The organism is Paenibacillus sp. EB106-04-04-XG159 (genome assembly GCF_058791835.1).
In genome coordinates this window covers 1-57671 of record NZ_JBYTDY010000009.1, presented here as the reverse complement: position 1 = coordinate 57671, position 57671 = coordinate 1, and the positions used below count along the sequence as shown (strand labels likewise).

The following is a 57671-nucleotide window of genomic DNA, read 5'->3' as shown; positions in this document are numbered from 1 at the left end:
GGCATGGCCTAGCATGATGCGCTCAGCTGCAAATGCGATCGCCTGCAATCCCGAGGAGCAGAAGCGATTAATCGTCAGCGCAGGCACTGTAACCGGGAAGCCCGCATACAGCGACATGATGCGCGCGAAGTTCAAGCCTTGCTCGCCCTCCGGCATTGCGCAGCCGATGATGATATCCTCTACATCTTCCTTTTTCAGACCAGGCGCTCGTTCAATAACGGCTTCCAACACGATCTTGCCCAAGTCGTCGGCACGAGTCTGTACGAGGCTGCCTTTCTTGGCTTTACCGATTGCGGTGCGCGCCATGGATACGATCACAGCTTCTTTCATTGAATCTCACTCTCCCCTGGGATGTTAGTTTCTCAACGCTTTGCCTTTGGACAACATATGCTGCATACGCTGCTGTGTCTTCGGCTCACCGCACAAGCTAAGGAACGCTTCGCGCTCCAGATCAAGCATATATTGCTCACTCACGAGAGTTCCGGCAGGCACATCGCCGCCCGCCAGCACGTGAGCCAGCTTCTTCGCGATCAGCAGATCGTGATCGCTGATATATCCGCTTTCCTTCATGCCAATAGCGCCAAGCTGCATAATCGCTTTGCCCTCTGAGCCAACGACGCGAATCTTCTCCTGCGGAATCGGCTCATATCCTGCCTTCGCCATGCGAAGCACGGCCTGCTTGGCTTCAAAGATGAGATGATCCTGATTCGCGAGAATCCGATCCGTTGGCTGCAGATAACCGAGACGCTTCGCATCATGTCCGCTCGTCGATACCTTCGCCATGCCGACCGTTTCGAATATCTGATTAATCATCGGCTGCAGATCGGCATCAGGGTGACGCAGACTTTGGCTCGCGCGCAGCGTCAGCTCTTTACAGCCGCCGCCTGCCGGAATCAAGCCGACTCCCGCTTCAACGAGACCGTAATACGTCTCGGCTGATGCAATCACTTGGTCGGCAGGCATACATGCCTCTACCCCGCCGCCCAATGTCATGCGATGCGGCGCTGCTACGACCGGCTTCTCGAATCTCTTCACCTTGTACATCGTGTTCTGGAACAAGCGAATGATGCCGTCGATCTCATCCCACTCCTCATCCTGCGCTTCCATCAACAGCAGCATGATATTCGCGCCTACGCAGAAGTTGCGGCCTTGGTTCGCAATGACCATGCCTTCGAAGTTAGCGCGCACCTCATCCACACTCTGCTGAATCATCGTCAAGATGTCCGCTCCAATCGCGTTGTTCGGCGAGTGGAACTCCAAGCAGGCTACTCCGTCTCCGAGATCGATAAGACTCGCTCCGGTGTTGGATTTGACGACCTTATTCTGCTCCTTCAAGCTGCGCAGGTTAATAATCTCATGGGCCTGCTCCACCTGCTTATAGCGCTGCTCGCTCACATAGAAGAGTTGGCCGTTTTCCTTCTGATAGAAGGACGTGTTCCCTTGCGCAATCCAATCCTTCACCCATGCCGGAACAGTCAGTCCTTCTGCTTCCATCCGTTCCACGGAACGAACAAGACCAATCGCATCCCACGTCTCAAATGGTCCAAGCTCCCAGCTGAAGCCCCACTTCATGGCATCGTCAATTTCCACAACGGTGTCAGCGATCTCGCCAACCTTCTCAGCTGAATAGATCAGCACCTGCTTCAATATGTTCCATGCCAGATCTGAATAGCGATCTCCGGCGCTGAGCAGCGCTTTCGTCTTCGCACGCGCGCCTTTCGCCAGCTTAGCGGCTTCAAGGGAACCGGAGGATGCCTTCTTCTGGACTGCATATTCCATCGTTGATAGATCCAGAGCAAGGATCTCGCTGCCGTTAGCACCTTTCTTCTTCAGATAGAAGCCCTGACCAGACTTCTCACCCAGCCAGCCCCGTTCTACCATCGTCTTCAACACTTTAGGCGTACTGAATACTGCTTTCTCCGTTTCATCATTCACGTGATGGAACACGTTGTCGGCAACGTGGACGAAAGTGTCCAGTCCAACGAGATCCAGCGTGCGGAATGTCGCGCTCTTCGGTCGACCCATTGCAGGTCCTGTAACGGCATCGACCTCTGATACGGTGTAGCCGCCAGCGACCATTTCCTTCAAAGTCACAAGGAGTCCATATGTTCCAATTCGATTCGCGATAAAGTTCGGCGTATCTTTCGCAAGCACAACACCCTTGCCTAACACTTTCTCGCAGAATGTCTTCATCTGTGTGATTAACTCAGGGTTCGTCATTTCACCTGGAATAATCTCTAACAGCTTCATATAGCGCGGCGGATTGAAGAAGTGCGTCCCCATAAAGTGACGCTTGAACTCTTCCCCGCACGCTGCAGACATGTCATTGATCGAGATTCCAGAAGTGTTGGAGCTAACGACAGTTCCCGGCTTCCAATGATGCTCGATCTTGCGAAGCAGCTCCTGCTTCACTTGAAGATTCTCGACGACAACCTCAATGATCCAATCCACATCGGACAGGAGTGATAGGTGATCCTCCAGATTGCCCGGTGTAATTCGCTGCGCGAACGAAGGATCATACAGCGGATCAGGCTTCGTCTTCTGCAGCTTCGCAATCGCGTTAACAGCTAGACGATTTCTTACTGCAGGATGCTCAATGGTTAATCCTTTGGCAGCCTCTTCTTCTGTCGCTTGCTTCGGAACCATATCAAGCAGCAAGCACGGTATGCCGACGTTTGCCAGATGTGCCGCGATACCGGACCCCATAATGCCAGAGCCGATGACAGCCGCTTTGCGAATCGGTTTGTTCATGATCGGTTTGCCTCCATTTCATGTCGGTTATTAAAGTTGATCGAAAGGTCGCCGAATACGGATTGCTCCAATATTTCCGCGATATCCTTCGCTTTAACACGCTCTTCAACTTCCTTCATCTTCGTACCGTCCTCCATCATCGTTAAACAGTAAGGGCAAGCACTGCTGATGATCGTTGGATTCACTTCCAACGCTTGCTCGGTTCGAGCGAGATTTACTCGCTTGCCGGACGTTTCCTCCATCCACATCATGCCGCCGCCCGCGCCGCAGCACATTCCATTTTCACGAGTACGGGCCATCTCTGCCAATTCAACGCCTGGAATTGCCTTCAATACGTTGCGCGGCTCATCATAAACATTGTTGTAGCGCCCCAGATAGCAGGAATCGTGATAGGTGATCCGCTCCTTCACCTCATGACACGGTGTAAGCTTGCCTTCGCGAATGAGCTGATCCAGCAACTGAGAATGATGCAATACCTCAACCCCTTCAAGTCCGAAGTCAGGATATTCATTCTTCAATGTATTGAATGTATGAGGACATGCAGTAACGATCTTGCGAACGTTATACTTCTGGAAAGTAGCAATATTCTCAGCGCACAGCTGTTGGAACAGCATCTCGTTGCCCATTCGCCGCGGCGTATCGCCCGAGTTCTTCTCCTCGTTGCCAAGGATCGCAAAGCTGACACCGGATTCATTCAACAGACGGGCGAAGGCGCGCGATATCTTACGGCTGCGCAGATCGTAGGAACCCATCGAACCCACAAAAAACAGATACTCGAAATCAAGATTATCCTTAACAGCAGGCACCTTGACCCCTTCAACTTCACCGCTCCACTTGGCGCGGTCATTGCGGTTCAAGCCCCATGGATTGCTCTGGCGCTCAATATTCTGCAGCGCGCGCTGACCTTCGTGCGGTACGCTTCCCTGCATGAGAACGAGATGACGGCGTAAGTCGATAATCTTATCGACATGTTCATTGCCAACAGGACACTGATCTTCACAGTTGCGGCACGTCGTGCACGCCCAGATCTCATCCTCCGACATGACGTCGCCGATAAGCTCTAGCTCATCGACCTTCTTGTTGGATGAGGTCCAGGAAGCTTTATGCCAACCAAGTGTCGAGCGGATATCGGTTATGCCGCTGCCGCTCCACACCGTCGGGTGAGCCGCACCGCTATCCAATGCATGGGCATTGCCAACAGAGAAAGCATATTCCGGAACGAGCGGCGACTTGCCTGTTAACGCGGTTCCTTTCTCCGTCAGATGATCACGGAGCTTCGTAATCATGTGCATTGGAGATAGAACTTTTCCTGTATTCGATGCTGGACATACATTCGTACAGCGCCCGCATTCGACGCATGAATAGAAGTCCAACATTTGCTTCTGTGTGAACTCTTCGATCTTGCCGACGCCGAACGTTTCAGCGGTATCGTCTTCCAGATCGAGCTTCTTGAGTCGTCCGACCGGCTCTGAGCGTCTTAACCAAATGTTGATTGGTGCAGTCATGATGTGAAAGTGTTTGGATTGAGGCACGTATACTAGAAATGACAGCAGAATGAGCAGATGCGCCCACCAGCCTATATAGAACAGCACTTGCGATGCGGGTTCTGAGATGAAGGAGAATAAGCTAGCAATACCTGAGGAGATTGGAGCGTACGCAGATGGCTCAAGACCGAGCCATAGACGTTCAAAGCTGAGTGACATCAATACCGAAAGCATTAACGAGAAGATGAAGAATACGACGATGCTTGGCTTCCATCCCCGCTTCAAGCGCACGAGCTTCTCACCATACCTTCGATAAGCCGCGTAGCCCATCGCGATAAGAATCGTGATAACGGTGATTTCTTGCATCAAGCTGAACACATCGTAGCCTGGTATCGGAAGATGTTTGCCTCCGATCAGCCCCTTGACGATCAAGTCAAGCGCGCCGAACTGCAGAATGATGAAGCCATAGAAGATAATAAAGTGCATAATACCGCTCTTTGGATCCTTCAACAGCTTCTTCTGTCCGAATATTTGCGACATAAACTCAGCTAATCGACCCTCCCCGCTCCGCTTGAGATCAACTGATTGCCCAAGCTTTACATAAAGGTATCGATGATATACGGCTTTATAGAACAAATAAAAGCCGTACCCTGTTACCCCCAAAAATAACAGGAAATTGACGATCTGCCACACCATCTTTGATCCGCCCTTTCTATAACTTGTTTAAGGTTATGGCGTAAGCTCTTCACGTAAGCGGTTACATCCGCCTCGTAAATAAAATCTTATCGTGAACTCATTGACAACAGGCAATGTTTACCATAAGATTGAGAAAAAATGAATGAGCATTCATTCAGTTAATTTGAATTCTAACACCGAGGTGGCACAATGACAAGTAGGAAAATGGAAAAATATGAGATAATCTTAGATGCGGCATTAAAAGTTATTGCAGAAAATGGATTTCACGGATCTCAAGTTTCCAAGATCGCGAAGGAAGCCGGTGTTGCCGACGGTACTATCTATCTTTATTTCAAGAACAAAGAAGATATCCTTATCTCCTTATTTCAAGTTCGTCTTGGCAATCTGGTCAACATGTTCAACGAAAGCTTGCGTGCTTCGAGTACAGCAGCGGAAGCGCTGCACAGAGTATGCGAGATCCATTTCAATGAACTCGAACAAGATGTGAATCTCGCCTATGTCACCCAGATTGAGCTTCGCCAGAGCTCGATTGAACTGCGCAAAGCGATCGGGCTTACGGTGAAGCCTTATTTCACCCTGATTGAACAGATTCTAGAGAAAGGAGTTCAAGAGAATACCTTTCGGCAAGATCTCGATATTAAACTGACACGTATGCTCGTATTTGGCGCGATGGATGAAGTGGTTAGTTCCTGGCTAATCTCCGGTCGCAAGTATTCTCTATCCGCACAAGTGGATAAGACCGTTGATTTTTTCTTAAGGGGTTTAAAGTAAACATTTGAGAGGAGCTTGTTGCATGAACATTTATGTCCTCCTGAAACAAACCTTCGACACAGAGGAGAAGATCGTCATTCGCGATGGTCAGATTACAGACGACGGTGTGAAGTACGTCATCAATCCGTACGATGAATATGCCGTTGAAGAAGCTTTGCTTCAGCGTGATCAGCATGGAGGTACCATCACAGTGGTGGCCATAGGTCCAGACCGAGCAGCCGAGGCGCTCCGAACAGCGCTGGCTATGGGTGCTGATGAAGCAGCTCTCATCTCTGACGATCGAATTAGCGGCGACGAATATGGTATAGCCAAGGCTCTTGCAGCATACTTAAGCAAGCAATCCTACGACCTGATCATCGGCGGAAATTTCTCTGTCGATACGGGCGGCGGACAGGTTGCGGTACGTGTGTCCCAGTTGCTTGGCATTCCACACACATCATCTATAACGAAGCTTGAGATCGCCGATGGCCGCGCTGTCGTCCTGCGCGATGCTGAAGGAGACAGCGAGACGTTGAGTGTGGAGCTGCCAGCGCTGTTCACCGCGCAGCAAGGCTTGAACGAACCGCGCTACCCTTCCCTGCCAGGCATTATGAAGGCAAAGAAGAAGCCGTTCCATCAGCTTACCCTGGATGATCTGGGTCTATCTGAATCCGATATTTCTGCGAAAACGGAGCGTATCTCATTGTCACTGCCGCCAGAACGCAAGTCTGGGCAGATTCTGAAAGGCGAACTTAGTCAGCAGGCCGCCGAGCTGGTCAACCTGCTGCGCACCGAAGCGAAATTGATCTAATCCAATGAGGAGGATGACCATATGAGCACTACTTACGTAGTTGTCGCGGAAGTTCGCGGCGGTAAGCTGCGACAAGTGACTTTGGAAGCACTGCAGGCTGCTGCAATTGTTAAAGATGACGGAGATTCCGTGTCCGCTATACTGCTGGGATCTCAGGTTGCCCCAATCGCGGAGCAATTGTCGCGTAACGTGAACGGTAAAGTGTATACTGTTGATCATGCTGATCTTGAGAGCTATAATTCAGAATCTTATTATAACGCGCTAACCCAAGCACTGAGCCATCTTAATCCTCAAGCGATTCTATTCGGGCACACCGCTATTGGGCGCGATCTTGCTCCGATCATCGCAGCTCACCTGAATGCGGGCCAGGTGTCTGACGTTATCGCAATCGAGAAGTCAGACTCCGAAGCATGGTATACTCGGCCAATCTATGCAGGCAAGGCATTCGAGAAGAAGCGATTCCTTGATGGACCGCAGGTCGTTACGATCCGCCCTAACAACATACCAGCGGCTGTTGAACTGGATGTAACTGCTGAGGTAGTCGAAGTGAACTATCAATCAGCAACTACACTTCGCTCCGTTGTCCAAGATGTAGTCCGTAGAACCTCCGGCAAAGTTGATTTAACGGAAGCTAGAATCGTTGTGTCGGGCGGTAGAGGTGTGAAGAGCGTTGATGGCTTCAAGCCTTTGGAAGAGCTGGCTGATGTATTGAACGGCGCGGTTGGAGCATCGCGCGGCGCTTGTGATGCTGGATACTGTGACTATGCGCTTCAGATCGGTCAAACTGGAAAAGTAGTTACACCCGAAATCTATATTGCCTGTGGCATTAGCGGTGCCATACAGCATCTCGCTGGAATGAGTCAATCACGTGTCATTATTGCGATTAATAAGGACCCGGAAGCTCCGATCTTTAAAGTGGCTGATTACGGCATTGTCGGTGATTTGTTCGAGGTTGTTCCACTCTTAACAGAGGAGTTCAAGAAGATATTGGCCTAAATGACTGACGAAAGGACGTTAACAGCGTCCTTTTTTCTATGCTCGCACACTTATTATTTCCACTCCAACTTCTTAAACCAGTAGGTCGGTGAATCCATTGGCTCAGTCACGACGTGCGTATAGAATATTTCCACTGCATCGCTAAGAACATCATTTCCGAGAAAAAACGGAATCTCATATTGATCAGAGAGTCCTACCGAGTAGGAACTGCAATACGAATTCTGATTCAGGCCGCTGAACAGCAATTCTTTCTCTGCTCGATTAAGTATCCCATCCTTTGATGCAGCAAGGTTTGGGAGGTCTAACGAAACATAATCATCGGTTTGCTTGAAACAATACGTAATAATATCTTGCCCATAAGAATAGTAATCGGATCGGTTTTTCCACTTGCCTACAATCTTGTGATGATCTCCTGCACTTTTAACATTTATAGCTAATGAATTCGGTGCAGAAGTATAAGAGATCCAGCGAAAGACGAAGAACGATACAAGCATCGCGATAATCGGGATGACGATGAGCATCGTTGAAAGTACCTTATTCTTCTTATAGCTGAATACACCAATCATAATTGAAGCGAACAGCAGCACCATAACAAGCAATACGATGATTACTAAATTCATATCTTAATCACCTCCTCTATCAAGGAACAGTATCTATTCTGCAACCATGTAGGTTTCTAGAGGCTTACAACATCTTAGCTGAGATTCTCGTTGCACATAACTTTATCAAGGGATGAACCGGACCGGATCCGGCCGCCGATACTTGCTATCATAGACCGGATCGTTTCTACTATTCAGTGATTAATGATGGTTCATCAATTCATGTATTGAATTAGGGAACAAGGATTGAATATGCTCTAACACAGCTTTCGCATACTCTTGGATCTCCTTCTGAGCGTCATGCTCCAATCTTTGATTCAGAAAATGACAGACGGATTGCAAGGAAGCTGTCCAATACCATCTTACGTACATGCCGTATGAAGGTAAAAATAATCTAGCCTGCTCAGCACAAACACCATCGTTTAATGCGGCTTCGTACTTATGTATACCCTCTTCGATATAAGCCGACAACTCATCGGATAGCTTAGTTCCCAACTGCTCGGGCAGAACTTCTCCGCTTCCTTGCTTCGAGTTTGCTGGCTTGCTTCTCCATTCAACTGGCGATGGGATGTAGAAAGTCGGTTCCTCCGTAATATATCTGCGGCTTGATTCATTCCAGCCCTCTAGACTATCGCCGGTGCCTTCTATATGTGCAGAGCCAATCACATACTTCCACCATTGCCTAGCTACCATTAATGGAGCATAAATCTCAAATTGAACCATCGCATGGCGAAATGGTGATGTGTGCCCCTCTCTAGCAAGAAATTGAATCAACCGAATATCCTTATTTTCCAATTCAGTGGATTCCTTGGCATAGGACACTCGAGCGGCATTGACGACCGTTAAGTCTGAGCCCATGTGATTCACCAGTCTGACGTAACCTTTATCTAGCACTTGTATAATTGCCAATCTCAAACACTCCTTGTGTAAAAATCTATCGCAGCTAATACTATTCTTGAACTATCCCTTGCTCTCCTGCTGAAATTCTATATCATTCAAAATATTGTCCACCCATTTATAGCATCTCTCTAGATCTTCGTCGCTAATATAATCGGAACGATGCTCAAAATGAATCCGCGCATGGTTGCTCTCTTCACGGATGATCGATAAATACTGTTCAATCGGCGCCCAGCCTTCCGATGGACTGAGCTCAGGAAGCACCGGATAATGCTGCTGCACAACCTTGTCGGTAAATTGACAGTTAGACAGGTGAATAACATCTGCATATTTCGCGAACTTCCGAATCACATCGGCAGCATGGAAGTGCGGATCGATTCGATCCTGGAGATATAATCGAGCCGTATCCAAGCACAGTCTAATCTTCGGGTACTTCACCAGCCATGCTTCCAGCAGTTCCGTGTCATAAAGGTAGCGATTCAGCGCATCGAATTCCAACACGGGGATGAAGTTAAACTCCTCACTCTTGTCGGATAACCATTGGAATAGAAATTCACTACGTTCTATGAGCACTTCAATCGCATACTCACTTTCGTATACATACTCCAATGGATCTGTGAACCGCCATATTGTCCAATCCACTCGATCGTCTAATATGACGGGCTTCGGATAATGGAAGAGAACATATCTCGGTTTCACGCTTGTTAAGTATTCCAGCTCCTGCTGAATGAGTTCCAGTGAACCTTGATGAATGATATCGTCTGATGATAGAAACAGAGCATCTCTCCATTCAGATTGGCCTGCCCTCAATGGAAAATGAATGCCTATCTCAAATCCATGCTTCATCGCTTCGTTCACTAAATTTATCGTATCCTCTTCCTTCTCGAAGAGACAGGCTTCTATTCCATGAAATGATGGTTTATAGTCCCTATGAAACTTGTTGTAGTCAAATGAACCATATTGACCTATCGAATATTTGTACATTAGGAGTACCTCACGACTATGGTGTAATATACTGCAGCTGCCGCTTATATCGAATTGCTAATTCATGTGTAAAATAGACAATAACTCACGTAAAGTACTGTGCATTACCACATTTTAACATAATATCATCATATAATTAAAGGAACAATTTAGTAACAATACAAAAGACACGACCTTTATGATCGTGTCTTCATAAATATTCTATACGACATCTGTCAACTGCTTGCGGCTGTGGCTATCCAACGCCGTCCAGTCGAGAATTTCACATCGTTTACCGTTGATATCGGTGATGATGATTCGATTACCGCCAGCAAATTGCATATGATCGTGCAAATTGCGCATCACCATGCGTGTAGAGCCCAGATTCGTCTGCAGCTCCCATATCCATAGATCCGCCTTCTGCTTCACGCTGTCTACGCGCTGCACGCGCGGGAGGAAGTAGCGGAACTGCAATTCCTTCTCCAGCTCCTTATAGCTCTCCTCATCCAATTCTTCCATATCTCGAATGATGCCCAGCTCTTCATCCTTGGCGTTGCGAATGGAAATGTGCTGCGTCATATACAAGAAAGGGAATGCCCGATAAACGATCAGCTCATCATACGGCTTGCCGTCGATCACTCCTTGAAAGACTCCGCCTTGCCCGCGGCTGAAGAATACGTTGGTAGAGTCCAAGAAATGAATATCGTAAGTATCTGTCATCAGCCTTCAACCCCCTTAATCTTGGACAGCTCCTTCTGTGCCTCTACAAGCTTAAAGTAAGTACCTTCCTGCTCAAGCAGCTCCTCATGCGTACCTACCTCAACGATCTTGCCTCGATCCAGCACGACTAGTCGATCCGCATTTCGCAGCGTAGATAAGCGGTGAGCAATCGCAAATGTCGTGCGGCCATGAATCAAGCGCGAGATTGCTTCTTGAATCTGTCGCTCGGTCTCCGTATCTACAGAAGCTGTCGCTTCATCCAGTATTAGAATGCGAGGATTGTGAATGATGGCGCGAGCGATAGAAACACGCTGCTTTTCACCGCCCGACAACCGATGTCCACGCTCACCTACTCGGGTATCGTAGCCGTCCGGCAGTCGGACAATATAATCATGCGCATTCGCGATTTTGGCTGCTCTCATGATCTCTTCAGGTGTTGCGTCAGGCTTGGAATAGGCGATATTCTCCGCGATCGTCCCGTCGAACAGAAAAGTCTCCTGAAGAACAACCCCGATCTGATTGCGAAGATCGGACTGTCCGATATCACGCAGATCTATGCCGTCGATGCAGATCTTTCCTTCGTCTGGATCATAGAAGCGGCATAGCAAGTTGATAAACGTCGATTTCCCTGCGCCGGAATGTCCAACAAGTCCGATCATTTCACCTGCCTTCACCTGCAAATCAACCTTTTTCAGAACAGGATGATGCTTCTCATAGCCATAGGTTATATCTTCAAATGATACCTCGCCCTTAATCTCCTTTAATTGCACAGGGTTGCGAGCATCTGGCACTTCGGATGGCGTATCCATAATTTCGAAGATGCGGTCTGCTGCAGCAAGAGCGCTGCTTGCCCAGTTAATCATCTGACTCAGCCATTGCAGCGGTCCGAACAGCATGCCCAGGTAAGAGATTAACGCCATCAGTACCCCGAGCTGCAGCTCCTGCTGAATAACAGCTGAACCGCCGTAGAACCAGATCATTAATGTTCCAACACCCGCTATCAATGAAAATAACGGAAATACCCCCTGCCACAACCCCTCAATTCGAATATTGTTACGAACGAGAGATTCGTTTACTTCTGTGTAGCGTGACATTTCCGATTTTTCTTGACCAAACGCCTTAACGACACGAATTCCTTGCAGGGAGTCGCCGACGATCACATTCAAGCGAAAGATCGATCTCCACTGCTGATACCAGCGCCGACCGATCTTCGGCCAGATCGTCATCGACACGATGATCATGATCGGCATCGGGATCAAAGCAAACAAGGTCAGTCTCCAATCAAGTCCGAACATGATGATGAAGATGGCGAACAGGCGCAGCGTTTCACCTGTAACCCAGATGACGCCATCGGTCATGAATTGCCGCATTGATTCTGAATCGCTGTTCACCCGCCCGATAAATTGCGAGGTTTGGCGTCTGTCAAAGAAAGCGAGAGATAAGCGCATCAGAGAACTGTATACATCCTTCCGCAGATCTCCCATTAGCTTGGAGCCAACCCATACACCGAGCAGACCTCTGACGGTCTGCATGATTGACATCGTCAGCATCGTTAAGCCTAAGCCTAGCACTACTAGCAATAGGGTTGAGGTCAAGCTGTCCGGCTTCAATACATCGTCAATCATCACTTTGGTTAGATATGGCGGTATAAGCTCGATAACGGTTGAAATGACCAGCAAGATGGCCGCGATCACCATTTGTACCTTATATGGCTTGGCGTAACGCAGCATTCGACCAAGTATTTTGCCGTTATTCTTACATACCGCGCAAGTTTGCGAGCCCTCAGCCAGCGGATTGTGGCAATTCGGACAATATCGCGGGAATTCCTTCTGCGAGGCGGCAGGAAGCTCTTCCTGCTTAGCCATCGCGCTTAGCAGCTTAGCGGCAAAGCTGAATGCTGCTGATAAAGCCGCTGTATAACGCAAGATGACGATAGGCCCCTGCTTGGTATCGGCAAGCAGTGTACCGCCTCCGATGCCGTTGACAGCTCGCGCTTCCGTTATATCGCTAACAGCAAGCTTCAAGCTGTTCACGCCTTCGCTGTTCCATACCATGATTTCATGCTCAGTAAATGCAATCCATTCCTCGCCGAAATTGCCATCATTCCGTAAGTCGGTCTTCGCGCTGAAGATCGGTGCTTCAGTCAAATGAGCTCTTAACTGGTCTGGCAGTTGTTCGAGAATCGACATGGTTCTCCTCCATTACTCCTTTACTGTCTTCATCATTTTTTTAATCCGTACATTCGCAATACAATGTCAATCTACCAATCTTTTCTTGCCACAACTATTATACCTCCCCCTCTAATACAAGTTATGGGATAAAATATATATAATCGTTTAGTACATGAATCATATGTATTTACAGACTGTCGCTAATAATACGCTTTTCAAACATTCCGTATTTTAACGCGATACCAGTACGAGTAGATCTCTTGGTAATTGAATTTGGAGTATAATCGAATGGCAGCTCGGTTATTCTTCACGACCATCAAATAGCTTTTCATCGCTCCTGCAGACCTCGCCCAACTCAAGATATGCAGCAGAAGCTGCTCTCCATAACCCCGATTGCGGAAACCTTCCGCTGTTACGATATCAAACAGTCCAACATACTCGTCCTCGATTACTCCCAACCCGCACGCCACAGGCTCGCTTCCTTCATATAAGATCACATAAGCGCTTCTGTAAGGTGATCCAGACAGTAATCTCCTCGTAATATCCTGATTGTTCGCAGATAAGCCGCTTAGTTCCGTTTGTACAGATAACCATTTCTCATTCATACAGTCAAAGAACTCTACATCCTGAGTGGAGTGAGCTTGGATATGGTCTAAAGTATCCAGTAATCTTACACTGGTGTGATCGACGATCTCATAGTTTCGCTCTTCGAGCGCCTGGTCCAGCGTATCTGGTACAAATGGGGTAATCTTAAACACCACATTTAATCCTGCGCCAACGTACATGTCCTCACAGTGTGCGATGTTCCTGTTCACTCCCTCATTGCTGCTGTTGAATATAGCGCTTACAGAATTCGAACGCTTGGTATAGCCCTCTGAGAATCGCAGCAGCCATCCATCGTGAACGAATGTTTTCAGCGCCGGCCATGCGTTTAATGCGTATTCTTCGATCTTTCTGTTCACATCCAGCAATGTCCAGCCCCCCTCCTGAAATGATGAAGTGAATACAATATCAACCTAAAAAAGAATCGTTACCTAGATAACGATTCTCTCTGTGCTGCGATAAACAAATTCTACCATAGCATATTCTGGATCATTTATCCATTGCATTTATTACTTCACACGCTTAGCCATCCAAATGTCTGGTTTCCCGATACCGTTAGCATCCGGAAGCATCCCTACGATAGCATAGCCCTGTTTCTGATAGAAGATCGCGGGATGATCGCTGCTTGCAAAGTTCTTTATGAAGCCGGGTATATCTCCATATACATCCTGCCCAGATAAGCTTGTCTGATCATATTCATCATCAGTACCAAGGTATATCGTTATCCCACCGCGATTCTTAACCTGCTGCTCCAAGTCCTGAACTAGCGCCTTACCGATTCCCTGATTGCGGTACTCTTGATGGACGACCAACGGATGCAGCTCCCAGACGTTTCCGCTATATTGACTGATGCCTCCGATCCAGCCAACTACTTTCCCTTCAGCATTAACCATAATTCGACTAATACGCTCTGAGTCCAGTGATTCTAGAACTTCATCTTTAGCCATCTCTAATGTCGGCCATGATTCAAAGCTAGCTTGAAGGATAGCTGCGGTTTGTTGAATGTAGTCATGATCGTGAGGAGCTAGGTCAATCATTTTCATACCATTATTCATAATTTCGACTCCTAGATAGGTCCGACTTCTGGTTTGCCACATAGACTTGTAACGCATGAATAGCTACCTTGAATAACTTAATAAGATAAAACAATGCGACTATTCCTAATACAATAAAAGCGACTTTCAGGACAAACATCAATATTGGAATGAACGAGATAATAGAATAGTAAAAAGAGTCTGGGTTACTGGCTGCCATATCCTAACCTCCATTCTATCAATTTTATGATTCTAGTTCGATTCTGCTAAAGTACTTGATCTTATTGTGTGCGCTAATCTATACAGGTCAGCGATATCGTATCTGCCTATGGTCTCCAATCTTCGTACTGCTTCATCGATATCGACTAATTCGACCGCGATCACCTGTTCACCATCAGGAGGATTCAACGGTTTACCTACGATTTGCACATCCCCATAGCCCACTAATCGGACAAACTCGGGATGAGGAATGTGAGGCTTATAGGGTGCTGCAGCAGTGGAAATACAATTGAATTGACCAAATACGCTATAGCTGATCAGTTCAGCACCAAGCTCTTCCATCACCTCGCGCTTTAATCCATCTAGGTAGAACTCACCTGGCTCCAACGTTCCACCTGGGAGTTCCCACTGTCCATTATCCACTTGAAAGATAACGCACTTGCTTCCACTGAACGGGATGATCGTCACGTTGCTGACTTTGCTTTCATCAATTGTATCCGTGAAAGTGAATCGCGCTTGAATAACTCCCCACTCAATAATGCTTGATAACGTTCGATATCCATCCAATTTCGCTATACTCATGCCATTCCCCCAGTCCCAACATCAAAACGCTTCATCTCGATGAATTCGATCGGCTGCCCGCCAACAAGACTGAAGAATCTTGTCCCTCTCACAAATCCCGCCCGTTCATAAACCTTTATGGCTCGTTCATTAAACGTAGCGACAACAAGTCGAAGGTTGTAAATGTTAAAATGCTGCTGCATAAATGATATACCGTTCATCATGAAGTCATAGCCTTGGCCGCCGCCTGTTAGCTCCGGCTTCATCCCTAATCCGAGATCCAAATAGCGATCGTCTTCATAGACGCCTTGTGCATACCCGCCCGGCGCTCTTGCCGATTCCCCCGCACATACAAATCCGATTAATTCCTCTTTTTCATTTAACACATAGAAATAGTCACCGTTCAGGAATTCATCTATACTTTCCTGATCTCCATCCATGCTGTACATGGAATAGGGAGCTTCATAAGTCCAGTTCGAGATCTCTGCAGCAATCTGTGGTGTCATTGCATGATAAGTATAGGAGAACATTATTCATTCATTTCCTTTCAACGTATGTTAGTGAGAAATTATGAGAACAACGAGGGCTGTGCATACCATGAACGCAGATCAACAGAACCTTGCACGCCCATAATGCGGTATAGATAGCGATACGTTCTTCGTACCTCTGAGATACTAGGTGCTTCTCTAACACTTTGATATCCTTCCATAAAAGGCAGCGATGCTTCATGATCCAGAACATATTCGAGTGCGATAAAATCAAGCTCTGCCGGCCCTAATACATAAGCTTCAGTATCTACGATTGCCGTTATACGATCTCCATCAGATAAGAACTGAGAAGGGTCCATATCTACCAACACGGGTGAGAATGCTTCAGGGTCCCTTAAAGTCTCCATTCCCTTCAGCACACGAACTAATTCCTCTCGGATCTCTGCACGATCTGCAAAGTAGCGTTCCACAATTCTACTCATGGCGTCAGCCATATGCTTGTGAAAGCTGCTCGTCGTTCCAATCTTTCGATCAACCAAGTTGCCAAACGTATTGAACCGATGGCGATGGACTTCAGCCAACCATACTCCAAGCTGATAAAGCATCGAAGCTGGTTGACCGATAAACGACTCTAACGTCTGTCCCCTCATATGCTCGACAACGATATATTCGCGTCCAGACTCGTATACCTTCTTCATAATCTTAGGAACAGGAACAGACGATATCGGTTGAAGCAACGTATTCGCCGCCTCCATATATTGAACATGTCTCGGATCAATTCCGAATAAATACTTGCATCCCCACCAAAAATTATTATCCGGCTCGGTCTGCAGTCTAGATGAACGCACGACAACCTCATCGGAAGCCGTCTTTATATACCACACGTCGCTTGCATGACCTGAATATCCGGGATCAAGAGTACGAACTTCTTCAATATGGTCTTCCAGCAAGACTTCAAAAAAGTGTTTGTCCATATCATCGGTTGCTCCATGGGTACTTATATTAATGGTTTCATTCGTAAACTAAACCTGCATATTCGTATCGAAATCCTCTAGAAGCTTGATAACCCTGCTCTTCTGGAGATCGCGCGTAATGAGTCCAAACATCTGCGAATTGATCCCTTTCAAGAGAGGATTATAGAAGTTGATAACTTGAACTTCAGCATCTGCGAAATTTAACCCTGTGCCTTTAATCAATCTTTCTTCATACTTCCGGGAAACGGGGGATGTTGTAATGGAATGGACCTCGGTATCTTCGTCGCCTTCAATTACATATTTGATGAAGTCTCGGAATAGGATGCGATCCTTTTTTATCGACCATTTGAACAGCGTAATTCGATGTTTGCCTGGTCGTGAGTACTTCCACAGCCCCTCACCGTTAGGCTTAAAGATAAGCTCTGTATCCTTATCAGCGGCTTTCGAGAAAAATGAAGTTGACCAGCATCCAATCAAATCCGAGGATATGAGATAAGCGCTTCGTGATTCCAACATCCGCTTCACCTTCTTCAGCAGTGGTCTCTACCTCTACAGTATGACTGGACTTAGAAACAAGTTACTGTCGCCTCATTTCATTCGCTAAATAGTCTTACATTCCCGCTTCAACCTGTTTATTCGTACTCGACCTGCATTTCCTGAACATATACCGCAGTTCCTGCGATAAATACATCCATACTGCCTTCATGACGCACAACCTGTACGATCACTTTACCGTCCCTTCCGATCTCTATCCCCTGCTCGACTACGCAGTCTAACGATGCTGACTCATGATCTAAGTATGTCAGAACATAAGCCCCCATCACGCCTGAAGCCGTTCCGGTTACTGGATCCTCAACAGTACCCGAATATGGAGACGAGAAGTGCCTAGCGTGCATCAACGAATTAGGATCGTTAGTTTCGAACGTAATAGGATGGATCGAGGCCTTCGGGACTTCACTGCATAGCTCAGGAAATACGTGATTGTTAGGCTTCATGTCACCGAAAGCGCTTAAAGTTCTAATCGGTACGATTAACGTCCAGATTCCTGTGCTCCCATACACAATCGGCTTGGTCTGATCGATGTCCTCTGCTCGAAGTCCGATAGACGCTGCCAACTCATTCACATCTCCTTGAAAAGGAAGAAACTGCGGCGCATTCTGCTTCATTTTAATTGTCAACTGATCGTTCGAGCGCTCGAGCTTGATGGGCAGGTTACCTGCTTTCGTTTCGATCTCAATATCTTCTGCCTCAAGCAGACCTCGAGTCGATAAAGCATATAGTGCTCCAACCGTCGCGTGACCGCACAGATTCATCTCATGGCCAGGCGTGAAGTATCTCAGTCGCAGATCGCTTTGTTCGGACTTCAGGACGAATACAGTCTCATTGAAGCCCACCTTGAATGCAATCTTCTGCATATCTTCAGCTGATAGATGATCCGCATTCAGCACAACGCCAGCTGGATTACCCTTATTAGGTTCAGATGCAAACGCATCATAATGATAGACTTGAATAGAAGGCATAAAGAATTCTCACTTCCATTGTAAAATTAGGTTGTTCTTTCTTAAAGATGACATTCGCTCACAGTTCGGTACTGGACGTGTGTCCATCTACTTGACCGCGTTCCATTCGTCATAGAATTGCTGCAAGTACTGCTCCATAAACTGATGACGCGATTGCGCTAACTGCTTGGCGTATGAGGTATTCATCAGTTCCTTAAGCTTCAAGAGCTTATCATAGAAATGTTGAATGGTTGTATCCCGCTCCTTACTTAATGTATCATTGGCTTTGTCGTACAACCCTGGATTATGCATGCTTCTCCCTTTCCAGCCCGAATATTGAAAGGTTCTAGCTATACCGATAGCACCAATCGCATCCAATCGATCGGCATCTTGAACAATCTGCCCTTCCAATGTCGTCATCGGCGGATTAGTGCCCCCGCGATAGGACATGGTCGAGATGATTAACATGATATGGTCGATCAACTGACGATCCTCAATATGATTCAGCAGCCATTTCTCAACCTTATGCAAACCCGCTTCTTTGCTTTCATTCAGCTTCTCATCTGCCACATCATGCAATAAGGCGGCAAGCTCACATATGTAGATGTTCGCCCCTTCACGTTTGGCAATTTCTACGGCCAGTTTACGAACTCGATCGATATGCCACCAATCATGACCGCTCGAGTCACTCTCTAGTTCTCTCATTACATATTGCTCTGCAAGACGTATGATATCTGCTTCTGTGTTCATCTATAAGTACCTCTTTAGGAATCATTTTTATCGGAAATGCAACTTATCTAATTTGTTCATCACTTCACTCACCATGACTTCAAGCGGCAATTGCCCGTCTAGCAGCACGTCACAATCTTGCTTTACCGCATCGAATATTTTCTGATAAGCGATTCTGCCGCCATTCAAATACTGTACCAATGAGCCATCAACGAACTCCATCCTCTCCTCAGCACTTACAATGAGGAAAGTCCGTTCTCATATTGCGCAGAATTCTTCTAGCTAACGCAATATCTAGCGGTAAATGTATACACACCAGTATATCAACGATCTCTCGCATTCCCTCTCTAGATCGACCGAATGGCTCTTCGATAATAATCGTTTTCGCCTTCTTTATTTTCCGATTCGCGGGATCGATGATTTCATGGCCTGCTATCAATTCCTGCAAGTCTCGATCAAACAGCGGGGACTTCATATCCCTTGGATTCACTTCCTGACCAGCAGCTATCATCTCGAAAATATCGGGAGGATACTCCTTCGTCTCATGATAGGTATCAAAGTACAGCGTAGAGGAATCGGGAATAACTTCCGAGAGCCGATTAACAAGCGTACTTTTGCCTACGCCAGCGGATGAGCCGCATACTGCGATAACTACGCTTTTCATCACGAACAACCCCTTACGGAATCTGATTTTTTATTTACTTATATGTCCGTTACATATGATTGATCTCAAGCCGTTTGTAGTTGTTCTTGATGAAATTAACACCTAAAAACACCGTGATTGCTACTGCCGCCAGCATCAGATAATAGTCAATCGGCACAACGAGCTTAGGCAGCATCATCGACTCGTTCAGCATGACCGCTAATACTGCAACAACTTGAATGACAAGCTTCCATTTTCCGTACCTGTCGGCAGCAAGTGCGACCCCTCTAGCAGATGCAACGGTTCGAAGCGCAGTAACGACAACTTCCCTTCCAATGATGACAAATGCTATCCACGAATGAATATATTGATGCTGCACCAGCAGGATGAAGGCTGCTGAGATCAGCAGCTTATCCGCCAGTGGATCCAGAAGCTTGCCTAGATTCGTAATCTGATTGTATTTCCGAGCGACATATCCATCCAGCTTATCCGTGACAGAAGCAATAGCAAATAAGGCTACTGCAAAGTACACCCCATATATATCTAAGAACTCAACAACAGTGAAGCTATTAACCATCCATGCCGGATAACTCTGATAACACAACATAAATAACGGAATCAATCCGATTCTTGCGATTGTGATCTTATTAGCGAGATTCAACGCGCTTCACTCCCTAACGAATATGATCGGAATCGTGACTTGCGTCCTCATCAAGTTCTTGAATGCTTGGACGCTCATACCTCATAGAGCCTCAATGATATCTCCCGCAAGCAGTGATGACTCCGAATATCTGGAGGCTGCTGCTCGGTCCCCCGCGAGTCCATGCCAGTACACCCCTAAGGCTGCCGCTAGCAAGGCGTTCAGTCCTTGACCCAACAGGCTGCCGATAATGCCCGCTAGCACGTCGCCTGATCCGCCAGTAGCCATGCCTGGGTTGCCTGTTGTATTGACGTATGTTTCGCCATTCGGCGCAGCAATGATAGTCCGGGCGCCTTTCAGCACAACGATAACGTTGTGCGCCTGCGCATAGCTGCTGGCGATCCCGATGCGTTCGCGCTGCACCTCAGATGTAGGCAGGCCGCAGAGCCGCGCCATCTCGCCGGGATGTGGCGTGATGACGGCAGGCGCGGTGCGCGGCGGCCATGGCGACTGCTGCGCGGCGGGCGCGTCTGCAACCTGACGACACGTGTCGTCAGCGAGCATATTCAGCGCATCAGCGTCCAGCACGAGCGGCGCATCGATGCGCTGCCACAGCTCGCGCAGCCAGGCTGCGTCGCCGGGCCATCGGCCTAAGCCGGGGCCGATAACAACGGCTTGCTTGCCCGCGGCAGCAAGCGCGAGCTCCTGCGCGGAGGTGCGGCTCCACTCGCCGCTGCCGCCATCCGCCAAGCCGCGCAGCATCGCTTCCGGCAGCAAGCCGATCAGCTTGCCGGACAACTGGTCCGGCACCGCCCAGCTCACGAGCCCGCTGCCGGCCCGGAGCGCGGCTCTCGCGCATAGCAGCCCCGCGCCGCTCATAGCCGCGGAGCCCGCAGCGACGAGCACATGCCCATACGTCCCCTTGTGCGTATCGGCATGTCGTTGCGGCGGCAGCGCAAGCCCGAAGCGCTGCTTCAGCGTCTTGGCATCGAGCAGGAATGTATTCACTCCTGCGCTGCTAATGATGTGGTCGGGGATGCCGATGGATCGAACGACCACCTCTCCCGCCGCTTCAGCACCGGGATACAGCAGCAGCCCGCGCTTATACTGTGACAGCGCCACGGTCAGAGATGCGCGAACGCACGCTCCTGGCATCTCACCCGTATCAGCATTGAGCCCGCTCGGGATATCGGCTGATATGATCGGCAGTCCGCTGCTGTTCATCTCATGGATAAGGGCCGCAAACGGTTCACGCGGCTCACCCTTCGTCCCAGTTCCGAGCAGGCAGTCAATTATGCCGTTCCATTTGCTCCATTGAACAGCCTCGCCTTCCGTTGCATCTTGATGAAAACATGAATGCGGTACACCCATTTTCCGAATAATATCACGCTGAACCGCTGCGTCGCCTGTCAATTGCTCTGGTGGGACTGCATATAGCACATCGGCTTCATATCCCATCGCAACTAAATGTCTTGCACAAACTAGCCCGTCGCCGCCATTGTTTCCTTTTCCAACGATGACCAGCCACCGGAAGCCTTGTACACACTCCGTCTTACCATTCTTTGCGACTAGTTCTCTTGAGAATCGTACCGCCTCTTCCGCAATGGCGCGCCCCGCTGTTTCCATCAACACTAATGCAGGAATTCCAATCTCCTCAATGACATGCTGCTCGATCTTTCGCATCTCTAGATTCGTAACAATATGCATATGTACCTCCCCAAGATGTGAATGTTCCAGCTGATCAACCGCTATTTTACATCTTCACTCCTCTATCCGCTCGAACCGCGTACCCTGATCATGTCGATTCGCATAGATGTCCTTTTCTCCGACGATCAACTGATCTACCTTCCCTTTATGCTCAACGAATACAACCACCACGCTCAGATCATCAACATAGAAGCAGTGATCCTCACGCCCTTTTAACCTTCGATCGCCAAATATAAATAGCGCGCCATCTCTTCTCTCGATATGAACGTTTATACCCATCTCTTGGTTACGATAAGTTCCGACATACCGCTGCATTTCCTCTTCAGAACAAACGTAATCCGGGAAATGAACAAGATTGTATCGTTCAAGCATTTGCTGTTCATAACGTCGCCAGTCCTTATTGGTGTTGTCGATCGAGACTACTGGCAGCTTAACCTGCTGGATCAACCTTTCGGCGATATCTGCATAATCTCTCAAAAAAGCAACATGCAGGCTCCCTTCATGCTGAGCTCGGTTCTGATAATATTCGGTACTGCCGTACTCATCATCCTTTCGAAGGATGAGCTGCGCTCCGCCCCTGCATTCGATCATGTTATCAATAGCCGCCCAGCTATCTTCCTGGTACAAATACAGAAGGCTTGCATCATGCTGCCTTAAGATCTCAACCTGTTCCTCGACAAATGCAATTATGCTGCTTCTATTCATGTCTTTGCATAATAGACTTAAGATTGGCACTTGAAATAGTGCAGATTCCATAACTATTACTTCGGAAGAATCGGAGTCTTCAGCGAGAAATTGTTGCCAGTTCAGCAGATACGATCGCATCCATTCATCCATGTTATCTTCTGACGATTTCCTGAATAATGGATGATCTGCCGTTGACTCTAGGTACAGTCTTGCCTTATGTCCATTTCTTCTTAACTGTTCGTACATAAATCGTGCGCTTGTAGATTTGCCCGACCCGGGAATGCCCTCGATAAGGATTAGCTTCTTCTTCATATTCTCTTAAATGAGCCCCTCTCTAACGACTTGAATGAACTCTTGCTTATGATCCGGATGACATGCAATGATATAAGGCTCAGCTTCCATCCCTGTAAATGGATTACCATCAAAGTCTACGACAATTCCACCCGCTTCCTTCACCATTAAAATGCCAGAATACAAATCGTCCCCTTCCGAGTTATAGAGGATAATTCCGTCAATGTCTCCCTTCGCCAGCATGCACCATTGCAACGTGGGTGCCCACAGCCTAAGCATCCGCTTAAAGCTCACATCAATATGCTGTCTTAATTGAACAGCCTTCGCGTCATTCTGGACTTGATGACCTTGAATCCAGCCAACATTTCCTCGAAACAGATCAACGCTTCTCTTTACCTTCATAGGTTGTTCATTACAGGTGGCGCCTTCACCATAGACAGAGGCAAACAGCCTGTCCGTCAGCGGCTCGTATACCATCCCCATGACCGGTTCTTTTCTATACATCAATGTAATCGAAATTGTAAACACAGGTAAGCCAATCGCAAAGTTGTTTGTGCCATCTAAAGGATCAATCATCCACAGCCAGTCGCTTTCAGACCCGATATTGCCTATTTCTTCACTATGGATCTGGTGTGTAGGGAATGCCTGCTGAATCTGATTAACGATCCATGCTTCCGCCATATGGTCCGCTTCCGTCACGACATCGCCATAACGATCCTTTACCGTGAGCTCACTGAAATTATCGAATCTATCTCTTACGATTCGCCCTGCTTGGCGTATAGCTCTTTCCGATAACACTCTTGCCTGTTGGAGAACACTATAGTCCATATTACACCTCTATTAGGAAAATGAATTGCATAGTAAAGACCCAATGCTGCGAACACTCCTAAGCCTCAATTGCAACAATAGAATGCCTCAGTTAAATAGAATATTTTTACACTAACACATTCTCGGCTTGTTATCTAAACCCCTCTATTTTGAACACGTTCATTGAAATATGCTCCTACACGACTATGGCGGTGGTCACGATCTGCCTTAGACGGTTTTAACCCGTTATCTCATCTCGATGAACACATCCACTCGCTGTAACGGGTTAAAACCCGCTTATCTCCCGCGCGGAGCACCGTTCGCCTTCTCAGACGCTCACCTAAGACGGTTTTAACCCGTTATCTCGGTTCGATGAGCTCATCCACTCGCTGTAACAGGTTAAAACCCGCTTATCTCCCGCGCCGAACACCGCTCGCCTTCTCAGGCGCTCTCCTAAGACGGTTTTAACCCGTTATCTCGCTTCGGTGAGCTCATCCATTCGCTGTAACGGGATAAAAACCGCTTATCTCCCGCGCGGAGCAGCGGTCATGCAAGACGGTGCACGCTCAGAAAGCGCAGCCACTCGCGTACACCAGCGCATGTGCCGCGAGGGTGCAGCGTCGAGGGAGTGTGCGCGGTACACAGCCTACTGCCAGCAGCACGCATGCCAGCAACCTGCCTGCATCCAGGCAGCCATGCATGCATGCCAGCAGACATGCTGCGCGTACCCAAAAAGGCCAACCCGCTTATTCCAAGCGAATTGGCCTTCTTATCAGCACCCTAAATGCTACGCACTCGGGCTGTCTAATGTAGCGGAACCCTTGCTTCCCCGGCGCGGTTCTCTGGCCGGCAACCCCTGCGCTATGCGCAGGTACTTCTGACCGCGCCAACGCCAGAGGCATAGCAAGCCGCGCAAATATTCATCGGATATCATACAGATATAGATGCCGATCAAGCCTAAGCCCCATTCTATACTTAGCATGTAGGACATCCCCGTTGCAATTCCCCACATCGATACGAGTGAGATGATCATGACGAACTTCGTATCACCAACGGCATTCAACCCGCTGTTGAGCCCCATATTCAGCATCTTGCCTGGCTGAAGCAGAACGTTAAGCGCTAGCAGCGACACACCGATCGCGATGATCTCGGTATCTGCTGTGAACAATCCCAGCATCTTGTCACCCAGTACATATATGATCAGGGCATTTACGAAAACGACTCCAAGGCCTATATACAACCCTCGATAAGCTGAGCGATACGCTTCCTTATACTTTTTGGCGCCGAATAAATACGCGATCTTGATCTGCGAGCCCATCGCTACAGACATTCCGAGCAGCGCACAAAAGGATTCGAGCGTACTCATATAGGTTCGAGCTGCAAGCTCCTTCGGTCCGAGCATCGCAATGAAGGTAAAGATAATGAGCTGCGAGAACACCCAGTTCCCATTGCTTACCCCTAGCGGCCAGCCGATCCGCAATATTTCTTTGAACAGCGGCATCTCAAAGGTTAACAGCTCTTTAAATTGAATTCTGCGTTCAAACGTATGGATGAACATAAACAACAGCATCATGACTGCCAACAGACGGCTGGTTACCGTGGAATACGCTACCCCATTAAGCCCTAGCTGCGGCAAACCGAACTCACCGAATATAAATCCATAGTTCAAGATCACGTGAATAACGTTCATCCCGATCGCCGTTAACATCGGTCCCTTCGTATTGCCAGTATTGCGAATAACGGTACTTAGTGCGCTCATCATAGCGGTCAGAATCATACTGCCGCCAACGGTTTGGATATACACTACCGCCATAGGCATCAGATTCTTCGGCATCTGCAGCCAGCCCGCGATCGTCTCTGGTATTGCGATGAGCGTGAGACTGATGAACAGTCCGATAGCACCTGTAACGGTAAATGCCATAATACCGATAGTCCGAGCATCCTCTTGTCGTCTTGCTCCAAGCTTCTGTGCAACCAAAATACCCGCACCGGCCGATATCGTCGCGAACAGTGTCGTCAACGCATTAAAAAGTTGGTTGGAGAATCCGACAACCGCTACAGCGTCATCTGAGATTCGACTGACCATCAAGGTATCAACCGTTCCCAACAGAAACTGCAGGAACAATTCAATAAAGATCGGCCAAACCAGCACCCATAATGACATATTACTTTCCTTATTTTTAAGCATTTCAACCCCCACTAATCTGTCCGAACATTTGCATGTAATCCATGAAAATGTTGCAAAGCCTTGATGTAACGAATACATTATAGAGAATAAGCCTATGAAGTTATATCATTAAGGAAACGAATACTTTAGATATTCCAACCTATCATACAGGAGGTACCAGTTCATGACAGCTATTCGTTTCACTCTCCCGCCGATGCCTAATTTTATCGTCAGCGGTCAGAGTACGATGAGTGTAGGAGATAAACATTTCGCTAGACGCGGATTAAGCTGCTTTGACTTGCTATACGTTATTAGCGGCTGCCTATACATGGGTGAAGAAGATTGCGAATTCGAGGTGCGGGAAGGTCATGCTCTAATTTTACGTCCAGATGCCTATCACTATGGCAGCAAGCCATGCACGGAAGATACGAATTATATATGGCTTCATTTTCTATCAACAGGTACATGGAATATCGTTCCGACTAAACAAGCAGAAGCTAACATTGTACCCTTGGATAAGCGTGACAGCACCTTCTCTAACATCAAGACACGGTACTTTACAGTTGAAGTGCCTGCTTTCTCGAAGGTTGATCAGCCTTCGCTCATGACTGAGATGCTCCAGCAGCTTATCGAATACCAGCACCTTGAGCAAAACAAACTCATTCTCTGGAAGCAGCAGGCGCTGTTCCAGGACGTATTAATGCAATTAGCCTCTTCCGACCATAGCCAGACCAAGCCGCTCGCCTCCCAATGTGCGGAGCTTGCGGCTGCTTACATGCGCCAGCACTATAAGGAAGAAATAACAGCTCAAGATCTAGGTGAAGCTGTAAATTTTCACCCTGTGTATATCGCTCGCTGTATGAAGCAGCTATTCGGATGCTCACCCATGCAATATCTGCTTAACTATCGGCTTGAACGCGCCAAGCTGCTGCTTATTCAGAGTGATTCAGCCATTCTTCAAATTGCGGAGGAGGTTGGTTTTCAATCTGCAGCCTATTTCACAGCTTCATTTTCAAAATATGAGGGCATATCACCGCGGCATTACAGAGAGAGATTCCGCTAAACGATATGATGATTTACAACTTATATAAAAAGCTATTTATCACATGTACTACCATCTCGAGGCAAAAACCGATATAATACGAGATGGACTTTATACTTGTGCCAGAATAAATATTCGGTATGGAATTGTAGGAGTGTGGATAATTTGAGTTTATGGGAAGCATTTGTAGCCCTTATCCTGGGAATGGTTGAGGGTCTCACGGAATTCGCGCCGGTATCTTCCACCGGTCACATGATTATCGTTGATGATTTCTTGTTCCAGACGAAAGAGATGTTTACACCAGAAGTTGCGAATACGTTCAAGATTGTCATTCAGCTGGGGTCGATCCTGGCAGTAGTAGTCTTGATGTGGGATCGTTTTATGAATCTGTTAGGCTTGAAGAAGTTGAATGGACAAACCCCTGACGGTCCGCGCTTGAATCTGATGCAAGTCATTGTCGCGCTTATCCCAGCCGGTGTGCTTGGATTGATGTTTGACGATTATATCGATGAGTACTTATTCTCAACCGAAACGGTCATCATCGGACTCGTTATTGGGGCAATTCTTATGATTATCGCCGATAAGTTTGGTCCGAAACATCCTAAGACTGAGACTGTCGACCAGATTACTTATAAGCAGGCTATAACGGTTGGCTTGGTACAGTGCTTATCCCTGTGGCCAGGCTTCTCCCGCTCCGGATCCACGATTTCAGGCGGTGTCTTGATGGGGATGAGCCATCGTGCAGCAGCGGACTTTACGTTCATTATGGCGGTTCCGATTATGGCCGGTGCAAGCTTCTTATCACTTTTGAAGCACTGGGAATATATCACGATGGATGTTATTCCATTTTTCATCGTCGGCTTCTTTAGCGCTTTCGTGTTTGCGTTGATCTCCCTTCGCTTCTTCCTGAAGCTGATTAACCGAATTAAGCTCGTTCCGTTCGCCATTTATCGTATCGTTCTCGCAGCAGTAATCTTTTTCTTAATGATGTAATCGTTAATCGATACTCGATCATAAGTAATATCAGAAATAGCCCCTACCCACCACATAAGATGGAATCAGGGGCTATTTTCTTTCCGTGTAAGCTGCGTTCTATTCATTCATGCAACCTTTTCATCTCGATAACGTACCCTATGTTAAAATGTGCTTCATTCTTATCAAAGGGGTTGACCCAATGGATATCACGCCTATCATTATACTAGCGCTTATCGTACCCATCATCGTTCTGCTTGCTATTATCGGCTTGAAGATTATTCGAGGTAATCCGCTGCCAAGCTCAGATTATACGCCATTCGATTACATCACAGGTCATACGTCTGTTGAGTTCCAAGATCAGAAACAGGATCAGGAAGAAGAAGACGACCAAGGCGATGATAAACATAAGAACAAGCGATACCCGCTGCGCTAACAAAGACTAAGAGCCGAGTCCCGACACGTACGTGTTTGATTCGGCTCTTCACATTAGTATGACAACATCCTCTTCAGCTCTACACCAGTTTTCCCGCATCGTATGTCAGCTTTAACAGCAGCACACTTACTACAATTATGGCGATGCCTGCCACAATGATCAATATGATTCCTAACCAAGCCGAAAGAAGACTGAACATAATAACAACCAGCGCAGAAACAGCGGCCATCCAATAATACTTCCACCTGCTCATCGCCCGCTCTCCGAGTTCATAATTTCCTAATCTGCGCGCGAATTCTGCAATGCCTGAACAGTGCGAATAGATTAATATTAAGTCCATAGCTACAAATAAAATCGATAACAAGATCGCGATACCGGTCATAGCTGACATTGACAACGAGGAACCAAAGATGCTTGTCAGAAGCCAGATAATGATGATGATTGCCACATTCACAATGCTAATATTGCGAGCGCGTTTGAAATGTTCATTCTCACTGCTCAACTGACTAAACCCGATGATGAGCAATATCAGTCCAATAATATCAGGCAAAATATCAAAGCCCTGCACCTTAAAATCAATCAAGACGAACAATAGACCCCAAAATACGATCATAAACCTCATGATATCCCCCCTCTATAGAATGAATCTCAGAAGTACCATTCGAACCCTAATGATTAACATACTACATGATTACCTGTTTCTTCCACGATTATTTCTAATAGCATATACGCAAAAGTCGCCAATTAGTTTGCAGTTAAATCTATTTTCTTAGGTTAAGGATAAACATGAGGCTAATTGAAAAAACGCCAAGCAGAATTCACTCTGCTTGACGTTAATATTCGTTGGGTTCTGCTCATTAATACGTATTAGACATCATGTGATTCATTCGATTCATATGTCCGCGATCCATCATCGCAGGGCTTTGCTCTAGATTAGAGTGGCAATCGTTATACATTTCCTCAAGCTGCTGGTTCGTGGCAGTCGGATGCATCTGCTGCATGTGAGGCTTCATGTCTTCGAACGATTGTCCTCCCCAATTCGCCGCTGCATAAGCACCGGTTCCGAAAGCAAAGGTAAGTACAACTGCTGCTGAGATCGCCCATTGTTTCTTCATTGCAATCACCTCCTATATACAAGCTTAATGCATCAATAAAGAGAAACATAGTATTATATTTTTATAATTTTTACCATGATTTACTTACGGCTGCTGTGTACCTTCTTAGCGCTGCAATTCCTCTTCAATAACTACTTGAACGTCTTCATAACGCGCGCCTTCTACCTTTCGTCCATTAATGAAAACAGTTGGCACGACTTTAATGTCATAATGTTCAATACTTTCAATATCTTTCAGAACATGCTGCTCATATCTGCGCTCTTCCAATGCTGAAGTAAAGTCCTTTACATCTACCTCTGGAAAATGATCGACCACTAACTGAGATAAGAAGTTAATATTAGCCCATTCCGATTCCTTCGAGCCTTGCTTTTGCAGCAGTAGATCGTGAAAACGCCAAAACGCATCTTCGCCCGCCTGATCATACATGTACTCAGCCGCCATCGCAGCTACAGCTGAGTCCGGTCCAAGAAACGCATCGCCGACATAGTAAAAAGCAGCTTTCCCCGTCTTCACATAATCTTCATCAATCAACGGGTATACCGTTTCAGTCCAGCTCTTGCAGGAAGGACATTTGTAATCGCCTACCTCAACGATTTGGATCGGAGCCGAACGTTCACCCTTAACAGGCTGTTCGTCTAGTCGAAATTGTTCCATGGAATATCGGTCAGATATGGCTTCTTGATCAGCCTCGTCTTGTCCTGAACTCATTGCCCCATATACGACCGCAACGATTAAAATGAGTGCAACAGCAACACCAATGCCAAATATGTACTTTTTTTGCATATTTGTTCTACTCCTTTAGAGCTTTACTCCATATTGGAAGTTCAGAATAATTCATTATATCGAAATTGCTATCCCTATCTCGTGATATAAATCACCTTCCTATGTATAACATAACTTAAAACCAACAAACTATTCATTTCGAATACTCGCCGCATACGCGTATATGATTATCTAATACACACTCACCATTAAACGGCAAATAGCCCTCCTAGAGATTGTACATACAATCACTAAAAGGGCTTGTTCTCAATAGGACATTATTCTGTTAGTTGACGGTATTGCTCAGCAGTAAGCAGCTTCTTGAAAGCTTCTTCCACACTGCCTTCCACTTCGATTTCAGCGATCCATCCGCCTTCGTACGGCGCTTCATTCACTCGCTCCGGCGCATCTTCAAGCTCCGTATTTACACGAACGATCTTCCCGGATACCGGTGTGTACAATTCGGAAACGGTCTTAACCGATTCGATCGAGCCCATGCTGTCACCAGCGCTCAATTCAGTGCCGATCGCTGGAAATTCGATGAATACAATATCCCCCAACTGACTTTGTGCATGATCTGTAATACCGATTCGTACCGTGCGCTCATCTACAACCAAAGCCCATTCATGCTCTTCGCTGTACACCAATTGATCTCTTACTTCGCTCATGACATAACCCTCTCTTCTTCACAGTATACATGCAGTTTGTCCATATTAAACACTTTAATGGGATGACTTGCAACACTTGTTGAAACCGCTTACGATTGTGTTGCAGGATGCTTGTTCATTGTACCTATAGGGTAAACACGTTTCATTTTGATGTCAATACGTTTTTGGAAGAGTATCCCTGCTTATAATTTATGTATTGACAATAACAACCAATTCAAGGTTCAATAGGATTACATAACGGAATAGGCGAATGATGGTAAAGGGAGAGATTACCCCTAGACTTGCAATTGCGCGGTAACGCCGAAGGAGTAAGCCATACAGGTGAATCTCTCAGGCAAAAGGACTTTTACCGGACGCCACTCTGGAGAGCACCCTGCACGATAGGGTCACCCACGGGGAAACTTCTCGATGAACGTTGATGCGGCATGTTACTGCTCGCCATGTACGGTTATCGGTTAAGGACACTCTCAGGTACCAAGGACAGAGCAAAGCGACACAAGCGGAACTACGGAACCGCTGGTGCTGCTGTGCACTGTCCTTTTTTGTGTATGACAGGAATGAAGACCCGCTCCGCAATTCATATTACTATGATGAGGTGATAGAATGACAACTTTAAAACGCACTCCATTGTACGATGAATATGCTGCTATTCCCGGAGTTAGATGCATCGACTTCGGCGGTTGGGAGCTGCCCGTACAATTCACGGGCATTCAGAAAGAGCATGAAGCCGTTCGCACACAAGCCGGCCTGTTTGACGTATCGCACATGGGCGAATTCCTAGTAGAAGGCGAGCGTGCGGAGGCTTTCTTGCAGCAGCTGACGACCAATGATGTCAGCCGCCTAGCAGACGGACAGGCTCAATACACCCTCCTCTGCTATCCGCATGGCGGAATTGTAGATGATCTGCTCGTTTATCGCATCGCGGCAGATCGTTATATGCTCGTAGTCAATGCTTCGAACATTGACAAAGATTATGCATGGCTCAATCAACACCTGCCTGAGCAAGGAGTCCAATTGACGGATCAATCCGAAGAAACTGCGCTGATTGCGCTGCAAGGTCCGAATTCGTCGGCTATTTTGTCTGAGCTGACAGAAGTTCAACTGGATGAACTGAAACCGTTTCATTTCATAGACGGTGCAATGGTGGCTGGTATCCCCCTGCTGCTGTCACGTACGGGCTACACGGGTGAAGACGGCTTCGAGCTGTATGTGAAGAGCTCTGACGCCTCTCTCTTGTGGCGCAAGCTGATGGAGTCAGGACAGGCGCACGGGCTGCAGCCTGCCGGGCTCGGCGCTCGCGACACGCTGCGTTTCGAAGCGCGTCTGCCGCTGTACGGACAAGAATTGTCCGAGTCAATAAGCCCGCTCGAAGCTGGCCTTGGTTGGTTCGTGAAGCTCGATAAGAGCACTCCGTTCATCGGTCAAGACGCGCTGAAGGAACAGAAGCTTCATGGTGCTCCGCGGAAGTCTGTCGGTATCGAGATGATCGACAAAGGGATTCCACGCGCGCATTACGCTGTATATAATGCTGAAGGCGTACAGATTGGCGAAGTCACAACGGGCACACAATCACCTACTCTGAAGCGGAATCTCGGTCTAGCCCTGCTGGACGCGGCTTATACCGCGCTAGGCACCGAAGTGATTGTTGATGTTCGCGGCAAGAGGCTTAAGGCTGAAGTAATCAAGACACCGTTCTATAAGCGATAAGCTCGCAACTGTTATCAATAAAGGAGAGAGTTCAACATGAAGCAGAAACACCGCTACATTCCGATGACGGAACAGGACCAAGCGGAAATGATGCAGGTTATCGGCATTTCTTCTGTGGAAGAGCTGTTTCAGGACATACCTGCGGAAGTCCGCTATTCCAGTACAATGCCGATGTCCCCGGCGCTTGATGAAGCCGCGCTGCTCAAGCATATGCGAGAATTGTCTGATCGCAATGCTGACTTTGACAAGTACAGTAGCTTCCTTGGCGCAGGTCTATACGATCATCAGGTTCCAGTTGTTATTAATCATGTCATCTCGCGTTCTGAATTCTATACCGCTTACACGCCTTATCAGCCTGAAATCAGCCAAGGCGAGCTCCAAGCTATCTTCGAATTCCAGTCGTATATATGCGAACTGACGGGAATGAAAGTCGCTAATGCCAGCATGTATGACGGCGCAACCGCACTTGGCGAAGCGGCCGGGCTTGCAAGCGCGCATACGAAGCGCAAGCGGATCGTTGTGTCGCGCGCTGTGCATCCGGAAGCTCGCCAGATTCTGCACACATCGGCGCACGGCCTCGGGCTCGATATCGTCGAGGTCGATTATGCGAACGGCATCACCGATATGGAGAAGCTGCAAGCCGCTGTTGACGGCGACACAGCTGCCGTAATCGTGCAGTCGCCTAACTTCTTCGGCTGTATCGAAGATGTGCGCGCAGCAGCAGATATCGTGCATGGACAGAAGGGTCTGCTTGTAATGAGCACGAATCCGCTGTCTCTTGGCCTCTTGGAAACGCCAAGCAAGCTTGGCGCTGATGTTTGTGTCGGCGACGCGCAGCCATTCGGCATCCCCGCTTCCTTCGGCGGGCCGACTTGCGGATTCTTCGCCGTTTCTGAGCCGCTCATGCGCCGCATGCCGGGCCGCATCGTCGGTCAGACCGTCGATCGCGACGGCAAGCGCGGCTTCGTGCTCACGCTGCAAGCCCGCGAGCAGCATATTCGCCGTGAGAAAGCCACGTCGAACATCTGCTCCAACCAAGCGCTGCTCGCGTTGTGCGCATCTGTTTACCTCTCAGTTATGGGTAAACAAGGCATCCGCGATGTCGCGCATCTGAATATTCAGAAGGCGCACTACGCATCGCGCCGCCTGCAGGAGCAAGCGGGCTTCGAACTGCCGTTTCAGGCTCCGTTCTTCAATGAATTCGTGGTGAAGCTTCCGAGCGGCACCTCGATCGCAGACTTGAACGAGAAGCTGCTCGCAGCCGGCTTCATCGGAGGCTACGATCTTGGACGCGATTATGAAGAGCTTGCTGGACATATGCTAATCGCCGTTACGGAGCGTCGCTCTCGAGAAGATATCGAACGCTTCGCAGCACAGCTGAAGGAGGTGCTCGCATCATGAGCGATCATGTACCGCATCAAGACAAGAAGCTTGTCTTCGAAATGAGCCGTCCAGGACGAGTTGCATACTCGCTTCCCGCCTGCGATGTGCCTGAACAGGATCTAAGTGAACTTATCCCTGCTGCTTTATTGCGCAGCGAGCCTGCAGAACTGCCAGAACTCTATGAAGTAGATGTAATCCGTCATTACACCGAGCTGTCGCGCCGCAACTTCGGTATCGACAACGGCTTCTACCCACTCGGTTCCTGTACGATGAAATATAACCCTAAAATCAATGAAGATACCGCCCGCTTCACGGGCTTTGCCAAGATTCATCCGTATCAGCCCGAGTCCACGATCCAAGGTGCGCTCGAGATGATGTACACACTGCAGCAGGACTTGGCCGTGCTGACAGGCATGGATCAAGTCACCTTGCAGCCTGCAGCGGGCGCACATGGGGAATGGACTGGCTTGATGATGATTCGCGCATACCATGAGAGCCGCGGCGAAACGCGCACAAAGGTTATCGTGCCGGATACTTCGCACGGTACCAACCCTGCCAGCGCTACTGTAGCTGGCCTCGAGACGATCACTATTCAATCAAACGCGGATGGCAACGTTGATCTGGATGCGCTTCGGGCGGCTGTCGGGCCGGATACGGCTGCACTTATGCTCACAAACCCGAGTACGCTCGGCTTGTTCGAAGAGCAGATCGTGGAGATCGCCCGGATTATTCATGAAGCTGGCGGTCTGTTATACTACGACGGCGCCAACTCCAATGCGATCATGGGGATTACCCGGCCAGGCGACATGGGCTTCGACGTTGTGCATCTCAACTTGCACAAGACGATGAGTACGCCGCATGGCGGCGGCGGGCCAGGTTCTGGTCCAGTCGGTGTGAAGAGCCTGCTCACTCCGTTCCTGCCGAAACCGATTGTGGCTAAACGCGAGGACGGCTCCTTCTATCTGGACATGGATATTCCACAATCAATCGGACGCGTCAAAGCTTACTACGGCAACTTCGGCATACTCGTTCGCGCATACACCTATATGCGCACATACGGTCCGGAGGGACTCCGAACCGTATCCGAATGCGCCGTGCTGAATGCCAATTACATGATGCACCGATTGGCGCCTTACTATGAAGTCCCATACGAGCGCGTATGCAAGCACGAATTCGTTATGTCAGGCAGAGGGCTAAAAGAATATGGCGTGCGCACGCTGGATGTAGCGAAGCGATTGCTCGACTTCGGCTTCCATCCGCCGACCATCTACTTCCCGCTTAACGTGGAAGAATGCATGATGATCGAGCCGACGGAGACCGAGAGCAAGGAGACGCTTGATTCCTTCATCGACACGATGATCCACATTGCCAAGGAGGCAGAAGAGAATCCTGAATTGCTGCTGAACGCTCCATACCATACACATGTACGCCGCCTTGATGAGACACAAGCAGCCCGCAAGCCGGTACTGAACTGTGCCTGCGGCTCATAACTGAAGATGAACACGATAAAGCGCTGTTCCCTTTACAGGTGAACAGCGCTTTACTTGTCTTATTATGAAGTTACTCTTCTCCGTTAGACTTCTATGCTTCAACTTCCACAGTCTCATCATTTTCTATAACACGCGGCGCGAGGACAGATACGAGCAAATCGTCAGGGTGATTGATGAGATGTACACCTTCCGGCATCACCAGCGAGCCCGCCAGAATCTTCTCACCGACTTCCAGCGGTGTCAGATCCACGACAATTGATGCTGGAATATCGTCTGGCAAAGCTTCAATATTCAAGTTGACTTCTTGAACATGAAGCAAACCGCCAGACTTCACACCTTTAGCCGTTCCCTCATACTCGATCGGAACAGGGATTCGAATTCGTTGGTTTGCCCGAACTAGCTGGAGATCGATATGCATGATCTTGCCATTGCGACGCTGTACTTCTTTGATAATAGCTTGAACGGGTACTTTACCGGCTACAGACAGGTTAAAGATCTCTGAAATTCCTCGATTTGCGATCATGGACGCTTCTTTAGCGTTGACATGAACCGGAATGCTATCGAACTGGGCGCCATACACAACTGCCGGAATACGCCCATTGTCTCTTAACTCTTGAAGTTTGGAACGTGTAGACATCGTTCTCATCTCTGCTGCCAGATGTAATGTTTGTTCTTCTCCACTCATGTTAGGTCATCCTCCTTCAATTGTAAGCACTATAACTATTACCCGATTGTTTCGTGAGTGAAACTTTTTTTCATTCATCCAATTTCTAGCAGAAAGGACTTCTATTCGTTATCAGATCCGTATATTATGTCTAAATTATAGCTATGCACTTTATCCGCTAATCTGGAATATGCATCACAGTATAAATAGTTTAATCGCTGAACAGGTCCATCTGACGTGGAGGAAACGACTGCACTGTCTGTCCTAACATATGCATCAATTGCTTCGCGTTCCCTGCCGCGTCTCCGCCCGAATTGTTATTGAAGATCACATACAGCTGTTTACAATCTTGTACTAGCTGCATTAAGCGAGAATGCCATTCATGAAGCTCTTCCTCAGCGTATCGATACAGGTAGCGAACATCCCTCCAATTCGCTTGCCCGCGATTCACCCATCCATCCGCATTGCGGCCATGAAAACGAACAACCGTCTTATCGCTGTCCGTCACAATAGGTACGATCGGAATCGAACCCTCGCCAGCTTGCGGCTCATCGCAGATGCTATGGATCCATTTCTCCTCTTGGATGAACGCTATCGTCTTATCCATAACCTGAGGCCGATACCAGCTCTGATGGCGAAACTCCAGTGCGCAAGGAATGTCACGCATCCATTCCTTCGTCCGACGCAGCACTTCTACGTGCTTGTGTTGGCAATCGAACCAAGGCGGATATTGAAACAGCACAGCGCCTAGTTTATCAGCTTCAATCATCGGAGCGATTGCGGCTTGCAAGGCTTGAAACTGCTCGGCCGCACTTTTGTAATAGCTTGTTCCGCGCTGGTGCCCTGTCATGCCTTGGTATGCCTTTACGATAAATTGAAAGTGTGCTGGAGTCTCCGTGACCCATCTGGATACCGTATCCGGCTTAGGGATCGCATAAAAAGAACTGTCACACTCCACTATTGGAAAATGTCGAGCATACAGCGCCAGCTTGTCCGCTGCACGCGTTCTCGCGGCATACAGCTCATCTTGATCTCCCCAACCTGCTAATCCAACATGTATCAAACTTCAGCCCACCTCCCTCTGAACCTGAGAACTATAAATAGCATGTACAATGGTACTATTATAACTTGTCTCTAAGCTTCTTGTTGATATCATGACATGAATGATTGCCGTGCCTCATTCGGCACGGCAATCCGTTTGCATATGCTATTCGCCCCAGAATAACGTAGCCTCCACTTTGCAGCATGGGGATTCAGCATCTCCTTGCTTCATGACCAGATGGAAGCCTTGTGGATTATAGTTTATCGTATACTGCCTGCTTACTCCAGCAGACTTAATGAGCCGATCGACCTCTGCTCGATTTCCGCGCTGCGCCGCATCCATCAATTGGCTGGCGAATGGCTTCGAGTCGCGAATTCGCTGCAGGAACTGGCTCAACTGCTTCATCATCTCAACAGATTCCATTGCAGATGATGTTAATTTAGCAGGATCGACCTGCGGATAAAGATCAGGCCTTTCGTAGGAGCGAAGTGTTCCGCGAACATGCGGCCGCATCACACTTAATGGTCTGGTTGACTTTTTCATATTGATAGTCCCCAATCTAGCCATATCGGTATGATGTCAGCCTATGATATTCGTCTTGTCTGTGTGACACTCTATACATGAATCGCATCGAACATTTAGTAAATATACCAATCGTAAGTTCTTGACAGCGATTCCAACAGATGAACACCTGCGATACTATTCCCCTTGTTGTCGAGTGAAGGACCGAATACACAGATGCTTGACTGACGAGGAATAACGGCCATTATCCCGCCTGAGACACCGCTCTTAGCCGGAATGCCGACATTGATGGCAAACTTTCCGGATGCATTGTACATCCCGCAGGTTACCATGAAGGACTTCGCTATCTGTACATATCTTGGCGGAATCAATTGCTCCCCGGTAACAGGATGCTTTCCTCGTGTAGCCAGTACGAGTGCCATACGTGCAAGCTGTGTGCACGTAACCAGAATAGAGCATTGTCTGAAGTACACATCCAAAGTATCTTCCACATCTTCTTCCAGTACACCATTGCTCGCTAAAAAATAGGCCAACGATCGATTGCGATTCGCAGTCTCACGTTCTGATTCATAAACTTCCTCATCCCAAATAATTGAATCATCGTCCGCCAACAGTCGAACAAAGTCAAGCATCCGCCTGCTCTTCTCCTGTGAATTCCGCCCTTTAATTAAGGAAGCAATCACGATTGCTCCGGCATTGATATAAGGATTAAAGGGTATGCCCGGTTCTACAAGCTCCAACTTGAGCATGGAGTTATAATCATCACCTGTCGGTTCCATTCCAACCTTGCTGAATACACGATCCTCACCGTTATCGATTAAGGCAAGCAGCAAGGAGAATACTTTGGACACGCTCTGCATCGTAAATTCAATATTCGTATCGCCGCCTTCAACCGTCACGCCATCGACTCCCATCATACTGATGCCAACTGCATCAATTGAAGCACTTGCAAGTCGCGGTATATACGAAGCCGGTGCGCCAGCGCGAGCTAACATTCGGCTTTCTTTAATGAGATCCGGCAGGATCCTGCGATTATTGTCCCAATCCATCTAATACCACACTCCATTCCATACCTATCGTTTGTATTCTGCTTGTACTCCATACGGGCAAACAGCAACCATTTCCAACGGACAAATTGACCTGCCTGCAGATAGTTATGGTATGATAGAGCCTTGAGAACTGAAAGAAGAACGGAGTGACACTAGTGGCACAATTATATTTCCGCTATGGAGCGATGAACAGCGGCAAATCTATTGAAATCCTTAAAGTTGCCCACAATTATGAAGAGCAGCATAAACATGTGCTTATCTTTACTTCCGCACTGGATAATCGCGATAGAATCGGTTATGTATCTTCTCGTGTCGGTCTAAGCGCGCCTGCTCTGCCTATATATGAAGACACTGATATTTTCACGATTGTGAAGAATCAGACTCAGAGCATCTCGTGCGTACTTATAGATGAGGTTCAATTTTTGAAACAGCATCATATTGAGCAGTTGACTCAGATCGTCGATGAGCTGGATATCCCTGTAATGGGCTTTGGTCTGAAAAATGATTTTCGTAATGAATTGTTTGAAGGCAGCAAGTATATGCTCCTCTATGCGGATAAGATCGAGGAGATGAAGACGATCTGTTGGTTCTGCGAACGTAAAGCAACGATGAATCTTCGTATCGGAGATGATGGGAAGCCTGTTTACACAGGGGAGCAGATCCAGATTGGCGGCAACGACAGCTACTATCCCGTTTGTCGAAGATGTCATAAGAACCCGCCATTGCAATAAATGGTTAATGGAGTGCTATTGATGATATAAAAAAACAAGGCTGCCTATCCCGCAAACGGAACTGGCGGCCTTGTCGTTCAATTAGGTGGATATGGTCTCACTAGCCAGATCCTAAGCTGTTCATGTGCCAATCCGGCTTATGTGTCAGCAGAAATTCTTCAGTTGTAATATACAGAGGAATCGATGGCTTCTCTTTCAAATAATGACCTGCAATCAAGCGATCATAATGAACCTGACGATTCCTTGACCCTTCGATAATCGGCAAGTCCAGGTGCTCCTCCAAATAATCATCGACAGCGTCTTGAACCATATCCAGATATTGCGGGATGTGCTTGTCACTTTCCTCGAATATTTGATACGTATTACGCGACATACAGTAGCATTGGGTTGAAGTACCGCCTAAATAACGGCGCAAGCGATGAAGATCCAGACTACAATCCTCTCTCATAAGAGATGTTCGTGAGAATTTCTCGCCCATATCACGCTCCCAATCCAGTACGGCCTGTTTCACTTGCTCAAGACTTACTTGGATAGGCATGTCGTACGGTTCAACCTTTGCAGTTGATTTCGAACTCCTGAATAATCGTTGTAAGAGTCCCATGAATGTCAACTCCTCTCGAAAAATACGGAGATATTGGTGCTATCAACCTGATGATTTGTAACCGTTTACAATATTATAGCATATTTTCCCCTTATTGTGAGTCTTCAGGCCTAATAAAAGTGTCAAAATTCATAATTACAACCTAACATAAATGAAAGGGACACCTCTCTATCGGGAAAGTAATAGCATATTGCAATCACTGCCCTGTTCAAGAGGTATCCCCTTATGGATCGATCATGTGCGGAAGCATGACCAAAGAGCTAAATTCTTATTTAGTCCCCCGAATAAACACGATCTCCTCATGCTTCTCATCGACGGTTAATTCTTTTTCATCCAGAAACCATAAGTCGTTCTGCTCCATATAGAACGTCAATCCGCCAGTCTGTATCTGGGTCGCGGGGTCACGCGGGGAATCTTTCATAATACCGAAAGAATAAGGGCCGCTCTCACTGAATCCGCTGTAACGGACAAAGATACGGATATCATCCCCTTGTTCAAATCCCCATTCTGTCTTGAATCGTTCTGCCGCTGCAGGTGTCACTTTTAGCTGCATGTGAACATCCTCCTTTATCATTCCGTTTGCTCAACTTGAAGTCATCTGGCGATGAACGCTGTACCTAAATGATAGCATGAAATGGGAGAAATGCCTACTTTGTAAGCTATAGCTTTACTCGCTGCAAGCGGAGCGCGTTCAGCACGACGGATACTGAGCTGAAGGCCATAGCCGCGCCGGCTATCCAAGGAGCCAGCAAGCCGATCGCCGCGACCGGGATACCTAAGCTGTTATAGCCCAGCGCCCAGAACAAGTTCTGCTTAATGTTGCGCATCGTGCGGCGGCTCATTTCCAGCGCGTCCGCTATGCCGTTCAGATCACCGCGCATTAAGGTGATGCCCGCCGTCTCCATCGCGACATCCGTTCCTGTTCCGATCGCGAAGCCGACATCCGCTGCCGCCAGTGCAGGAGCATCATTGATACCGTCGCCGACCATCGCAACAGAGTGCCCTTGCTCCTGATACTTGCGTACATATTCGGCCTTCTGCTCTGGAAGCACCTCCGCCGCGACTTCATCAACGCCAACCTGTGCCGCAATGGCTTGCGCTGTTCTCGTGTTATCGCCAGTTAACATCACTACACGAAGTCCAAGATCATGCAATCGCTTGATTGCCGCTTGCGATGATGACTTCACGCGGTCTGCCGCTGCCACTAGGCCTGCTGTCAGACCATCAACCGCAATCAGCATCGCTGTGCTGCCCTCAAGTTCCAGCTGCTGAAGCTGTGCTTCAAGCTCATCTGATATCTGTATGTCCTGCCGCTTCATTAAGCGACGTGTACCAATCTCGAGTACATGCCCTTCCACATGTGCTCGTATACCGTACCCAGGTATCGCTTCAAACTGCTCCGCCTCCACCCTCTCTACACCTTCAGCCGTTAAACCGTCGACGATTGCTTTCGCGAGCGGATGCTCGGAACTTCGTTCTGCCGCTGCAACCCAGCGTTTCAAGTCCGCTTCCTCGTGCTCCGATTGGTTAACGAACGCGGTCAAGGAAGGCTCACCTTCAGTGATCGTACCGGTCTTGTCGAGCACGATGGTCTGAACGCGGTAAGCTGTTTCCAGCTGTTCTCCGCCGCGGAATAAGATGCCATATTCAGCCGCGCGGCCTGTGCCAGCCATAATCGAGGTTGGTGTTGCCAAACCGAGCGCACAAGGGCAGGCTATTACGAGAACAGCGATCATCCGCTCTAACGCGATCTGGAATTCATACGGATGTACGAAGAAATAGGTAATGAGGAACGTAAGTGCGGCTATCCCGACAACAATCGGTACGAAAATACCGGATATGCGGTCCGCCACCCGCTGGATCGGCGCCTTCGAGCCTTGAGATTCTTCAACGATTCGTATAATCTGTGCTAAAGCTGTCTCAGAGCCAACCTTCGTCGCCCGCATCACGAGTGATCCATGCGCATTAACCGTCGCTCCATACACAGAGTCGCCTTCCGATTTATCGACGGGAATGCTTTCACCAGTCAACATGGACTCGTCGACCGTAGAGGTGCCGGACTCGATAATGCCGTCCACCGGAATCTTCTCACCTGGCTTTACTCGTACAAGATCTCCGACCAGCACTTGCTCGACGGGTATCACCATTTCTACACCGTTACGAACGACCGTCGCACTTTTGGCTCGAAGTCCCATCAATGCTTTTATAGCTTGTGATGTCCGGCCTTTAGCCGCCGCTTCGAACCATTTGCCAAGCAAGATTAACGTTATCAGGATGGCACTTGTTTCAAAATACATTTCAGGGTGATGAATCGCGCCGATCTGCCACTGCCATGCCAGGTACACACTGTAGAAATAAGCGGCTGATGTACCGAGGGCTATGAGCACATCCATATTAGCGCTGCCGTTGCGCATTGCCTTATAAGCGCCTCGATAGAATCTCCACCCGATAATAAACTGAACAGGCGCTGCCAAAGCCATCTGCACCCACGGATTCATTAGAAAGTCAGGCAGCCATACCCATGATGTCCACGAAAAATGAGAGACCATAGACCAGAGCAGAGGTACTGACAAGATAGCCGAGATGATAAATGTCCACTTTAATTGCTTGATTGCCCGATCTATGTGTGAATCTTCCGATTGCTCCTTCTGTGAGCGCGGTGTCGCTTGATACCCCAGCTTCTGGACTCTTGCGATCAGTACTGACTCGTCAATACTGATCCCTTCCACTTGTGCTACTTCTGTCGCGAGGTTGACAGTTGCACGCGATACCCCCGGTACCCTTGCCAAGCCTTTCTCGATTCGAGCAGCGCAGGCCGCGCACGTCATGCCTTCGATATCGAATTCTATCTTCTTGTGCTCTACTGTATAGCCCAATTGTTCAACTTTAGCTGCGATGGCCTCCATATTGATTTCTGCAGGATTATAAGCGACCTTCGCTTGCTCTAAAGCCAGATTCACGTTAGCCTCAGTTACACCTGGAAGCTTATTCAGTCCTTTCTCAATTCGGGTCGCGCATGCTGCACACGTCATACCGCCGACTAGAAATGTCCGTTCTTCCATCTGACTTCACACCTCTCTATTCTCAAAGATACCCCTATACCCTATATATTTAGTGAAAAAAATTCATCCATCCTAAGATGAGATGAGGCTTGGAATTCGCGATTAAGAAGGAGCACCACTTTATCATTAAAGCTTGTGCTCCTCATTCACTGAAGATACAGCAGCCTATTGAACTACATCGTATCCTTGATCTTCAATTGCTTCACGCAGCGCATCTTGCGATGTCTTAGCTTCATCGTAAGTAATTGTAACTTTCTTCTCGTTCAAGAAAACCTCAGCTTTCGCTTCCAGTGCAGCAACCGCCTTCTCAACCGAAGCCTTGCAATGTCCGCAAGACATGCCTTCAACTGTCCAAGTAATTGTATTCATGATGAATCCTCCTTAGATATGATGAAATATGGACTGCAAATTATTTAAGCAGCTTGTTAATGGTGACAAGCAATTCATCCACGACAGCATCATCACCTTGCTGAAGTCTGTCAACGACACAGCTTCGCATATGGCCGGCAAGCAGCAATCGTCCAACAGAATGAAGTGCAGATTCAATTGAAGCGATCTGGTGAAGTACGTCATCACAATAGGTGTCACGTTCAATCATCGATTTCACTCCGCGAACTTGACCTTCGATTCGATTAAGACGGTGAACAAGACTCTTCTTCATCTCATCGGAATGATGGCTCTTGCGCACTCCTTCTTCATTACAGCACTCTTCATGCATGCATTCAGAAGACATCTGCTTATTCTTATGCTCATTGGATTTATCCATTGTTGTCATCACCTCTGCCCTCATCATAGCATACCCCCCTACCCTATGCAAGAGGGTGTTTGCGGATGTTTCCAACTCTTCTTGGGTACAGTATGTAGCGTGCTGAACATTTGATGCAAACCTCAACGCAAGGAGAGTTAGTATATGAAACCAGTTGGTAAAGTGTCGCGCGTAGCTCTAATTGGGTCGGGTCTCGTCGGAGCGAGCTATGCTTTTGCGATGTTGAATCAGGGAGTCGCATCGGAGCTAGTCATTATTGACCTCAATCACAAAAAAGCAGAAGGCGACGCCATGGACCTGAACCATGGTATTCCGTTTGCCAGCAATATGCGTATCTGGGCTGGTGATTACAGTGATTGCAAGGATGCTGACATCGTCGTCATATCGGCTGGGGCCAATCAGGCTCCTGGTGAAACAAGGCTTGATCTGATCGGTAAAAATGCTGCAATATTCAAGATCATCGTTGAATCGATTATGAAGAGCGGCTTCGACGGGATCTTTATCATCGCTACGAATCCAGTTGACGTCCTCACCTATGCGACATGGAAATACTCAGGCCTGCCTCCTAGTCGCGTCATCGGCTCCGGTACGATTCTAGACAGCTCTCGCCTTAGATTCTTGATAAGCGATGAACTTGAAATCGATCCAAGAAGCGTGCATGCGTACATTATGGGTGAACATGGTGACACTGAACTGCCCGTATGGAGCCATGTTACAATCGGCGGACTGCGCTTGTCTGATTACCTTGCTAGACATCCCGTACCTACGCCAGAACGTTTTGATGAGATCTTTGTCAATGTGCGCGATGCCGCTTATCACATTATCGAACGTAAAGGGGCTACCCACTATGGTATTGCCATGGGTCTCGCCCGCTTGACAACCGCTGTACTACGTAACGAAAGCAGCATCTTATCTGTGTCGGCCTATCTTAGCGGGCAATACGGCTTAAATGATCTGTATATCGGCGTACCCGCGGTTATTAACCGCAACGGAATTAAGGATGTGGTTGAGCTAGTGCTCAATGAGGATGAGTTAGAAAAGCTGCAACACTCCGCTAAGGTGATGAAAGAGGCGATACATTCCATTTTCCCTGATCACGAGTTGTAGAGTTATTCTTCATGTTAGGAGCTTTCTAAGTGGTTGACTATTCGACTGCTGAAGCAAGCTCCTATTTCATTTATTTCAGTGCGATCAAACTATTAATAGATCAATCTTCTTCTGCAATCCTCGGTAAAAAAAGTCCCGCTACCATCGTTTATTTCTTGCCTACCCTCACATTTCTTGATCCTCCGATACCAATCTGTAACCGTTCGTTTGCACTTCATTATTGGCAGTTATTGCCTTAGTGCACACTCTACTGCATAATAATAGAGGTTATGATGTTGATTAATATGGAGGTGCCTCAAGATGAGTATTCGTGTATCCGCTGTGCAGTACCACCTGCATACCATCCATAAGTTCGAGGACTTTTCCCATCAAGTAGAACATTATGTTCGTACCGCATCCGAGTTCGAGACGGATTTCGTACTGTTCCCCGAATTTATGACGACCCAATTGATGTCGATTGGAAATGCCGATGGATCCGCACTTTCCATTCAAGACCTGCCTTCCTTTACTGAGGCTTATACGAATCTGTTCAGCCGATTGGCTCAACAGTACGACATGCACCTAATCGGAGGTACTCACGTAATTGAGCGTGAAGGCAAGCTGTACAATGTAGCGCATTTATTTTACCCGGACGGCTCTATAGCAGAGCAAGCCAAGCTGCACATTACACCGACTGAGGTAACGGAATGGAACATGGCTGCTGGCGATGAGGTACAAGTATTTCACACTAGTAAAGGTACAATTGCTATGCTCACCTGCTACGACATCGAGTTTCCGGAAATCGTGCGCATGGTGCGCGCCAAAGGAGCCGATATCATCTTCTGTCCGTCCTGTACGGATGAACGCCAAGGTTTCTATCGCGTTCGGTATTGCTGCCACGCGCGTGCCATTGAGAATCAAGTCTATGTCGTCGTAACGGGAACAGTAGGGTCTCTGGATACGGTGGACTTGATGCGTGCGAATTATGGTCAGGCTGCCGTGATCGCGCCGAATGACATCTCGTTCCCACCGCGCGGCATTATCGCTGAAGGCGAGATTAATAACGATATGATCATTACTGCCGATCTGAATCTAGAGCTTCTGTACCGTGTGCGCGAGAAAGGCTCGGTCACGACATGGCGCGACCGCCGCACTGATCTGTACACCGATTGGTCGTAGCACTTGGGCAGTAAAGGAGTGACGAGATGTATCAGCAGATGTATGTCTTTCATGAACATAAGCCGATTCTTATAACCATCCGTTCATACAATGAGAGCGATATTGAAGCTTTAATTGACGTTCAACGCGAATGCTTTCCTCCTCCTTTTCCCGAGGAGCTGTGGTGGAATGAGGCTCAGATTCGGAATCATGTGCGATTATTTCCCGATGGCGCGCTATGTGTCGAGTTCGATGGAAAACTGATCGGCTCGATGACTGGACTGCTCATTAAGAGCGATGGACATACTGTTCACTTGCCTTGGGCGGAGGTAACCGACAATGGCTATATCGGCACCCATCAAGATGATGGCGATACGCTTTACGTCGTAGATATTAGTGTGAAACCACTTTTTCGTGCCTGCGGCATAGGTCGCATCCTCATGCAAGCGATGTATCAGGTGGTCGTCCATCACCGCCTTGCTCGCCTTCTTGGCGGAGGTCGTATGCCTGGCTATCACAAGCACTGCGATCACATGACTCCTGAGCAGTATGTTTCTGCTGTCTTAAAGGGCGAATTACGCGACCCAGTCATTACTTTTCTGCTTCGCTGCGGGAGAACTCCGGTAGAGGTGGTTCATAATTATTTGGATGACGAGGAGTCCTGCAATCGCGGTCTGCTTATGGAATGGCGCAATCCTTTCATAGTTAATGACATTAAGGAATGAACTATACTATTTATAAAGGAGCTCTTATCATGTCCTCTACGTTATCTTATGTGCGCATCACATCAATTGAAGATCCATTATTCCGTAAAATGCACAACCTTATGGGGAGCATCTTCCCGAAAGAAGAAGTGCTTGCGTATGACCTCTGGCGCGAGCCGCTTGAGGACCCCTCCATCCATGTCTACGTTGCGGTCTATGAGGATGAAGTTGTAGGCGCTACGGAATACCGTTATGTGGAGCATTTAGAGGTAGCCATGACCGACTTCACGATCATTGGGCGTCCTGGACTAGGCATTGGACGCTTCCTGTTCAAGGAACGCGAACGCGATCTGGAGCAGCTTGCTGCGGCTGTCGGCAAGCGTCTGATCGGGATGTTCGCGGAGATCTATGATCCTTACCGCGTTCAGGGTGCAGACTTTGGCGGGGTCATGACAATGAACCCTTATGTGCGTCGCGAAGTGCTGTCTCATCTTGGCTATGAGCGTCTAGACTTCCCATATGTACACCCTTCCTGGGAAAATGACGGTTCTGCTGTATCCGAGCTCGACTTCGGATTCATGCCTATGTTGGGTGAACAGGATTCGGTTCCGGCTAGCTTAGTCGTGGACTTTCTTCAGTGGTACTATAGAGTGCTCCCGAACAAGCCGCAGGCGTGGTTAGATATGATTGAAGACCTCGGTCTACGTGACCATATTACCTTAAAACCGCTATAAAATGCACCTGATGTGACATCGGTCGCCACGTTCCTGCGGTGAAGTGGCGAAACCTGCGGTTTCCCGAGAAATAATTTATTTCTTATTTCTCGGGGATTGCGCGGGGGTGAGTTTACCCCCTTTTTTCCCGTTACAGTTGTGGTACGCGCGGGGGCGGTGCGTTAACGGGGAAAATCCCGCTTTCACGTGGGCGGCGATGCGCGAGCGGGTCTTCGCGAGCGAGATTACATGGTTTTTCCCCGTTACAGCGTGCGATACGCCCGTGGGCGGTGCGATAACGGGGAAAAACCCGCTTTCACGTGGGCCGCGATTGCCAAGCGGGTCTTCGCGAGCGAGTTAACACGGTTTTTCCCCGTTACAGCGTGCGGAACGCGCGATGGAGGTGCGGTAACAGGGAAAAACCCGCTTTCGCGGGCGCTGCGATGCGCGAGCGGGTCATTGCGAGCGAGATTACACGGTTTTTCCCCGTTACAGCGTGCGGTATACGCGCGTGGGCGGTGCGTTAACGGGGAAAAGCCGCTTTCGCGTAAACGGCGTTGGTCGTGCGGTGCATCGCGAATGAGCAAATCATCATACGCATTGATTAATCACATTAAATAAATTCCCCCCTGCCAAATAAGGCAGTAATCCTCCACCAGTATACGCATATTTAATGTGGTTAATAATCGACCAATACCATCATTAATGTCAGATCCAATCATTCAAACTTAATGTTGAAGCTCAGTTCACAGTTCATTTTCTAAGCATAGAGTCTCTCCTAAATAAGAAAGAGAGCTGCCAGCATCAACTATCCTATGCTTAAGCAGCCCTCTAGACTTTCAACGTATTCTATTATCGATCGAGCAGCATGCGGCAGCGCCCGCGGCAATCTGCCTGGAAAGTCTCCACGTTGCCGTTATTTGAAATGGTCACATATACCGTTCTTCCATCAGCCCCGCCAAACGTCAGATTCGTGCAGTCACTTCCATGCAGATGAATCTCCTCAACCAGTTCCCCATCTGAGGTAAATACGGCAACCGTACCTTTTCCGAACCGGGTTACATACAGCTTGCCGTCAGCGTCGCATCTCATTCCGTCCAATCCGTAATCGTCAAAGGACGTGAACAAGCGCTTGTTGGACAGCTCGCCCTGCTCTGACAAGTCGTATTTCCATATTCGGCGCTGCACAGATTCATTAACATACAGTGTATCTTCGGAGGGACTGATCTCAATGCCATTCGTCGTCCCCATACCCGCCTCAATCAGCGTTACAGTCCCATCAGGAAGTATTCGCCACAGCTTACCTGTCTCATTGTCCCAATTCGGATCGCTTGCGAAGACGATGTCCGTTGCCGTGATACATATATCGTTCGGCTGATTCATCGCCGGTTCATGCGCATGTAACGATAACTCCTGCTGCTCCATGTTATACTTCCAGATGTTATGCCCCACATAATCCGCCAGCAGCATTTCACCCGCCGAATTAAAGCGAATTCCGTTCGCGATGCTGCCCTCAGGCAACTGCAGGAACACCGAGCACTCTCCTTCCGGAGTAACTCGGCCGATCGTCCCGTTGCGTTCGTAATTGACTGCGTAGAGATTACCTGCTCTATCGCATGCAGGACCCTCAATCCCTCCTGTAAAGCCGTTAGTCGCAGTGAACATTTTACTTGTGCGAGTACCCCCCACTCGGACTGATGCCGAGTCTTGCTCGATCTCTTGTCCCATCATAACTCCCCCGCTCTATCATAATGGTTCACGCGACAGCAACAACAGCGGCAGCACTAGCGTTAAGACAACTCCTCATCGTCCGCATCATCCGTATCGTCCTGACGAAGCGCTCGCAGCTGCTCTTTCTCCTGTACATACAGCTCGATCATATCCCGCTTCAGCTGCCATGCTCTAGTACTAAAGTCCACATGGTACGGTTCAGGATTCGTCTTGCGCAAATATTCCGCCCAGAACATGTTGATCTGGGTCTTATGATGCTCACGAATCTCTTCCAGTGAAGGTCGCTCATACACAAGCTGTCCTTCATGAAAAATCGGCGTCAGCAGTCGAATATAGTCATAGTTGTCCACGTACTTATGCATGTAAGGATGAAGTGGATCGAACAGCTTCAGGCGAGCGCGCTGCTCGACATCCTGCTCTCCCGAGAGACAGATATAATCCGCGATCGCTTTCTTCTTCTTCGGATGAATGATCCGATATACGTCCTTCTTGCCAGGATAGATGACCTTCTCAGGATTCGCCGATATCTTGATCGTCGGCTCCATCTTCCCGTTCAATTCACGTTCCACAAGCTTATACACACCGCCAAGAGACGGTTGGTCAGCCGCAGTGATAAGCTGTGTGCCGACGCCCCAGCTCGTTATCTTCGCACCCTGCATCTTCAGATCCGAGATCGTGTGCTCGTCAAGATCGTTTGAAGCAACGATCTTCACATCATGCAAGCCAGCTTCGTCCAGCATGCGACGCGCTTCAATCGACAAATACGACAGGTCTCCGCTGTCCAGACGAATAGAGAGCAGCCGTTTTCCTTGCTTCTCAAGCTCACGAGCGACCTCTATCGCGTTCGGAATACCGCTGTGCAGCGTATCATATGTATCCACGAGCAACGTGACCTGATTAGGCAGCGCTTCAGCATATTTACGGAAAGCCTCCAGCTCGTTTGTGAAACTTTGCACCCAAGCATGTGCATGAGTGCCTTTCGTAGGAATACCGAACAACCGCCCTGCGAGCATGTTTGAAGTGGCGTGAAAACCAGCCAAGTACGCGGCTCTAGCACCCCACAGTGCAGCATCTGCTTCCTGCGCACGACGCGTACCGAATTCCATCAGAATATCGTCCTTCGCCACCTGCTTTATGCGTGAAGCCTTCGTTGCAATGAGCGTCTGGTAGTTCATAAAGTTCAACAACGCTGTCTCAATCAGCTGTGTTTCGAATATGCGGCCCTCTATACGCAATAGCGGCTCATTCGCGAATACGAGCGTGCCTTCCCGTACAGCATCCAGATGCCCTGTAAATCGGAATGTGCGCAGCTCTTCCAAAAACGCATCCTCATACATCTCTTCCTGTTCACGCAAATATTCGATATCCTCATCCGTGAAACGAAGCTGTTCAATGTACTCAATGATGCGCTCCAGTCCAGCACATACAGCGTAGCCATTACCGAACGGCATCTTGCGGAAGAACGCTTCAAATACCGACCACTGCTCGTGAGTGCCATTTTTCCAATGGGCGTACATCATGTTGATTTGATACTTGTCGGTGTGCAGCGCCATGGACATATTCATATTAGTCCCTTCTTTCTGCTTATCTGTTGGGCTTGGCTCTTCAGCCGCTCACTACCTCAGCGCCCAATGTATTGCGAAGGTGTTGCAGTGCCCAATGATGCGCTTGATCATTGAAGCTGGCTACAGCATCTTCATGGATAACGATTGTATAACCTAGATTGTAAGCTTCTATTGCTGTGTGAAGAACACAAATATCCGTGCACACGCCAACGATGTGAAGTTCCTTCACACCCTGCGCCCGCAACCGGATATCCAGATCAGTTCCGCAAAAGGCGCTGTACCGAGTCTTATCCATCCAATAGATGCTGTCTTGATGCTGGTCGTACACTTCCTTCAGCTTGCCGTACAGATCACGTCCTGATGTTCCGCGAATATTATGCGGTGGAAACAGCTTCGTCTCAGGATGGAACGCATCATACTCTTCGTGAACATCAACCGCCATAACGACAAAGTCACCGTTAGATACGTATTGCTCTGTCAATTCGGCAATCCGCTGCTCAATAGCTACTGCTGGATCGCCGCAAGGCAGCTTTCCGATCACGAAATCATAAGTGTAATCCACGACGATTAAAGCTTTCATAACTAGCAGCTCCTTCACCTAAAGGCTGATATTATCTAACAAATGATGTTACCGTTATTATGGCAAATCCGAACAAAATGTCAACCTATCGGCAATCACTTGCGCTTTGCCCGGAAGGTGCCTGTTCCGATAGTACCGATACGGCCTTGATCATCGCTTACTGTGGCATAGCAGGTTAATGATCGACTGTCAGCATGCACGATATGGGCCTTCACGAATAAAGTTCCCTCTGTAAATGGTGCGACATAGTTCAGATTAAGATCGCTTGTCACCATAGAATATTCCGGACGAGCGGCCACACCGAGCATCCCCATCGTATTGTCGATCAGCGAAGCGGTTACGCCGCCATTAACGAGCCCCATCATATTTAAGTGATGCGGTTTAACCTCCATGCTGACAACCGCTTCTTGCTCATTCAGTTCAACAATCTTACAGCCAAGGTACCCCCAAAACGTATCCTTAGCCTGCTCTTCAATCTCTTGAATCTTAGCAACCATATTAGTTGCTTTCAAATTACTCTCCTGCATCATATCCCTACGATCCCCCAGTTCTTAACTCCTCCCCTGAACGACACGAACCGGTCGCAGTGATACGACCGGTCTACAGGGCAGGTTCAACAATCTAACATCTTATATTTTACTTCAACTTGCTGCTTCACGTCCAATCTAGATCCAATCTATATACAATCAAGATCCATTCAAGATGAATGATCCTTCTTATTGTTCGCGAGTTCCTCTTCAATTAATTTGCGCCGAAGTACTTTGCCGATCATCGTCTTCGGCAATTCGCTCCTGAACTCCACGATGCGCGGAACCTTGAAAGCTGCCAGCCTGCCGCGGCACCAAGCGATGACCTGCTCCTTGGTAAGCTTAGCTCCGTCCTTTAAGACGATAAACGCCTTTACCGTCTCACCGCGATACGGATCAGGAACTCCGATGACAACCGCTTCCTTCACATCAGGATGCTCGAACAACACCTCTTCAACGTCGCGCGGATACACCTTGAATCCGCTCGCATTAATCATATCCTTCTTGCGATCCACGATGTAGAAGAAGCCTTCTTGATCCATGCGGCCCATATCGCCTGTATATAGCCATCCATTGCGCAGCACAGCAGCCGTGTCCTCTGGACGCTGCCAGTACCCCTTCATCACCTGCGGTCCGCGTACGATCACTTCACCGATCTCCCCGACAGGAAGTTCTTCGCCGGTCTCCGAATTAACGATAGCCGCTTCTGTATCTGGAAAAGGAATCCCGACAGAGCCGATCTTGCGATAGCCCCATACATTATTGGCGTGAGTGATTGGAGAAGCTTCCGTCAAACCAAATCCTTCGATCAGACGCCCCCCGCTCAACGCTTCGAATGTTTCCTGCACTTCAACAGGCAGCGGCGCAGACCCGCTAACACATGCTCGTATCGAGCTGATATCATAAGACTTTATATCTTTAGCATGATTAATCGCGATATACATCGTTGGGGCTCCTGGGAATATCGTAGCCTTCTTCTTCTGTATTTGCGTAAGCACCGTCTTGACATCAAATCGCGGCAGCAGGACGAGTTCCCCAGCAATGTATACCGATTGGTTCATGAGCACGGTTAATCCAAACACATGGAAGCAAGGTAGAGCACCAAGAAACACTTCTTTTCCAAGCCTTGCTTTATAGAACCAATTCGTTGCCTGAATTGTGTTGGACAAGAGGTTCTTGTGTGTCAGCATAACCCCTTTCGCTACACCCGTAGTTCCACCTGTATATTGAAGCATCGCAATATCATTCTCACCGTCTACCTCGACACAAGCCACGATCGGCTCCTGTTTGCTTAACCAAGAACGAAAGCGGCGTACATACGGAAGATCAGGTACATCCAGCTTTTGACCATCCTTTTTAGCTTTTATTTTGTACAGCATATTTTTAGGAAATGGCAAATATTCAGCAATCGAGCCAACAATAACATGCTCTACGCTGGTCAGCTTGCGGACATTATTGACACGCTCAAATAACAGATCGAGCGTTACGATGGCGACTGCGCCTGAATCACGAAGCTGGTGAGAAAGTTCTCCTTCAACATAGAGGGGATTGGTCATCACGACGATCCCGCCCATCATGAGAGTGCCATAATACGAGATAAGCATTTGCGGGCAGTTCGGAAGCATCAGCGCCACACGGTCTCCCTTTTTCACACCTATATTTTTCAGCCCATCTGCAAATCTGTATGCGCCTTCCAGAACCTGCTCATAGCTCATTCGCTTGCCTAGAAAGTCAAGTGCGTCATGATGAGGAAATTTATCAGCTGTATTGACGAGTAATTGTGCAAGATTGGAATTGGGATATTCACAAGAATGTGCGACCTCTGGAGGATAATGACCTAACCAAGGTCTTTCTCCATACATGCAGCTTCACTCCCCCGCCGTATGCGTACGGCATTAATCTGCTACTCATTTTATTAATGGACATGCATATAGATATGAAATTATGATTTCAGCCTGCTCTGTAAACGCTCTCACAATCAATTGTGAAATAAATCGTAAATCACTCATTTTGCCAGTTATGACTACTTTCACTCCCCGTGAAAAGCGTTATACTGTAATCAGAAATCGTGATAATAGTAATAAATGGTGTTCATTAGAAGGACTTGCCCACTATAATTACGTATGTTGATGCTTATGTTAGGAATACACAATTAATACGCCGCAACAGAAATGTTCACTTGTACTATGCATATATTTTTGACAAGGAATAGTGGAGGGTAAGTTAAAGGAGTGTGTCTAGCCATGGGACGCAATATCGCTGTGATCGCAGAAATGAGAGGTAAACAGCTTCGACAAGTTACATTCGAGGCGATGCAGGCGGCAGTACAATTATATGAACAAGGTGATCGAATTATCGCATTGCTCGTAGGATATCAACTGCAAGAACCTGCTTTACAGCTTGAAGCTCTTGGCATACACCAGCTCGTGCTTGCTGATGATGAATCCTTCAAATACTATGAATCCGATATCTACTTTTCAGCCATAAGTACATTTTGCGATAAGTATAAACCGGACATTCTATTGTTCGGCAGCACAGCTATGGGAAGTGAGCTGGCCCCATTGCTGGCCTCGTATATGCATGCAAGTGTAATATGCGATGCTGTTGATGTTCACAGGTTGGAATCCAGCTGGGAGGTTGTGCGTCCGAGCCGTGCTGGAAAAGGGCTTGCATCATATAATCTCATGTATGATACCAAACCATATATCATTAATATACGGCCTAATAGCTTTGCGCCGATATATAGGCTGCAATCCATCATAGGGAGCGATATGCCCGCTTCATCTTCATGTGACATCACCTATCTGCAATTGCCTGCAGTCTCGCTTCGTACAACAGTTAAGCATGTCGTCCAACGAATGACAGGCTCTGTAAATTTATCGGAAGCCAAGATTATTATTTCCGGAGGCAGAGGCGTTAGAAGCGCTGAAGGCTTCAAGACGTTAGAACAGCTGGCACTTGTATTGAACGGAGCTGTTGGAGCCACTCGCGGTGCTTGTGATGCGGGTTACTGCGACCATTCCATTCAGATCGGGCAAACTGGCAGAGTCGTCGCTCCTGAGATTTATTTTGCTTGCGGGATCAGCGGAGCTGTTCAACACTTGACAGGCATGAGCCAGGCTCGAGTTATTGTAGCCATTAATACGGATCCAAACGCACCGATCTTTCAAGTGGCTAATTATAGCATCGTGGGGGATCTATTTGAGATCGTGCCGCTCCTGACTGCAGAATTTCGTAAAATGCTTGCTTGATGCATCATTCGTGATTACGCTGCTGCTATGTATGAATAGCTTGATATGTAAAGATAAAGACGATTGAGACCTCCTCAATCGTCTTTTTATACCGAACTATATTAGTCGCATTCATCCGGTTCTTCAACCTTCGCCTGCTCAACTTCAATCTTCTCAGCCACTGAATCACGGATGACAGACATGATCAGCTGCATCAAGTAATTGACGTCTGACTGGCTCTGCTGGAATTCAACGACGAGTGGAATGTTGTCTATTTCATCCTGCAGGGCGCTGATCTCACCCTCAATCTTCTCCACCATCTGCTTATTCTGGAACGATTCGAAGGCTACAATCTCCTTCTGCTTCTTCTTCAGCTGTGCAATGACTTCCTGTAAGTGAGTATGCGCTTGGATCTGCTTCTCCGCTTGTTGGAAATGCTTCACTTCATCCGTTGTGAGGATCAGATCGGCAAGATGCTTAGCTTTCTCCATAATATCTTCCCGCACCAGCAGGTCGCGGGTGTTGAACTTAGGAATTCCACAGTTCGTATGGTCATGATCGTGGTCATGATCGTGGTGCGAATGCTGTTCTTGGTCTGCCAACGAGAACCTCTCCCATCTCATTCAAGTGTCTTCCCTCGAGGAGGATATGACATTTATCTCCATTGTAACTGATTTTCCCTCAAAATTTAAGAACTCTTTTGCATCGGTTCTGTGACAAGCTCGCCCTTGATGTAAAACGACTTAATCTCACTAATTTTGACATGGACGAATTGACCGATTAATTCCTTGCCGCCTGTAAAGTGTACCAACTTGTTCGTACGCGTACGTCCAGACAACACCTCAGCATTATTTTTGCTCTCGCTCTCAACAAGCACCTCTACCGTCTGACCGAGCATATTATCATTACTCTTACGGCTGAGCTCCTGCATGACATCGTTTAAGCGCTGCAGGCGCTCCTTCTTCACATCCATCGGCACATTATCTTCCATACCTGCGGCAGGAGTGCCTTCTCGAGGTGAGTAGATGAAGGTGAAAGCAAAGTCAAAGCCTACTTCCCTTAGAAGTGTTATCGTTTCCTCAAACTGTTCGTCCGTTTCGCCGGGAAATCCTACTATGATATCCGTGGTCAGAACTACATCCGGGATAGCCGCTTTAATCTTGCCAGCTAACGTCAGTAACAGCTCGCGGTCGTACTTTCGGCTCATCTTCTTCAATACCGCGCTGCTGCCAGATTGAACGGGTAGATGGATATGCTCAACGAGGTTCCCTCGCTTCGCCAGCACTTCGATTAAGTGATCATCAAAGTCACGCGGATGTGAGGTTGTGAAACGAATTCGAGGGATGTCTATCTTACGAATATCGTCCATCAAGTCGCCAAATCGATACGTAATGTCTGTGAAGTCCTTGCCGTAGGCGTTCACATTTTGACCGAGAAGCGTAATTTCTTTATAGCCTTGACGCGCCAGCTCGCGCACCTCCGCAATTACGTCCTCTGGACGTCTGCTGCGTTCTTTACCTCGTGTATAGGGCACAATGCAGTATGTACAAAACTTATCGCAGCCGTACATAATGTTCACCCAAGCGCGCATCCCAGAACGCTTCTTCGGCAGATTCTCAATAATGTCGCCTTCCTTAGACCATACGTCAACCACCATTTCTTTGTTAAACAGCGCATCGCGAACTAAGTAAGGCAGTCTATGAATATTATGTGTTCCGAATATCATATCTACAAATGGATGCTTCTGCATAATCCGCTTTACAACCGACTCTTCCTGCGACATACAGCCGCATACACCAAGAATCAGGCCTGGACGTTCAAGCTTCAGCGTCTTTAAGTGACCCAGCTCGCCAAATACCTTGTCTTCCGCGTTTTCACGGATCGCACACGTATTCAGCAGGATAATATCCGCGAGTTTTCGTTCAGTCGTCTTCTCATAGCCCATTTCATCGAGAAGACCGCTCATCGTCTCTGTATCATGCTCATTCATTTGACAGCCGAATGTATAGATAAGATAACGCTTACCGTTACCAATGCCGCGCAGAGATTCGGGAACTGCTTCTTCGTAGTGAACTTGTACAGCTTGTTTGCCCCGCTTCTTCTCTTCCTTATGATTGGGTTCAGACATAATGTGAATTTCACGGCCGTTTAGACGAATCTTCTTGCCTGTCTCGTCCTCAGAGATTACCTTCGCTTGTGAAAAGTCAAAATATTTGGAGTAATCCTTCTTCTCTTGACTCATTCCTATGGTCACTCCTTCTCCATGTATAGGGTATATCATTCTTCTCATTCACATAAACTTCAAATTATGCATCCTTCAAATTATAACATTTATTCATATAGGATTCCACGCCGCTGCTTGAACGGAGTATGTCAGAATCCCCTTTAATTGCATGCAAGTTCTAGAGTAAAGGGCTGGCTTCCCAGCCCCTCCTCATCAAACCGTACGTGAAGTTTTCCTTCATACGGCTTTCCGAT

The 57671-nt window shown here is 47.9% G+C and carries 59 protein-coding genes and 2 riboswitches (1 of these 61 running past the window's edge); of the genes, 15 read left to right on the top strand and 44 right to left on the bottom strand.

Going from position 1 to position 57671, the window contains the following annotated elements; translation table 11 throughout:
- The 3 genes in view from AC3WTP_RS12700 to AC3WTP_RS12690 are tightly spaced (at most 24 nt apart) and all read right to left on the bottom strand, a layout consistent with a single transcriptional unit that may run on beyond the window.
- Positions 1–330, bottom strand: the 5' end (the start) of a protein-coding gene (locus tag AC3WTP_RS12700) for an acetyl-CoA C-acetyltransferase (protein ID WP_492394986.1). Its footprint begins 852 nt before the window's first position; 330 of the gene's 1182 nt are visible here — the first part of the coding sequence; it begins with the start codon at positions 328–330; the stop codon falls past the left edge of the window.
- 24 nt (positions 331–354) lie between these two features.
- Positions 355–2751 (bottom strand): 3-hydroxyacyl-CoA dehydrogenase/enoyl-CoA hydratase family protein, encoded by a 2397-nt coding sequence (locus AC3WTP_RS12695; RefSeq protein ID WP_492394985.1) that lies wholly within the window; start codon positions 2749–2751, stop codon positions 355–357.
- Positions 2748–4931: a (Fe-S)-binding protein gene (locus AC3WTP_RS12690; RefSeq protein WP_492394984.1), complete on the bottom strand. Its 2184-nt coding sequence runs from the start codon at positions 4929–4931 to the stop codon at positions 2748–2750. Before AC3WTP_RS12690 ends, AC3WTP_RS12695 begins: the two co-directional genes overlap by 4 nt.
- 189 nt (positions 4932–5120) lie before the next feature.
- Here AC3WTP_RS12690 and fadR point away from each other — a divergent pair, with 189 nt between their 5' ends.
- From fadR to AC3WTP_RS12675, 3 genes are read left to right on the top strand one after another with little or no spacing between them, the layout of a single operon-like run.
- Positions 5121–5702: a fatty acid metabolism transcriptional regulator FadR gene (fadR, locus tag AC3WTP_RS12685; protein ID WP_492394983.1), complete on the top strand. Its 582-nt coding sequence runs from the start codon at positions 5121–5123 to the stop codon at positions 5700–5702.
- Positions 5703–5724: 22 nt separating this feature from the next.
- Positions 5725–6492, top strand: coding sequence for an electron transfer flavoprotein subunit beta/FixA family protein (locus tag AC3WTP_RS12680; RefSeq protein ID WP_492394982.1), 768 nt, complete (start codon positions 5725–5727; stop codon positions 6490–6492).
- A 21-nt stretch (positions 6493–6513) separates the two neighbouring features.
- Positions 6514–7488, top strand: coding sequence for an electron transfer flavoprotein subunit alpha/FixB family protein (locus AC3WTP_RS12675; protein ID WP_492394981.1), 975 nt, complete (start codon positions 6514–6516; stop codon positions 7486–7488).
- A 53-nt stretch (positions 7489–7541) separates the two neighbouring features.
- Here AC3WTP_RS12675 and AC3WTP_RS12670 read toward each other — a convergent pair whose 3' ends face one another.
- From AC3WTP_RS12670 to AC3WTP_RS12570, 21 genes are all read right to left on the bottom strand, one after another.
- A complete protein-coding gene (locus AC3WTP_RS12670; RefSeq protein ID WP_492394980.1) occupies positions 7542–8108 on the bottom strand; it encodes a hypothetical protein in 567 nt (188 codons plus the stop codon).
- A gap of 180 nt (positions 8109–8288) precedes the next feature.
- Positions 8289–8996 carry an FAD-dependent thymidylate synthase gene (gene thyX / locus AC3WTP_RS12665; protein WP_492394979.1) on the bottom strand — a complete coding sequence of 236 codons (708 nt, stop codon included), beginning with the start codon at positions 8994–8996 and terminating at the stop codon, positions 8289–8291.
- A gap of 51 nt (positions 8997–9047) precedes the next feature.
- Complete coding sequence (locus tag AC3WTP_RS12660; RefSeq protein WP_492394978.1) at positions 9048–9968, bottom strand: sugar phosphate isomerase/epimerase; 921 nt, start codon at positions 9966–9968, stop codon at positions 9048–9050.
- A 201-nt stretch (positions 9969–10169) separates the two neighbouring features.
- Complete coding sequence (locus tag AC3WTP_RS12655; protein WP_492394977.1) at positions 10170–10667, bottom strand: DUF1854 domain-containing protein; 498 nt, start codon at positions 10665–10667, stop codon at positions 10170–10172.
- Positions 10667–12856 (bottom strand): ABC transporter ATP-binding protein, encoded by a 2190-nt coding sequence (locus tag AC3WTP_RS12650; protein WP_492394976.1) that lies wholly within the window; start codon positions 12854–12856, stop codon positions 10667–10669. Before AC3WTP_RS12650 ends, AC3WTP_RS12655 begins: the two co-directional genes overlap by 1 nt.
- Before the next feature lie 197 nt (positions 12857–13053).
- Positions 13054–13800: a GNAT family N-acetyltransferase gene (locus AC3WTP_RS12645; RefSeq protein WP_492395131.1), complete on the bottom strand. Its 747-nt coding sequence runs from the start codon at positions 13798–13800 to the stop codon at positions 13054–13056.
- 150 nt (positions 13801–13950) lie between these two features.
- Complete coding sequence (locus AC3WTP_RS12640; RefSeq protein WP_492394975.1) at positions 13951–14496, bottom strand: GNAT family N-acetyltransferase; 546 nt, start codon at positions 14494–14496, stop codon at positions 13951–13953.
- A gap of 231 nt (positions 14497–14727) precedes the next feature.
- Complete coding sequence (locus tag AC3WTP_RS12635) at positions 14728–15276, bottom strand: NUDIX hydrolase (protein WP_492394974.1); 549 nt, start codon at positions 15274–15276, stop codon at positions 14728–14730.
- Positions 15273–15785 (bottom strand): GNAT family N-acetyltransferase, encoded by a 513-nt coding sequence (locus AC3WTP_RS12630; protein ID WP_492394973.1) that lies wholly within the window; start codon positions 15783–15785, stop codon positions 15273–15275. Before AC3WTP_RS12630 ends, AC3WTP_RS12635 begins: the two co-directional genes overlap by 4 nt.
- A gap of 38 nt (positions 15786–15823) precedes the next feature.
- Positions 15824–16717 (bottom strand): phosphotransferase family protein, encoded by an 894-nt coding sequence (locus tag AC3WTP_RS12625; RefSeq protein ID WP_492394972.1) that lies wholly within the window; start codon positions 16715–16717, stop codon positions 15824–15826.
- 48 nt (positions 16718–16765) lie between these two features.
- The gene (locus AC3WTP_RS12620; RefSeq protein WP_492394971.1) at positions 16766–17233 is read right to left on the bottom strand and encodes a hypothetical protein; all 468 of its coding nucleotides are present in this window, start codon (positions 17231–17233) and stop codon (positions 16766–16768) included.
- Positions 17234–17349: 116 nt separating this feature from the next.
- Positions 17350–18237: a PhzF family phenazine biosynthesis isomerase gene (locus AC3WTP_RS12615; protein WP_492394970.1), complete on the bottom strand. Its 888-nt coding sequence runs from the start codon at positions 18235–18237 to the stop codon at positions 17350–17352.
- Positions 18238–18324: 87 nt separating this feature from the next.
- A complete protein-coding gene (locus AC3WTP_RS12610) occupies positions 18325–18966 on the bottom strand; it encodes an HD domain-containing protein (RefSeq protein WP_492394969.1) in 642 nt (213 codons plus the stop codon).
- Positions 18967–18993: 27 nt separating this feature from the next.
- The gene (locus AC3WTP_RS12605) at positions 18994–19167 is read right to left on the bottom strand and encodes a hypothetical protein (RefSeq protein WP_492394968.1); all 174 of its coding nucleotides are present in this window, start codon (positions 19165–19167) and stop codon (positions 18994–18996) included.
- Between the two features lie 7 nt (positions 19168–19174).
- Positions 19175–19609 carry a nucleoside/nucleotide kinase family protein gene (locus AC3WTP_RS12600; protein ID WP_492394967.1) on the bottom strand — a complete coding sequence of 145 codons (435 nt, stop codon included), beginning with the start codon at positions 19607–19609 and terminating at the stop codon, positions 19175–19177.
- 49 nt (positions 19610–19658) lie between these two features.
- Positions 19659–20249: a CDP-diacylglycerol--glycerol-3-phosphate 3-phosphatidyltransferase gene (gene pgsA, locus AC3WTP_RS12595; protein ID WP_492394966.1), complete on the bottom strand. Its 591-nt coding sequence runs from the start codon at positions 20247–20249 to the stop codon at positions 19659–19661.
- A gap of 81 nt (positions 20250–20330) precedes the next feature.
- Positions 20331–21935 (bottom strand): NAD(P)H-hydrate dehydratase, encoded by a 1605-nt coding sequence (locus AC3WTP_RS12590; protein ID WP_492394965.1) that lies wholly within the window; start codon positions 21933–21935, stop codon positions 20331–20333.
- A gap of 54 nt (positions 21936–21989) precedes the next feature.
- Positions 21990–22934: a P-loop NTPase family protein gene (locus AC3WTP_RS12585; protein ID WP_492394964.1), complete on the bottom strand. Its 945-nt coding sequence runs from the start codon at positions 22932–22934 to the stop codon at positions 21990–21992.
- 6 nt (positions 22935–22940) lie between these two features.
- Complete coding sequence (locus tag AC3WTP_RS12580; RefSeq protein ID WP_492394963.1) at positions 22941–23741, bottom strand: inositol monophosphatase family protein; 801 nt, start codon at positions 23739–23741, stop codon at positions 22941–22943.
- A gap of 525 nt (positions 23742–24266) precedes the next feature.
- A complete protein-coding gene (locus AC3WTP_RS12575; RefSeq protein ID WP_492394962.1) occupies positions 24267–24461 on the bottom strand; it encodes a hypothetical protein in 195 nt (64 codons plus the stop codon).
- 46 nt (positions 24462–24507) lie between these two features.
- Positions 24508–25908, bottom strand: coding sequence for an MATE family efflux transporter (locus AC3WTP_RS12570; protein WP_492394961.1), 1401 nt, complete (start codon positions 25906–25908; stop codon positions 24508–24510).
- Between the two features lie 163 nt (positions 25909–26071).
- Here AC3WTP_RS12570 and AC3WTP_RS12565 point away from each other — a divergent pair, with 163 nt between their 5' ends.
- The 3 genes from AC3WTP_RS12565 to AC3WTP_RS12555 all read left to right on the top strand — a co-directional run bounded on the left by AC3WTP_RS12565 (position 26072) and on the right by AC3WTP_RS12555 (position 28337).
- On the top strand, positions 26072–26950 hold the full coding sequence (locus AC3WTP_RS12565; protein ID WP_492394960.1) for an AraC family transcriptional regulator: 879 nt from the start codon (positions 26072–26074) through the stop codon (positions 26948–26950).
- 144 nt (positions 26951–27094) lie between these two features.
- Positions 27095–27922 carry an undecaprenyl-diphosphate phosphatase gene (locus AC3WTP_RS12560; RefSeq protein WP_492394959.1) on the top strand — a complete coding sequence of 276 codons (828 nt, stop codon included), beginning with the start codon at positions 27095–27097 and terminating at the stop codon, positions 27920–27922.
- Between the two features lie 181 nt (positions 27923–28103).
- Entirely contained in the window at positions 28104–28337 is a 234-nt protein-coding gene (locus tag AC3WTP_RS12555; RefSeq protein WP_492394958.1) for a DUF3951 domain-containing protein, read from the top strand.
- A 79-nt stretch (positions 28338–28416) separates the two neighbouring features.
- On the opposite strand, the gene AC3WTP_RS12550 is transcribed toward AC3WTP_RS12555, so the two are convergent.
- From AC3WTP_RS12550 to gcvH, 4 genes are all read right to left on the bottom strand, one after another.
- Positions 28417–28959 carry a hypothetical protein gene (locus AC3WTP_RS12550; protein WP_492394957.1) on the bottom strand — a complete coding sequence of 181 codons (543 nt, stop codon included), beginning with the start codon at positions 28957–28959 and terminating at the stop codon, positions 28417–28419.
- Positions 28960–29194: 235 nt separating this feature from the next.
- On the bottom strand, positions 29195–29452 hold the full coding sequence (locus AC3WTP_RS12545) for an FAD/FMN-containing dehydrogenase (RefSeq protein ID WP_492394956.1): 258 nt from the start codon (positions 29450–29452) through the stop codon (positions 29195–29197).
- A 105-nt stretch (positions 29453–29557) separates the two neighbouring features.
- Positions 29558–30235 (bottom strand): DsbA family protein, encoded by a 678-nt coding sequence (locus AC3WTP_RS12540; RefSeq protein ID WP_492394955.1) that lies wholly within the window; start codon positions 30233–30235, stop codon positions 29558–29560.
- Positions 30236–30492: 257 nt separating this feature from the next.
- A complete protein-coding gene (gene gcvH, locus AC3WTP_RS12535) occupies positions 30493–30882 on the bottom strand; it encodes a glycine cleavage system protein GcvH (RefSeq protein ID WP_492394954.1) in 390 nt (129 codons plus the stop codon).
- Between the two features lie 250 nt (positions 30883–31132).
- Positions 31133–31238: riboswitch (glycine riboswitch) on the top strand.
- A 3-nt stretch (positions 31239–31241) separates the two neighbouring features.
- Positions 31242–31368: riboswitch (glycine riboswitch) on the top strand.
- A 117-nt stretch (positions 31369–31485) separates the two neighbouring features.
- Between gcvH and gcvT the strand changes: the two genes are divergently transcribed.
- From gcvT to gcvPB, 3 genes are read left to right on the top strand one after another with little or no spacing between them, the layout of a single operon-like run.
- The gene (gene gcvT, locus AC3WTP_RS12530; protein WP_492394953.1) at positions 31486–32589 is read left to right on the top strand and encodes a glycine cleavage system aminomethyltransferase GcvT; all 1104 of its coding nucleotides are present in this window, start codon (positions 31486–31488) and stop codon (positions 32587–32589) included.
- Between the two features lie 36 nt (positions 32590–32625).
- On the top strand, positions 32626–33990 hold the full coding sequence (gene gcvPA / locus AC3WTP_RS12525; protein ID WP_492394952.1) for an aminomethyl-transferring glycine dehydrogenase subunit GcvPA: 1365 nt from the start codon (positions 32626–32628) through the stop codon (positions 33988–33990).
- A complete protein-coding gene (gene gcvPB, locus AC3WTP_RS12520; RefSeq protein WP_492394951.1) occupies positions 33987–35462 on the top strand; it encodes an aminomethyl-transferring glycine dehydrogenase subunit GcvPB in 1476 nt (491 codons plus the stop codon). Before gcvPA ends, gcvPB begins: the two co-directional genes overlap by 4 nt.
- A 91-nt stretch (positions 35463–35553) precedes the next feature.
- On the opposite strand, the gene AC3WTP_RS12515 is transcribed toward gcvPB, so the two are convergent.
- From AC3WTP_RS12515 to glsA, 4 genes are all read right to left on the bottom strand, one after another.
- On the bottom strand, positions 35554–36147 hold the full coding sequence (locus AC3WTP_RS12515; protein WP_492394950.1) for a 50S ribosomal protein L25: 594 nt from the start codon (positions 36145–36147) through the stop codon (positions 35554–35556).
- Positions 36148–36337: 190 nt separating this feature from the next.
- The gene (locus tag AC3WTP_RS12510) at positions 36338–37189 is read right to left on the bottom strand and encodes a DUF72 domain-containing protein (protein ID WP_492394949.1); all 852 of its coding nucleotides are present in this window, start codon (positions 37187–37189) and stop codon (positions 36338–36340) included.
- A 144-nt stretch (positions 37190–37333) separates the two neighbouring features.
- Positions 37334–37711 carry a YuzC family spore coat inner layer protein gene (locus tag AC3WTP_RS12505; protein WP_492394948.1) on the bottom strand — a complete coding sequence of 126 codons (378 nt, stop codon included), beginning with the start codon at positions 37709–37711 and terminating at the stop codon, positions 37334–37336.
- 95 nt (positions 37712–37806) lie between these two features.
- Positions 37807–38739: a glutaminase A gene (glsA, locus tag AC3WTP_RS12500; RefSeq protein WP_492394947.1), complete on the bottom strand. Its 933-nt coding sequence runs from the start codon at positions 38737–38739 to the stop codon at positions 37807–37809.
- Between the two features lie 155 nt (positions 38740–38894).
- On the opposite strand from glsA, the gene AC3WTP_RS12495 reads away from it, so the two are divergent.
- Positions 38895–39470, top strand: a complete 576-nt coding sequence (locus AC3WTP_RS12495) for a thymidine kinase (RefSeq protein WP_492394946.1) — start codon at positions 38895–38897, stop codon at positions 39468–39470.
- Positions 39471–39570: 100 nt separating this feature from the next.
- On the opposite strand, the gene AC3WTP_RS12490 is transcribed toward AC3WTP_RS12495, so the two are convergent.
- The 5 genes from AC3WTP_RS12490 to AC3WTP_RS12470 all read right to left on the bottom strand — a co-directional run bounded on the left by AC3WTP_RS12490 (position 39571) and on the right by AC3WTP_RS12470 (position 43866).
- The gene (locus tag AC3WTP_RS12490; protein ID WP_492394945.1) at positions 39571–40071 is read right to left on the bottom strand and encodes a DUF3939 domain-containing protein; all 501 of its coding nucleotides are present in this window, start codon (positions 40069–40071) and stop codon (positions 39571–39573) included.
- 268 nt (positions 40072–40339) lie between these two features.
- The gene (locus tag AC3WTP_RS12485; RefSeq protein ID WP_492394944.1) at positions 40340–40624 is read right to left on the bottom strand and encodes a HesB/YadR/YfhF family protein; all 285 of its coding nucleotides are present in this window, start codon (positions 40622–40624) and stop codon (positions 40340–40342) included.
- A gap of 106 nt (positions 40625–40730) precedes the next feature.
- Positions 40731–43133, bottom strand: coding sequence for a heavy metal translocating P-type ATPase (locus tag AC3WTP_RS12480; RefSeq protein WP_492394943.1), 2403 nt, complete (start codon positions 43131–43133; stop codon positions 40731–40733).
- Positions 43134–43298: 165 nt separating this feature from the next.
- Positions 43299–43502: a cation transporter gene (locus tag AC3WTP_RS12475; RefSeq protein WP_492394942.1), complete on the bottom strand. Its 204-nt coding sequence runs from the start codon at positions 43500–43502 to the stop codon at positions 43299–43301.
- Between the two features lie 40 nt (positions 43503–43542).
- The gene (locus AC3WTP_RS12470) at positions 43543–43866 is read right to left on the bottom strand and encodes a metal-sensitive transcriptional regulator (RefSeq protein ID WP_492395130.1); all 324 of its coding nucleotides are present in this window, start codon (positions 43864–43866) and stop codon (positions 43543–43545) included.
- Between the two features lie 177 nt (positions 43867–44043).
- Here AC3WTP_RS12470 and AC3WTP_RS12465 point away from each other — a divergent pair, with 177 nt between their 5' ends.
- From AC3WTP_RS12465 to AC3WTP_RS12450, 4 genes are all read left to right on the top strand, one after another.
- Positions 44044–45006 carry an L-lactate dehydrogenase gene (locus AC3WTP_RS12465; protein ID WP_492394941.1) on the top strand — a complete coding sequence of 321 codons (963 nt, stop codon included), beginning with the start codon at positions 44044–44046 and terminating at the stop codon, positions 45004–45006.
- A gap of 300 nt (positions 45007–45306) precedes the next feature.
- Positions 45307–46164 carry a carbon-nitrogen hydrolase family protein gene (locus AC3WTP_RS12460; protein ID WP_492394940.1) on the top strand — a complete coding sequence of 286 codons (858 nt, stop codon included), beginning with the start codon at positions 45307–45309 and terminating at the stop codon, positions 46162–46164.
- A gap of 26 nt (positions 46165–46190) precedes the next feature.
- Positions 46191–46868, top strand: a complete 678-nt coding sequence (locus AC3WTP_RS12455) for a GNAT family N-acetyltransferase (RefSeq protein WP_492394939.1) — start codon at positions 46191–46193, stop codon at positions 46866–46868.
- A gap of 29 nt (positions 46869–46897) precedes the next feature.
- On the top strand, positions 46898–47581 hold the full coding sequence (locus AC3WTP_RS12450; protein ID WP_492394938.1) for a GNAT family N-acetyltransferase: 684 nt from the start codon (positions 46898–46900) through the stop codon (positions 47579–47581).
- 831 nt (positions 47582–48412) lie between these two features.
- Here the strand turns inward: AC3WTP_RS12450 and AC3WTP_RS12445 are convergent.
- The 5 genes from AC3WTP_RS12445 to AC3WTP_RS12425 all read right to left on the bottom strand — a co-directional run bounded on the left by AC3WTP_RS12445 (position 48413) and on the right by AC3WTP_RS12425 (position 53825).
- On the bottom strand, positions 48413–49288 hold the full coding sequence (locus tag AC3WTP_RS12445) for an SMP-30/gluconolactonase/LRE family protein (protein WP_492394937.1): 876 nt from the start codon (positions 49286–49288) through the stop codon (positions 48413–48415).
- A 62-nt stretch (positions 49289–49350) separates the two neighbouring features.
- Entirely contained in the window at positions 49351–50856 is a 1506-nt protein-coding gene (locus tag AC3WTP_RS12440) for a nicotinate phosphoribosyltransferase (RefSeq protein ID WP_492394936.1), read from the bottom strand.
- Positions 50857–50896: 40 nt separating this feature from the next.
- Complete coding sequence (locus tag AC3WTP_RS12435; RefSeq protein WP_492394935.1) at positions 50897–51436, bottom strand: cysteine hydrolase family protein; 540 nt, start codon at positions 51434–51436, stop codon at positions 50897–50899.
- Between the two features lie 95 nt (positions 51437–51531).
- Entirely contained in the window at positions 51532–51948 is a 417-nt protein-coding gene (locus AC3WTP_RS12430; protein WP_492394934.1) for a PaaI family thioesterase, read from the bottom strand.
- Between the two features lie 185 nt (positions 51949–52133).
- The gene (locus AC3WTP_RS12425) at positions 52134–53825 is read right to left on the bottom strand and encodes an AMP-binding protein (RefSeq protein WP_492394933.1); all 1692 of its coding nucleotides are present in this window, start codon (positions 53823–53825) and stop codon (positions 52134–52136) included.
- 381 nt (positions 53826–54206) lie between these two features.
- Between AC3WTP_RS12425 and AC3WTP_RS12420 the strand changes: the two genes are divergently transcribed.
- A complete protein-coding gene (locus tag AC3WTP_RS12420) occupies positions 54207–55214 on the top strand; it encodes an electron transfer flavoprotein subunit alpha/FixB family protein (protein WP_492394932.1) in 1008 nt (335 codons plus the stop codon).
- A 101-nt stretch (positions 55215–55315) separates the two neighbouring features.
- Here the strand turns inward: AC3WTP_RS12420 and AC3WTP_RS12415 are convergent, their stop codons facing one another.
- Both AC3WTP_RS12415 and miaB read right to left on the bottom strand, forming a co-directional pair.
- Complete coding sequence (locus tag AC3WTP_RS12415) at positions 55316–55795, bottom strand: YlbF/YmcA family competence regulator (protein ID WP_492394931.1); 480 nt, start codon at positions 55793–55795, stop codon at positions 55316–55318.
- A gap of 86 nt (positions 55796–55881) precedes the next feature.
- Positions 55882–57435 carry a tRNA (N6-isopentenyl adenosine(37)-C2)-methylthiotransferase MiaB gene (miaB, locus tag AC3WTP_RS12410; protein WP_492394930.1) on the bottom strand — a complete coding sequence of 518 codons (1554 nt, stop codon included), beginning with the start codon at positions 57433–57435 and terminating at the stop codon, positions 55882–55884.
- Between the last annotated feature and the right edge of the window lie 236 nt (positions 57436–57671).

Bases quoted from the DNA above. Each gene is read 5' to 3' on its own strand.
- miaB (WP_492394930.1), bottom strand. From the start codon at position 57,435: ATGAGTCAAGAGAAGAAGGATTACTCCAAATATTTTGACTTTTCACAA.
- AC3WTP_RS12615 (WP_492394970.1), bottom strand. From the start codon at position 18,237: ATGCCTTCTATTCAAGTCTATCATTATGATGCGTTTGCATCTGAACCT.
- AC3WTP_RS12630 (WP_492394973.1), bottom strand. From the start codon at position 15,785: ATGTTCTCCTATACTTATCATGCAATGACACCACAGATTGCTGCAGAG.
- AC3WTP_RS12485 (WP_492394944.1), bottom strand. From the start codon at position 40,624: ATGCAGCTAAAAGTGACACCTGCAGCGGCAGAACGATTCAAGACAGAA.
- AC3WTP_RS12420 (WP_492394932.1), top strand. From the start codon at position 54,207: ATGGGACGCAATATCGCTGTGATCGCAGAAATGAGAGGTAAACAGCTT.
- AC3WTP_RS12475 (WP_492394942.1), bottom strand. From the start codon at position 43,502: ATGAATACAATTACTTGGACAGTTGAAGGCATGTCTTGCGGACATTGC.
- AC3WTP_RS12425 (WP_492394933.1), bottom strand. From the start codon at position 53,825: ATGTATGGAGAAAGACCTTGGTTAGGTCATTATCCTCCAGAGGTCGCA.
- AC3WTP_RS12650 (WP_492394976.1), bottom strand. From the start codon at position 12,856: ATGTCGATTCTCGAACAACTGCCAGACCAGTTAAGAGCTCATTTGACT.
- fadR (WP_492394983.1), top strand. From the start codon at position 5,121: ATGACAAGTAGGAAAATGGAAAAATATGAGATAATCTTAGATGCGGCA.
- AC3WTP_RS12455 (WP_492394939.1), top strand. From the start codon at position 46,191: ATGTATCAGCAGATGTATGTCTTTCATGAACATAAGCCGATTCTTATA.
- AC3WTP_RS12605 (WP_492394968.1), bottom strand. From the start codon at position 19,167: ATGGAGTTCGTTGATGGCTCATTGGTACAGTATTTGAATGGCGGCAGA.
- AC3WTP_RS12550 (WP_492394957.1), bottom strand. From the start codon at position 28,959: ATGAGGTTTATGATCGTATTTTGGGGTCTATTGTTCGTCTTGATTGAT.
- gcvPB (WP_492394951.1), top strand. From the start codon at position 33,987: ATGAGCGATCATGTACCGCATCAAGACAAGAAGCTTGTCTTCGAAATG.
- AC3WTP_RS12670 (WP_492394980.1), bottom strand. From the start codon at position 8,108: ATGAATTTAGTAATCATCGTATTGCTTGTTATGGTGCTGCTGTTCGCT.
- AC3WTP_RS12450 (WP_492394938.1), top strand. From the start codon at position 46,898: ATGTCCTCTACGTTATCTTATGTGCGCATCACATCAATTGAAGATCCA.
- AC3WTP_RS12515 (WP_492394950.1), bottom strand. From the start codon at position 36,147: ATGAGTGGAGAAGAACAAACATTACATCTGGCAGCAGAGATGAGAACG.
- AC3WTP_RS12565 (WP_492394960.1), top strand. From the start codon at position 26,072: ATGACAGCTATTCGTTTCACTCTCCCGCCGATGCCTAATTTTATCGTC.
- AC3WTP_RS12680 (WP_492394982.1), top strand. From the start codon at position 5,725: ATGAACATTTATGTCCTCCTGAAACAAACCTTCGACACAGAGGAGAAG.
- AC3WTP_RS12640 (WP_492394975.1), bottom strand. From the start codon at position 14,496: ATGAATAATGGTATGAAAATGATTGACCTAGCTCCTCACGATCATGAC.
- AC3WTP_RS12590 (WP_492394965.1), bottom strand. From the start codon at position 21,935: ATGCATATTGTTACGAATCTAGAGATGCGAAAGATCGAGCAGCATGTC.
- AC3WTP_RS12675 (WP_492394981.1), top strand. From the start codon at position 6,514: ATGAGCACTACTTACGTAGTTGTCGCGGAAGTTCGCGGCGGTAAGCTG.
- glsA (WP_492394947.1), bottom strand. From the start codon at position 38,739: ATGGATTGGGACAATAATCGCAGGATCCTGCCGGATCTCATTAAAGAA.
- AC3WTP_RS12435 (WP_492394935.1), bottom strand. From the start codon at position 51,436: ATGAAAGCTTTAATCGTCGTGGATTACACTTATGATTTCGTGATCGGA.
- gcvH (WP_492394954.1), bottom strand. From the start codon at position 30,882: ATGAGCGAAGTAAGAGATCAATTGGTGTACAGCGAAGAGCATGAATGG.
- gcvPA (WP_492394952.1), top strand. From the start codon at position 32,626: ATGAAGCAGAAACACCGCTACATTCCGATGACGGAACAGGACCAAGCG.
- AC3WTP_RS12610 (WP_492394969.1), bottom strand. From the start codon at position 18,966: ATGAACACAGAAGCAGATATCATACGTCTTGCAGAGCAATATGTAATG.
- AC3WTP_RS12480 (WP_492394943.1), bottom strand. From the start codon at position 43,133: ATGGAAGAACGGACATTTCTAGTCGGCGGTATGACGTGTGCAGCATGC.
- AC3WTP_RS12460 (WP_492394940.1), top strand. From the start codon at position 45,307: ATGAGTATTCGTGTATCCGCTGTGCAGTACCACCTGCATACCATCCAT.
- AC3WTP_RS12600 (WP_492394967.1), bottom strand. From the start codon at position 19,609: ATGAAAAGCGTAGTTATCGCAGTATGCGGCTCATCCGCTGGCGTAGGC.
- AC3WTP_RS12690 (WP_492394984.1), bottom strand. From the start codon at position 4,931: ATGGTGTGGCAGATCGTCAATTTCCTGTTATTTTTGGGGGTAACAGGG.
- AC3WTP_RS12490 (WP_492394945.1), bottom strand. From the start codon at position 40,071: ATGGGACTCTTACAACGATTATTCAGGAGTTCGAAATCAACTGCAAAG.
- AC3WTP_RS12585 (WP_492394964.1), bottom strand. From the start codon at position 22,934: ATGAAGAAGAAGCTAATCCTTATCGAGGGCATTCCCGGGTCGGGCAAA.
- AC3WTP_RS12465 (WP_492394941.1), top strand. From the start codon at position 44,044: ATGAAACCAGTTGGTAAAGTGTCGCGCGTAGCTCTAATTGGGTCGGGT.
- AC3WTP_RS12540 (WP_492394955.1), bottom strand. From the start codon at position 30,235: ATGCAAAAAAAGTACATATTTGGCATTGGTGTTGCTGTTGCACTCATT.
- AC3WTP_RS12570 (WP_492394961.1), bottom strand. From the start codon at position 25,908: ATGCTTAAAAATAAGGAAAGTAATATGTCATTATGGGTGCTGGTTTGG.
- AC3WTP_RS12695 (WP_492394985.1), bottom strand. From the start codon at position 2,751: ATGAACAAACCGATTCGCAAAGCGGCTGTCATCGGCTCTGGCATTATG.
- AC3WTP_RS12505 (WP_492394948.1), bottom strand. From the start codon at position 37,711: ATGAAAAAGTCAACCAGACCATTAAGTGTGATGCGGCCGCATGTTCGC.
- AC3WTP_RS12625 (WP_492394972.1), bottom strand. From the start codon at position 16,717: ATGGACAAACACTTTTTTGAAGTCTTGCTGGAAGACCATATTGAAGAA.
- AC3WTP_RS12635 (WP_492394974.1), bottom strand. From the start codon at position 15,276: ATGAGTATAGCGAAATTGGATGGATATCGAACGTTATCAAGCATTATT.
- AC3WTP_RS12470 (WP_492395130.1), bottom strand. From the start codon at position 43,866: ATGTCTTCTGAATGCATGCATGAAGAGTGCTGTAATGAAGAAGGAGTG.
- AC3WTP_RS12445 (WP_492394937.1), bottom strand. From the start codon at position 49,288: ATGGGACAAGAGATCGAGCAAGACTCGGCATCAGTCCGAGTGGGGGGT.
- AC3WTP_RS12655 (WP_492394977.1), bottom strand. From the start codon at position 10,667: ATGACAGATACTTACGATATTCATTTCTTGGACTCTACCAACGTATTC.
- AC3WTP_RS12440 (WP_492394936.1), bottom strand. From the start codon at position 50,856: ATGAATATGTCCATGGCGCTGCACACCGACAAGTATCAAATCAACATG.
- gcvT (WP_492394953.1), top strand. From the start codon at position 31,486: ATGACAACTTTAAAACGCACTCCATTGTACGATGAATATGCTGCTATT.
- AC3WTP_RS12620 (WP_492394971.1), bottom strand. From the start codon at position 17,233: ATGTTGGAATCACGAAGCGCTTATCTCATATCCTCGGATTTGATTGGA.
- AC3WTP_RS12555 (WP_492394958.1), top strand. From the start codon at position 28,104: ATGGATATCACGCCTATCATTATACTAGCGCTTATCGTACCCATCATC.
- AC3WTP_RS12660 (WP_492394978.1), bottom strand. From the start codon at position 9,968: ATGTACAAATATTCGATAGGTCAATATGGTTCATTTGACTACAACAAG.
- AC3WTP_RS12545 (WP_492394956.1), bottom strand. From the start codon at position 29,452: ATGAAGAAACAATGGGCGATCTCAGCAGCAGTTGTACTTACCTTTGCT.
- AC3WTP_RS12580 (WP_492394963.1), bottom strand. From the start codon at position 23,741: ATGGACTATAGTGTTCTCCAACAGGCAAGAGTGTTATCGGAAAGAGCT.